The sequence below is a fragment of the Streptomyces sp. NPDC002680 genome, assembly GCF_042889145.1.
Classification (GTDB): domain Bacteria; phylum Actinomycetota; class Actinomycetes; order Streptomycetales; family Streptomycetaceae; genus Streptomyces; species Streptomyces adonidis.
Genome location: NZ_JBIAQP010000017.1, coordinates 1 through 57671, shown reverse-complemented (window position 1 = coordinate 57671; position 57671 = coordinate 1). Strand labels below are relative to the sequence as shown.

Annotated in this window: 46 protein-coding genes and 2 pseudogenes (1 of these 48 running past the window's edge); 28 read left to right on the top strand and 20 right to left on the bottom strand. The window is 69.7% G+C overall.

Features of this window, described 5'->3' with window-relative positions:
* The 9 genes from ACFYXF_RS36745 to ACFYXF_RS36705 all read left to right on the top strand — a co-directional run.
* Positions 1-2331, top strand: the 3' portion of a protein-coding gene (locus tag ACFYXF_RS36745; protein ID WP_389356300.1) for a hypothetical protein. The gene continues 105 nt to the left of window position 1, outside the view; 2331 of the gene's 2436 nt are visible here — the last part of the coding sequence; its start codon lies off the left edge, out of view; it ends in the stop codon at positions 2329-2331.
* Positions 2324-3499 (top strand): hypothetical protein, encoded by a 1176-nt coding sequence (locus ACFYXF_RS36740; protein ID WP_389356299.1) that lies wholly within the window; start codon positions 2324-2326, stop codon positions 3497-3499. Before ACFYXF_RS36745 ends, ACFYXF_RS36740 begins: the two co-directional genes overlap by 8 nt.
* A complete protein-coding gene (locus ACFYXF_RS36735; RefSeq protein WP_389356298.1) occupies positions 3489-4058 on the top strand; it encodes a Pycsar system effector family protein in 570 nt (189 codons plus the stop codon). The genes ACFYXF_RS36740 and ACFYXF_RS36735 overlap by 11 nt, the downstream gene beginning before the upstream one ends.
* Before the next feature lie 155 nt (positions 4059-4213).
* A complete protein-coding gene (locus ACFYXF_RS36730; RefSeq protein WP_389356297.1) occupies positions 4214-6547 on the top strand; it encodes a VWA domain-containing protein in 2334 nt (777 codons plus the stop codon).
* Positions 6548-6902: 355 nt separating this feature from the next.
* Positions 6903-10457, top strand: coding sequence for a tubulin-like doman-containing protein (locus ACFYXF_RS36725; RefSeq protein ID WP_389356296.1), 3555 nt, complete (start codon positions 6903-6905; stop codon positions 10455-10457).
* Positions 10454-13141 carry a hypothetical protein gene (locus ACFYXF_RS36720; RefSeq protein WP_389356295.1) on the top strand — a complete coding sequence of 896 codons (2688 nt, stop codon included), beginning with the start codon at positions 10454-10456 and terminating at the stop codon, positions 13139-13141. The genes ACFYXF_RS36725 and ACFYXF_RS36720 overlap by 4 nt, the downstream gene beginning before the upstream one ends.
* Positions 13138-15348: a hypothetical protein gene (locus ACFYXF_RS36715; RefSeq protein WP_389356294.1), complete on the top strand. Its 2211-nt coding sequence runs from the start codon at positions 13138-13140 to the stop codon at positions 15346-15348. Before ACFYXF_RS36720 ends, ACFYXF_RS36715 begins: the two co-directional genes overlap by 4 nt.
* Positions 15345-17255 (top strand): hypothetical protein, encoded by a 1911-nt coding sequence (locus ACFYXF_RS36710; protein WP_389356293.1) that lies wholly within the window; start codon positions 15345-15347, stop codon positions 17253-17255. The genes ACFYXF_RS36715 and ACFYXF_RS36710 overlap by 4 nt, the downstream gene beginning before the upstream one ends.
* Before the next feature lie 244 nt (positions 17256-17499).
* The gene (locus tag ACFYXF_RS36705) at positions 17500-18852 is read left to right on the top strand and encodes an alpha/beta fold hydrolase (protein ID WP_389356292.1); all 1353 of its coding nucleotides are present in this window, start codon (positions 17500-17502) and stop codon (positions 18850-18852) included.
* Between the two features lie 122 nt (positions 18853-18974).
* Here ACFYXF_RS36705 and ACFYXF_RS36700 read toward each other — a convergent pair whose 3' ends face one another.
* The gene (locus ACFYXF_RS36700) at positions 18975-19376 is read right to left on the bottom strand and encodes a hypothetical protein (RefSeq protein ID WP_389356291.1); all 402 of its coding nucleotides are present in this window, start codon (positions 19374-19376) and stop codon (positions 18975-18977) included.
* Positions 19377-20109: 733 nt separating this feature from the next.
* Positions 20110-20382 carry a type II toxin-antitoxin system Phd/YefM family antitoxin gene (locus ACFYXF_RS36695; RefSeq protein ID WP_389356290.1) on the bottom strand — a complete coding sequence of 91 codons (273 nt, stop codon included), beginning with the start codon at positions 20380-20382 and terminating at the stop codon, positions 20110-20112.
* Between the two features lie 167 nt (positions 20383-20549).
* Between ACFYXF_RS36695 and ACFYXF_RS36690 the strand changes: the two are divergent.
* Both ACFYXF_RS36690 and ACFYXF_RS36685 read left to right on the top strand, forming a co-directional pair.
* A pseudogene (locus ACFYXF_RS36690) lies at positions 20550-20853 on the top strand (ATP-binding protein).
* On the top strand, positions 20847-21254 hold the full coding sequence (locus ACFYXF_RS36685; protein WP_389356289.1) for a hypothetical protein: 408 nt from the start codon (positions 20847-20849) through the stop codon (positions 21252-21254). The pseudogene ACFYXF_RS36690 and the gene ACFYXF_RS36685 overlap by 7 nt, the downstream one beginning before the upstream one ends.
* 222 nt (positions 21255-21476) lie before the next feature.
* Here ACFYXF_RS36685 and ACFYXF_RS36680 read toward each other — a convergent pair whose 3' ends face one another.
* From ACFYXF_RS36680 to ACFYXF_RS36650, 7 genes and pseudogenes are all read right to left on the bottom strand, one after another.
* A complete protein-coding gene (locus tag ACFYXF_RS36680; RefSeq protein ID WP_389356288.1) occupies positions 21477-22628 on the bottom strand; it encodes a hypothetical protein in 1152 nt (383 codons plus the stop codon).
* Positions 22629-23003: 375 nt separating this feature from the next.
* Entirely contained in the window at positions 23004-23381 is a 378-nt protein-coding gene (locus tag ACFYXF_RS36675) for a DUF5958 family protein (RefSeq protein WP_389356287.1), read from the bottom strand.
* Positions 23382-23444: 63 nt separating this feature from the next.
* Positions 23445-23774, bottom strand: a complete 330-nt coding sequence (locus ACFYXF_RS36670; protein WP_389356286.1) for a hypothetical protein — start codon at positions 23772-23774, stop codon at positions 23445-23447.
* A 366-nt stretch (positions 23775-24140) separates the two neighbouring features.
* Positions 24141-24686, bottom strand: coding sequence for a flavoprotein (locus tag ACFYXF_RS36665; RefSeq protein ID WP_389356285.1), 546 nt, complete (start codon positions 24684-24686; stop codon positions 24141-24143).
* Positions 24683-25239: pseudogene (locus ACFYXF_RS36660) on the bottom strand (transcriptional regulator); the annotation flags it as partial. The pseudogene ACFYXF_RS36660 and the gene ACFYXF_RS36665, both read right to left, overlap by 4 nt.
* Positions 25240-25282: 43 nt before the next feature.
* Positions 25283-25750, bottom strand: a complete 468-nt coding sequence (locus ACFYXF_RS36655) for an NUDIX hydrolase (RefSeq protein ID WP_389356284.1) — start codon at positions 25748-25750, stop codon at positions 25283-25285.
* Complete coding sequence (locus ACFYXF_RS36650; RefSeq protein ID WP_389356283.1) at positions 25743-26498, bottom strand: DUF5919 domain-containing protein; 756 nt, start codon at positions 26496-26498, stop codon at positions 25743-25745. Before ACFYXF_RS36650 ends, ACFYXF_RS36655 begins: the two co-directional genes overlap by 8 nt.
* 448 nt (positions 26499-26946) lie before the next feature.
* On the opposite strand from ACFYXF_RS36650, the gene ACFYXF_RS36645 reads away from it, so the two are divergent.
* The 3 genes from ACFYXF_RS36645 to ACFYXF_RS36635 all read left to right on the top strand — a co-directional run bounded on the left by ACFYXF_RS36645 (position 26947) and on the right by ACFYXF_RS36635 (position 29119).
* Positions 26947-27192 carry a hypothetical protein gene (locus ACFYXF_RS36645; RefSeq protein WP_389356282.1) on the top strand — a complete coding sequence of 82 codons (246 nt, stop codon included), beginning with the start codon at positions 26947-26949 and terminating at the stop codon, positions 27190-27192.
* A gap of 289 nt (positions 27193-27481) precedes the next feature.
* Positions 27482-28585: a DUF1152 domain-containing protein gene (locus tag ACFYXF_RS36640; protein WP_389356281.1), complete on the top strand. Its 1104-nt coding sequence runs from the start codon at positions 27482-27484 to the stop codon at positions 28583-28585.
* Positions 28586-28675: 90 nt separating this feature from the next.
* Positions 28676-29119 carry a hypothetical protein gene (locus ACFYXF_RS36635; RefSeq protein ID WP_389356280.1) on the top strand — a complete coding sequence of 148 codons (444 nt, stop codon included), beginning with the start codon at positions 28676-28678 and terminating at the stop codon, positions 29117-29119.
* Between the two features lie 124 nt (positions 29120-29243).
* Here ACFYXF_RS36635 and ACFYXF_RS36630 read toward each other — a convergent pair whose 3' ends face one another.
* From ACFYXF_RS36630 to ACFYXF_RS36620, 3 genes are all read right to left on the bottom strand, one after another.
* Positions 29244-30299, bottom strand: a complete 1056-nt coding sequence (locus ACFYXF_RS36630; RefSeq protein ID WP_389356279.1) for a peptidoglycan-binding protein — start codon at positions 30297-30299, stop codon at positions 29244-29246.
* 84 nt (positions 30300-30383) lie between these two features.
* Complete coding sequence (locus ACFYXF_RS36625; protein ID WP_389356278.1) at positions 30384-31622, bottom strand: GH25 family lysozyme; 1239 nt, start codon at positions 31620-31622, stop codon at positions 30384-30386.
* Positions 31623-31900: 278 nt separating this feature from the next.
* On the bottom strand, positions 31901-32824 hold the full coding sequence (locus tag ACFYXF_RS36620) for a peptidoglycan-binding protein (protein WP_389356277.1): 924 nt from the start codon (positions 32822-32824) through the stop codon (positions 31901-31903).
* Between the two features lie 246 nt (positions 32825-33070).
* Between ACFYXF_RS36620 and ACFYXF_RS36615 the strand changes: the two genes are divergently transcribed.
* Together ACFYXF_RS36615 and ACFYXF_RS36610 are read left to right on the top strand one after the other, a co-directional pair.
* Positions 33071-33436, top strand: a complete 366-nt coding sequence (locus ACFYXF_RS36615; protein WP_389356276.1) for a hypothetical protein — start codon at positions 33071-33073, stop codon at positions 33434-33436.
* A gap of 102 nt (positions 33437-33538) precedes the next feature.
* A complete protein-coding gene (locus ACFYXF_RS36610) occupies positions 33539-34024 on the top strand; it encodes a DUF4265 domain-containing protein (RefSeq protein WP_389356275.1) in 486 nt (161 codons plus the stop codon).
* A 56-nt stretch (positions 34025-34080) separates the two neighbouring features.
* On the opposite strand, the gene ACFYXF_RS36605 is transcribed toward ACFYXF_RS36610, so the two are convergent.
* The 4 genes from ACFYXF_RS36605 to ACFYXF_RS36590 form a co-directional block, all read right to left on the bottom strand.
* Positions 34081-35499, bottom strand: a complete 1419-nt coding sequence (locus ACFYXF_RS36605; RefSeq protein WP_389356274.1) for an ATP-binding protein — start codon at positions 35497-35499, stop codon at positions 34081-34083.
* 200 nt (positions 35500-35699) lie between these two features.
* The gene (locus ACFYXF_RS36600) at positions 35700-37289 is read right to left on the bottom strand and encodes a carbohydrate-binding protein (protein WP_389356273.1); all 1590 of its coding nucleotides are present in this window, start codon (positions 37287-37289) and stop codon (positions 35700-35702) included.
* Between the two features lie 327 nt (positions 37290-37616).
* Entirely contained in the window at positions 37617-39722 is a 2106-nt protein-coding gene (locus ACFYXF_RS36595; RefSeq protein WP_389356272.1) for a trypsin-like serine peptidase, read from the bottom strand.
* A 68-nt stretch (positions 39723-39790) separates the two neighbouring features.
* Entirely contained in the window at positions 39791-40654 is an 864-nt protein-coding gene (locus tag ACFYXF_RS36590) for a leishmanolysin-related zinc metalloendopeptidase (protein ID WP_389356271.1), read from the bottom strand.
* 285 nt (positions 40655-40939) lie between these two features.
* Here ACFYXF_RS36590 and ACFYXF_RS36585 point away from each other — a divergent pair, with 285 nt between their 5' ends.
* The gene (locus ACFYXF_RS36585) at positions 40940-41821 is read left to right on the top strand and encodes a calcium-binding protein (protein ID WP_389356270.1); all 882 of its coding nucleotides are present in this window, start codon (positions 40940-40942) and stop codon (positions 41819-41821) included.
* Positions 41822-41926: 105 nt separating this feature from the next.
* Here the strand turns inward: ACFYXF_RS36585 and ACFYXF_RS36580 are convergent, their stop codons facing one another.
* The 3 genes from ACFYXF_RS36580 to ACFYXF_RS36570 form a co-directional block, all read right to left on the bottom strand.
* Positions 41927-42118: a hypothetical protein gene (locus ACFYXF_RS36580; protein WP_389356269.1), complete on the bottom strand. Its 192-nt coding sequence runs from the start codon at positions 42116-42118 to the stop codon at positions 41927-41929.
* A gap of 158 nt (positions 42119-42276) precedes the next feature.
* A complete protein-coding gene (locus ACFYXF_RS36575) occupies positions 42277-43989 on the bottom strand; it encodes a lysyl oxidase family protein (protein WP_389356268.1) in 1713 nt (570 codons plus the stop codon).
* A gap of 195 nt (positions 43990-44184) precedes the next feature.
* Positions 44185-45897, bottom strand: a complete 1713-nt coding sequence (locus ACFYXF_RS36570) for a sigma-70 family RNA polymerase sigma factor (protein WP_389356267.1) — start codon at positions 45895-45897, stop codon at positions 44185-44187.
* Positions 45898-46055: 158 nt separating this feature from the next.
* Here ACFYXF_RS36570 and ACFYXF_RS36565 point away from each other — a divergent pair, with 158 nt between their 5' ends.
* The 5 genes from ACFYXF_RS36565 to ACFYXF_RS36545 all read left to right on the top strand — a co-directional run bounded on the left by ACFYXF_RS36565 (position 46056) and on the right by ACFYXF_RS36545 (position 50863).
* Complete coding sequence (locus tag ACFYXF_RS36565) at positions 46056-46469, top strand: SsgA family sporulation/cell division regulator (RefSeq protein ID WP_389356266.1); 414 nt, start codon at positions 46056-46058, stop codon at positions 46467-46469.
* 67 nt (positions 46470-46536) lie between these two features.
* Positions 46537-47277 (top strand): response regulator transcription factor, encoded by a 741-nt coding sequence (locus ACFYXF_RS36560; RefSeq protein ID WP_389356265.1) that lies wholly within the window; start codon positions 46537-46539, stop codon positions 47275-47277.
* Positions 47274-48755, top strand: coding sequence for a sensor histidine kinase (locus tag ACFYXF_RS36555; RefSeq protein WP_389356264.1), 1482 nt, complete (start codon positions 47274-47276; stop codon positions 48753-48755). The genes ACFYXF_RS36560 and ACFYXF_RS36555 overlap by 4 nt, the downstream gene beginning before the upstream one ends.
* Positions 48756-48957: 202 nt before the next feature.
* Entirely contained in the window at positions 48958-50298 is a 1341-nt protein-coding gene (locus tag ACFYXF_RS36550) for a DUF3500 domain-containing protein (RefSeq protein WP_389356263.1), read from the top strand.
* Between the two features lie 142 nt (positions 50299-50440).
* Entirely contained in the window at positions 50441-50863 is a 423-nt protein-coding gene (locus ACFYXF_RS36545; RefSeq protein ID WP_389356262.1) for a hypothetical protein, read from the top strand.
* A gap of 25 nt (positions 50864-50888) precedes the next feature.
* Here ACFYXF_RS36545 and ACFYXF_RS36540 read toward each other — a convergent pair whose 3' ends face one another.
* A complete protein-coding gene (locus ACFYXF_RS36540; RefSeq protein WP_389356261.1) occupies positions 50889-51554 on the bottom strand; it encodes a TetR/AcrR family transcriptional regulator in 666 nt (221 codons plus the stop codon).
* Between the two features lie 88 nt (positions 51555-51642).
* Between ACFYXF_RS36540 and ACFYXF_RS36535 the strand changes: the two genes are divergently transcribed.
* From ACFYXF_RS36535 to ACFYXF_RS36510, 6 genes are all read left to right on the top strand, one after another.
* On the top strand, positions 51643-52476 hold the full coding sequence (locus ACFYXF_RS36535; RefSeq protein WP_389356260.1) for an SDR family oxidoreductase: 834 nt from the start codon (positions 51643-51645) through the stop codon (positions 52474-52476).
* A 175-nt stretch (positions 52477-52651) separates the two neighbouring features.
* Complete coding sequence (locus tag ACFYXF_RS36530; RefSeq protein ID WP_389356259.1) at positions 52652-52870, top strand: hypothetical protein; 219 nt, start codon at positions 52652-52654, stop codon at positions 52868-52870.
* 60 nt (positions 52871-52930) lie between these two features.
* Positions 52931-55165: an MMPL family transporter gene (locus ACFYXF_RS36525; protein ID WP_389356258.1), complete on the top strand. Its 2235-nt coding sequence runs from the start codon at positions 52931-52933 to the stop codon at positions 55163-55165.
* A 276-nt stretch (positions 55166-55441) separates the two neighbouring features.
* Positions 55442-56452, top strand: a complete 1011-nt coding sequence (locus ACFYXF_RS36520) for an SGNH/GDSL hydrolase family protein (protein ID WP_389356257.1) — start codon at positions 55442-55444, stop codon at positions 56450-56452.
* Positions 56453-56477: 25 nt separating this feature from the next.
* A complete protein-coding gene (locus tag ACFYXF_RS36515) occupies positions 56478-57080 on the top strand; it encodes an SDR family NAD(P)-dependent oxidoreductase (RefSeq protein ID WP_389356256.1) in 603 nt (200 codons plus the stop codon).
* Positions 57081-57114: 34 nt separating this feature from the next.
* A partial coding sequence (locus ACFYXF_RS36510; RefSeq protein ID WP_389356255.1) for a zinc-binding dehydrogenase occupies positions 57115-57671 on the top strand: 557 nt, incomplete at its 3' end.

The following is a 57671-nucleotide window of genomic DNA, read 5'->3' as shown; positions in this document are numbered from 1 at the left end:
GAAAACAAAGAGGACAGCGACCGGGACGAAAAAGAGAAGGAACGGGAGCTCGCCGCCGAGCGGTTCAAGGAGTACACCCGTGCCCCCTTCGCCGAGGAGCAGGGCGAGAACGCCCCCACCGACCTCGCCGCCGCCTCCCGTACGCGCCGCGCCACCCGGACCCTGTTCGAGGCCGGCCGCGACCTCACCAGCGTCGACCGCTCCTTCATCAGCAGCGCCCACTTCGGCGACATCTTCCTCGGCACCGACACCCGCCTGCGCGGCCCCGCCCTGCGCAGCGGTCCCGTGCCCGAGGACGAGCTGCGCAGGCTCCGCCGCGCGCACGTGGTCCCCGACGGCTACGTACGGCTGCGCAACGCGCTGAACGCCCGCAGTCTGCTGGTGCTCGGCGCCGCCCCGGGCACGGGCCGTACGAGCACGGCGCTCTCCCTGCTCGCCGAGGTCACCGCCGGCTCGGGCGTGCGCCGCGTCGACCCGGACGGCGGGATCCGTCAGCTGGCCGCCCAGCTGGGCGGCGGCGACGAGTTCCCGCCCGGCACCGGCTATCTGCTGGAACTGTCGCTCACCCGGCCCGGCGTACTGCCCCCGGACGAGATGGACCTGGACGAACTGGCCACCGCCCTGGCCCGGTTCGAGTCCTTCGCGGTGCTCGTCGTCACCGTCGGCTCGGCGGCGGGCCCGCTGCTCGCCGGCCGCTACGGCATGCTCTGCCCGCCCGCGCCCACCCAGCAACTGCTCACCACCCGGCTGCGGGAACGGCTGGAGGACCATGCCGCCGAGGCCCCGGAGAGCAGCGACACGGTCGAGGAACTCCTCGCCCGTGCCCAGGAGTTGGCCGAGCGCGCGGAGGTCGTGGACGCCGTCGGGCTGAAGGACCTGCGCCCCGCCGAGGCCGAACTCCTCGCCTCCCTGCTGGCCGGCCGGCTGCTGGGCGATCTGTCGTACGAGGAGCTGCTGGCCGGCTGCCGCAGCCTCGCCGCCGAGCAGGCCCAGGAGTGGTTCACCGGAGTGGACCGGGCGCTCACCGCACCCGTGAAGAGGGAGGAGGGGAACGACCGACGGCCGGGCACCGCCGCCCTGTTCTACCCCGTGGCGTTCCGGATCGCGCTCGCCGTCCTCGGCGGGGCCTCGCACAGCGCGGTGGCCTCCGCCGCCCATCTGCTGACCTGGGAACTGTCCGTCCAGTGCGACCCCGACCACACCCCGGCCCGCCCCCTGTTCTGCGACGACCCGGTGGCCGACCTGGCCCTCTCGCGCGCCGAACTCACCGACGGCCAGGTCGAGGTGGCCGGCGCGGAGGTCGCGGCGCGGCTGATCTGGTACCGGGGCGGCGCCCTGCCCTCGGCGGTGCTGGCCGAGCTGTGGGACCGGCACTTCCCGGTGCGCGCGCCGGTCGTGCGCTGGCTGCGGCTGCTGGCGGACGACCAGCGGCCCCAGGTGTGGGTGCGCGCGGCGGTCGCCGCCGGGGAGCTGTGCGTACGGGACTTCGACCACGGGTTCGCCGAACTGGTCCGGCCGCTCGCCGAGGGCACCGCCCACCGCAGGCTGTTCGCGGCCACGATGCTGGACCAGGCGGCCGGTCACCCCTCGCACCGCAAGGCCGTACGGAAACTGGTCGAGGACTGGAGCAGGTCGGCGACCTGGACCCAGCGTTCGACGGCGGCGGCGGCGCTGGGCTACGGCAACTGCGCGGACACCGTCGACGACGCCCTGGACGCCCTCGCCCGGATCGGCATCCGTGAGGACGGGGACCAGTCGCTGCGGGCCGCCGCCGCGTTCAACGTCGTACGGCTGCTGGCGCTGCCGGACAGCGCGCAGGCCGCGAAGGTGCTACGGCGGATGGCCGACTGGACGCAGCACAAGCGCGAGGGGTACCAGACCCTCGGCCTCGCGGCCACGATCTGGCTCGCCGAGACCCGCGTGGACAAGCTGCTGATCGACGAGCCCGATCCCGCGCTCGGCGAACACGGCGACTGGCCGCTCGCCCTCGCCCTGGCCGCCACCCGGCCCGAACTCGCCCTGCCCGTCGCGGACCTGCTCTGGACCGCGCTCAACACGGCCCGCTCGAAGGACGTCGCCATGGACGCGCTGGAGCGCATGCTGCGCACCACCGTCCGCAAGAAGGGCGCCGAGTGGACCCGGCCGGGGCTGGCGGCGCTGCTGCCCGCGCTGGCCGCCGAGGAACCCGACCGGCGGCGGCTGGACTGGCTGCTGCGCCGAATGATGAACGATCCGGACGATCCGCTGCCCGGCGCCCGGGCGCGCTCCCTGTGGCGGCTCGCCGTCGACCGGCGGACCCGGAGCGGCCAGGAGGAGAGAAGCCATGGCTGAGAACGACGCCGCGCGGGCCCGGGCGGGCGAGGCGCGGGCGAAGGAGCGGCTGAAGGCGCGCAGAGCCGCCGCCGGTCCTGCGGGTCCGTTCCTCAAGGAGTACCCGCCGACCGCCGCCCAGCCGCCGATCAGCGCCCAGACGGCGCTCGTGCGCTTCTACCGCAACGGCGGCTACAGCGTGATCACCGTGACCGGTACCCGGCACGTGGACAAGCCGGTGCTGGCCCGGCCGCACACCGTCTGCGAGATCGCACTCGGCACCTACCAGACGCCGCTGGAGATGGAGTTGCCCGCGGCCGGCGGCACCAGCTTCTTCAAGGCCGAGGTGGACATCCACTGGACGGTCGACGACCCGCACCTGGCCGCCGTCCAGGTCGTGACGGACATCGCCAAACGGCTCACCGCCCCCGTCCTGGAGCGGCTGCACGAGGTCACCTCGACCTACCGCGTGCACGAGGCCGAGCAGGCCAACCGGGCCATCACCCGCGAGTGCACGGGCGGCCGCTGGGGCGAACTGGGCACCGAACTCGGCCTGAAGGTACGGCTGTACGTCCGGCTGCGCGTCGACGACCGGGCCATCGAGCACATGAACGGCATCCGGGACGCGCACGCCTCCGCCGAGGTGACGAAGGTGCACCAGGAGCGGTTCCGGGCCATGCTCCAGGGCGGGGAGCTGGAGCAGCTCACGTACATGCTGGCGGCCGAGCCGACCGAGGCCAAGGACTTCCTGGAGAAGATCCGCCAGGAGGGCCGGCAGGACGAACGGGAGCGCGTCGACCGGCTCTTCGACATGGTCGAGAGCGGTCAGATCCAGTCCAACGACGTCGAGGCGCAGGCGCTCAGTCTGCTCAACCGGGGGCGGATGGGCGGGGTCCAGGGGCCCATCGGCTCGCTGCCCGCCCGCCGGAACGGCCGGAACGGCAGGCCCACTCCCGAGCTGGAGTCGTCCTCCGCCGAACCGTTCACTCCGGACTGGGTGTCCGACGACCCGCCCGCCCGCGCCCGGCGCAGGCCCGCCGACTCCCACGATCCGTACGCCGACGACGAATCCGCCCCGGAGCCGCCGCGCCGCAAGCGCCCCCGGGACGACGGCTGGGACTGGGCGGACGCGGACGGCAGCGACGGCGGCGACGACAGGCGGGAGTCAGGGACACCCGATGACCGGTGACGGGGGGACCGGGGGGCAGGTCGGGCCCGAGCCGTACGGGGGTCGGCACGGGCCCGACCGCTCCGGGGAACGCGTGAGCGAGCGCGTCGCCGAGCGGCTGCTCGGCACCATCAGGGAGGACCTCGGGCGGGCGGACTCGAAGGCGGCGGTGCTGCTGTCGGGGACGCTCGCACTGCCCGCGTTCCTCATCGGCTGGCAGGGCGCCCCCGGCTGGCACGGGCCCGCCGACGTGACGCTGGTCCTGGCCGGCCTGCTCTGGGCGGTCTCGGTGACCGCGCTGGTCGCGGCGCTCATGCCGCGCACCGGCACGGTCCGGGAAGACCAGCAGGGACAGGCCCGGGTGACGTACTTCGGCGATCTGGTGGGCGCCCGCCGCGACCTCGCGGGGCTCGCCGCCCGGGTCGCCGAGGCGGGGCGCGATCCGGCGGGCTGGCTGCTCGTCCAGGCCGTCGACGTCAGCGCGATCCTCTCCGCGAAGTACCGGGCGATCCGCTGGGGGGTGGGTTCGCTCGCGCCCTCGGCGGTGCTGGCCCTGGCGTGGAGCATGACGGCGCGCTGAGGCGGGGGCGCAGAGGCGGGGGCGCAGAGGCGCCGGCGGGGGCGCCGAAGTCAGGAAGTTCACCCATAAGGACGTATCCGCGCGCATGACGGAACCCGTGCGCGCCCAGTAGCGACGATCCAGGAATACCGAGCAACGGGAAACAGGGGACGGCCGTGGGACGAGTCAACGGAGTACGCGAGACAAGAAAGGGCGGGGCGCGCCGTGCCGCGCTCGCCGTGCTGGGCGCCACCGCGGTGCTCATGTCCCTGTCGGCGCCCACCGGTCGGTCTTCCGGTCGGGACGCCGTACCGGTGGCGGAGACCGAACCGGCCTTCCCGGCGGTCAACTACGTAGTCGCCGTGGACGAGTCGGCCAGCCTCGCCGACGCGGACATGGCCGCCGAGAAGGCCGCCGCCGCGCGGATCGCGCTGGGTGACGTGTCCTCGTCCTCCCATGTCACGGTGTTCGGTTTCGCCGCAGCCGAGGGCGGGGGCCAGAGCGCCGTCGACCCGGTGTGCCCGCGTACTTCGCTGGACGCGGCGGGCCGGGAGACGATCGGCGCCTGTGTCGGCAAGCTGCGCAAGCGCGAGGACGGCGAGGGCACGGGCACCGACTTCCCGAGCGCGATCCGGCAGGGCGTGCACGAACTGACCGACGGCACCGACCCGTTGGAGCCCCGTGTGCTGTTCCTGCTGACCGACGGGATCATGGAGGTCGAGGACAGCCCCAAGTACGGCGACCCGGCCCACCGGAAGGCCGAGGGCGAGCGGCAGTTGACGCTGGCGCTCCGGGACGCGGCCGAACAGGGCGTGCAGATCTGGCCGTTGGGCTTCGGGCCGAAGCCGGACGAGGAGCAGCTGGCCCAGATCGCCGCCGGCGGCTACCAGAAGGGCTGCGTCGCACTGCCCTCCGCCAGGCCGAAGGCCGTCAAGGTCGGCGGGGCGAAGGACGTCGGCTCGACCCTGGAGCGGATCTTCGCCGCCGCCCACTGCATGCGGCACGAGGCGGGCCCCGACCCCCAACTCCCGCCCTCGACCCAGAAGATCGGCATCTCCCCGCTGGCGACCGTGGGCAGCATCGTCGTCGACAAGGGCGACCCCGAGGTGCGGATCACCTACATCGACCCGGCCGACAACGAGGTGCCCACGTCCGGCACCTCTCGCGGCTCCACCTTCGAACTCGCGGGCGGCACCGGCACCGTGGAGGCGCTGAAGATCACCGACCCGCTGCCCGGCGTGTGGAAGGTGAAGGCCGAGGCCCCCGAGGGGCACCGCTCGCTGCCGGTCGCCGTCAGTGTGCTGTGGCAGGGCGAACTGGGCGGCGCCATCAGCATGGACCCGCCCTCCCCGCGCGCCGGGGACGAGGTCACGGTGACGATGCGGGTCCAGACCCGCGAGGGCTACCAGATCAAGGACCCCAGCGACTACGCCGGGCTGCGCGTCAGGAGCGAGCTGACCGGCGAGGGCTTCGACGCACTCCCGCTCGACCTCGTCGACGACGGCAAGGGCAAGGACGCGAAGGCGAGCGACGGCTCGTTCACCGGCACCGCCGAGATCCCGGCGGACGCCTCCGGCGCGCTGAAGGTGAGCGCCACACTGACCGCCACCGGCCTGAGCGCCGACACCCGCAGCGAGGACGGCCGGGTCGCCCCCGGTGAACTGCCCGTCACCACCGCGCTCGACATCCCCGCAGGGGACACGCATCCCGGCGGCAAGGTCACGGGCACGCTGGCCGTCCACAACACGAGCGACTCCGCACACGCCCTAAAGCTGTCGATCACCGACCTCACGCCCGGCCTGCTCACGATCGCCCCGGCCGAACTCACCCTCAAAGCAGGCGAGTCGAGCACCCGCGAGGTGACCGTCACGGTCGCCGACGACGACGTGTTCGCCGAGCGTCTCAACGGCGGTGCGCTGTCGCTGGCCGGGACCGTCAAGGTCGTCGACACCACCGACGAGGATCGCACCCTCGTACAGTCCGCGCTGTCGGTGGAGGTGACACCGGAGCCCGGGATCTGGGACCGGTACTGGTGGGGATTCCTGTCCGGCGCCGTCCTGATCGCCCTGGCCGTCGCGGCCGTCCTCGCCTGGATCCGGCTGCGCCAGGCCCGCCGGGACCCGCACGGCCTGGTCCTGCGGCTCCTCGACGAGCACGGCGAGCCGCTGCCGGGCGAGCACGTCGCCGGGCACGGACACAAGCAGTGGTACGAGTTCGGCGTCGCCGAGGCCCACATCAGCCCCCGGATCGAGCGGCGCGCGCACGGCCCGTACGCCGTCCGGCGCAACCCCAACGGCGGGGCGGTGCTGCGCCGGCGCGACGGCGGCCGGATCCCGCTGTCGACGGCCATCCCGGTCCAGCTGACCGACGGCCTGAGCCTGGCCCTCGGCGAGGAGACCCGCAACCCCCGCAAGCGGAAGCCAAGTTCGGTCACGTCCACCGCTCCCGCGCCCGGCATCGACCCCGGCGGCCAGGGCGGCACGAGCGCCTACGACCAGACGTACCTGTGAAGGGGCCGAAGGCCCCCTTCAGGGGCGCGGAGCCGTGTCGATCCGCGGCTCCGCCGCGCAGGCACGACGAACACGGAGACGCACAACACCCCGAAAGGGGCACGGGACCGTGCCGAACTGCCGCTCCGCCGCGCAGGCGCGACGAACTCGGAGACGCGCAGCGCCCCGAACGGGGCGCGGGGCCGTGTCGACCTGCCGCTCAGCCGCGCAGGCGCGACGGACTCAGAGGCGCGCAGCGCCCTGAAAGGGGCGCGGGGAACTGCGCGACCAGCCCCCGCGGCGCCGCACCAGAACCACCCACAGACGCACCGTGCACCAACACGCGGCCCAGCAGCCGCACGCCGGGAGGAAACCCATGAAGATCTTCCAGCCGATGCTCTTCGTCGGCCTGGGCGGCACCGGCGGCCTGGTCGGCGCCGAGCTGGAACGCAGGCTGCGCGCCGAACTGTGCGGCCCTGACGGCTCGGCCCTGAGCCGCCTCAGCGGCAACGCGCCCTACCAGCTGCCCGACTGCCTCCAGTTCGTGTACGCGGACTACAGCGAGTCGGACCTGATGCGGCTGCCCCAGTTCAACGTCGACCCCTCGCTGCGGGCCGCCTACTCCCGTACCTCACGGGCCACCCACGACCTCCTGCCGAACTTCGACAGCTCGCCGGAGGTCACCAAGATGCTCCGGGCCAGTCTGCGCAGCGAGGTCGCCGACTGGCTGCCGCCGCGCACCGACGAGCCGCGCGTCACCCCCCTCCACAACGGCGCCGGACAGCTGCCCACCATCGGACGCGCCGCCCTGTTCGCCACGCTCCGGCACGGCCTCGCGCCCGTCCTGACCCCGCTGCTCCAGGCGATCGACGCGATGGCCAGGGCCGGCGGCGAACTCGCCGAGCTGGGCGGCGGAAAGGTCACCGGCTGCGATGTGTTCGTGGCGTTCTCGGTGGCCGGCGGAACAGGAGCCGGGATCTTCCTGGACTACCTGCACCTCATCAACCACGCCTTCCAGCTGCGCCGGTTCAACGGCGTGAAGATCTACCCGCTGGTCGTCATGCCGTCGTCGTTCTCCTCAGCGACCGGCGGCGGGCGCGAGGCCGAACTCAACGCGGCCCGCGCCCTGGTGGACCTCTTCCGGCTGGTCGACGGGCAGAACGCGCCGACCGAAGGCGCCGAGATCGGCGACCTCGACCAGCCCGCCGGGCTCGGCGTCCGCTACCCCGGCACCCAGCCGATCCGGCTGCGCACCGGCATCCTGCCGACGTCGTTCCTGTTCAGCCCAACTGCCGGTATCCGCCCCGACGATCTGCGCCGGTCCATCGTGTCGCTGGTGATGTCGCTGATCGGCACCGAGCTGGGCGACAGCCGCACCCGGGGCCGTACGACGGTCAGCGACGACGACTTCCAGACCTTCGCCGCGAGCTTCATCAACCGGGGGGTGCACCGAAGTGCCCTCTCCCCGACCGGAATCGGCCGCCAGGGCGTCTCCACGAGCCTGGTCGCGTCGATGACCGTCCCCATGGACCAGCTCGCCGACCTCGTCGCCGGGCGGATGCTGCGGGAGGCGGTCACCGATCTCGTGGACCGGCCCCGGGCCGCGCTGCGCGAGGCGACCGTGCCGATGATCCGGCAGCTGTTCGCCGACTCCCACCTCGAAGAGCTGTGGGAGCGAAGGCAGTTGCCCGTCCTGGACCCCGAACCGCTGCCGCGCGGCGGCAAGGCCATAGAACAGGCGCTGGGCGAACGCGTCTCGGACATGCAGCGGCTCCTTGCCGACCTGCGGGCCGTCGCGGAACGCTCCGCCGCCACCATGGCCGACCGGTTCTCCCCGCGTCCCGCGATCGACAAGCTCCTCCAGAACGTGGACCCCTTCCACGCCGACCGCGTCGTCCGGGGCGTCCCGGAGAGCGACGACGCGATCGCCCGGCTCGGCTTCCTCGGCATGCTGGACAACCGCTCGCGCGCCCCGCAGCGCCCGCCGGGCATGTCGGAACAGCCGCCCAAGATCCCCCGGATCAAGGGCCGGCTGGCCGGGATGTCACCGGCCCGCTGGGGCGACGACGACGTCCAGGCCGCACTCCAGGAGCAGGACGCCTGGTACCAGTGGCGCTGCCGGACCATCTGGCACGAGGCCTGGCGCGAACAGCAGCAGCACTGGCGGGCGCAGGCCGACACGGCGGGCGCGGACATCGCCCGGCTGGTCAACGCCTTCCGCTCGCACAGCGACCAGGAGCGCAAGATCTCCGCGCAGAAGGGCATGGAACTGTACGAGGACCGCACGGGCATCTCGTATCTGCTGCCACCGCAGCGCACCCTCAACCACTTCTACGAGGACGTGGTGACGAGGCTGATCCGCCGCGAGGGACTGCGCGAGACGGAGGACGCGGCCTCGCTGCTGCTCAAGCTGGTCGACGGGGACACCTGGCGTGACGTCCACGCCCGCAGCAGGCGCAGCCCCGACGACGCGGTGTCGGTCGTGAAGGCCCAACTGGAGGGCAGAATCACCCGGTTGTTCGCGGAGAGCGGCGAACGTCTCGAAGAACGCCCCCTGTTGCCGTCCATGAGCACGCTACTGGCCGCCGCCGCAGGGGACTCGGACGCCACCGACCAGGTCAGCAAGGAGGCCCTCGACCTGTTCGGCCGCAAGCTCACCGGCCTGCTGCCCGTCGGCTTCACCCCGGAGGGCACCGGCCCGCTGCGGGTCCTGGTCACCTACCCGCGCGTGGAGGCGGTGGACGAGGTCGAGCAGTACCTGGGCAAGGCACTCCGCCTCCCCTCGGACGCCCGAAACTCGGTCGAGTACAGGGGAGTTGAGAGCGACTCGGTGACAGTCGTCCTGTTCCGCAGCGAGATGAGCCTCACCCAGGTGCCCGAGGCCCGCAAGGTGCTGCGCCAGTGGGCCAGGGCCAAGGACAACGAACAGGCCCAGGACGTCCTGCGCTGGCGCCAGCGCCTCGGCTACCGGGACAGCTGGATGGTCAGCGGCGAGGAGGACCGCCGCGTCATCCTGCACCGGCTGCTGTGCTGCATGTGGAACGGCCAGGTCGACGTCGTGGACGGCGAGTCGGCGTCCCCGGACCGCGTCCGGCTGCGCCTGCACCCCGAGAAGGGCCCCCAAGTACCGGGCGTACGGCTCCGGTTGGGCGACTTCCCCGGCGGAGTGTCCAGCTGGGCGGAACTGCTCCGCTCGTACGAACGCTGGACCGTCCTCGACGACGAGCGCACGGTCGAGGACTACTGCCGCGAACTGATGGGCGCCCAGCCGCTCGGCCTCACCAGAAGCGGCACCGACCCGCACCCCCTGTTCGTCGAACTCGTCGAGGAGATCGCCCCGCGCCAGCTGGCCCTGCTCACGGAGCGCCGCGAACGCGACGGCGAACGCGTGGAGGGCTGGGTACGCCCCCTCTGGGAGTTCTGGGCGGAGACCCTCCCGGCCGCCCTGGACACGGAGTTCGGCGACCAGCGAGCGGTCCAGCCGACCCTCCGCACCCTCCTCGAACACGTCCGGGGCGGCATCCCGGCCCCGCGCCGCCGCCCGGAACCGGAGACCCCCCGCCGCCTGATCGACGACGAGGACGACTGGGGTACGGCGCCCCGGACCCCGGAGCCCGATACGCGTGGCGGGTCCGTGGACGACGACTACACCAAGCCGTCCGCCGACAGCCGCGACGACAACGGCAGGCACGACGACACCGGCAGGCACGACAACGACGGGGCATACGGCGGGAGTTCACGCTTCTCCACGCGGGACGTCGACACCGGTGGCCACGTGGGTCGCCGTACGGACGGCCGGGTCAACGGCTCCCCGCGCAACAGCGAGCGCTTCTCCGCTCCTTGGGACCAGCCCGACGACACCGACACCGACACCGACCGCCGGTACGACCGGGACGGCGACAGCTCGCCCTGGGACGGAGACGCCCAGTGAGCCTGCCCACCATGGGCTCCGGCCCCGCCGTCATCCAGCTCGACCTGCGCTCCGGAGCGGCCGAACTCGACACCGCCCAGGCGCTCCGGGCCCGTATCGCCCGCCTGCTCGCCCGCGCCGGGCAGCCCGAACCCGACGACCCGCTGTTCCTGGTGACCGACACCCCGGCCGGCCTCACCGACCACCAGCGGCAGTACGAACTCCTCTCCGGCTACCGGGCCGTGGGCGAGGTGAGAATCCTGGTCCTCCTGGTGGGCAGCGCGCCCGGCTCGTACGCCGACCAGGACGAGGCGTTCCGGCCCGACCGTCGGCTGCTGCGCCCCTCGGTACTGCGCACCTCCGGCACCGCCCTCCTGTGGGCCGGTGATCTGCGCGCCGCCCGCACGCCGGTCGAACACCCCGCGCCCGACGACCCGGACGCGCTGGCCGTCCTGGTGGACGTGCTGTCGGTACCGGACGTGTACCTCCGCGTCCTCCACGACCTGGAGTCCCTCCCCGAGGCCGTCGCCGCACCCGGCGTACGCCTCCTCGAACAGGATCTGCCCCCCGAGGTGCGCGACCGGGCCTGGCGCGACGCGCTCACCCGGTTCGCGGGCCACGACACCGACCACGCACCCCCGACGGCGGTCGCCTCCGGCGCCGATCTGCCCGAGCCGCTGCGGTCGTTGGTGACCGGCCGGGGCGGCCGGGACCAGCGGCACCGCGAACCGGGCGGCCCGGCGGACGGCACGTACCGCGCCTGCGCGGACGCCCTCGACTACGCCGACGAGGCCCTGTCCGGCCTCCGCACCCTCCCCGGCCTGCTCCGCCCCGCCCGCCGCGCCGCCTTCGAGACGGACCTCGACCAGGCCCGCCAGTCCCTCGACGCCTACAAGTCCCTGGTGGCCAGGGCCCTCACCACCAGCACCACCTCACCCGCCGAGGCAGCGTCCCACCTCACAGCCCTGGGCCTACGGGTCCCCACAGCAGAGGGCATGCGCGACCGAATCGGCGAGGCCCTGCGCGAATACGCCGAAAAGCTGCTCGGCCAGGGCCTGCCATTGCGGTCGGTGGCCCAGAGGTTCACGACCTTGGCGGGCAAGGTGGAACCGGTACCGAGTTCGGCGCTGGCACGAAAACTCACGGCGTTCGGCAGCGCCCCGACAGGGGCGCGCCCGACAGGGGCGCGGGGAACTGCGCGACCAGCCACGGCGGCCCCGCACCCGGAAAACAACCCACCCCACGGAGCGCTGACCAGCAGATTCACACCAACGATCGCCGCGCTGCCAGGCGCCCTATGGCAGGGCCCCCTACTCGCACTCGCCCTAATAGTCCCCCTCCTCTTCCTCACCACCGCCCTCCTGGCCACATCCCGCCTAGGAGGCAAGCGCCGCTGGGCACTGACCCCCCAGCTCGCATCATGGACCGGCGCCCTGATCGGCGCAGTGGTCGCGTACACAACCAACCCCCCGCTCTGGCTCAGCACTTCCGGTCTCCTCATCGGCCTGTGCGCCGCAGCGGACACGGCCCGCCGCCTCTGGCGTACGGCGGCCGACGCCTGGCCCCCGGGCCACACCACCGCCGCACTCCGCCAGGCCCTGCAAGGCCTGGACACCCTCCTCGCCGAGGGCGTCCGGGAACACTGGGCCGTAGAGGAGCGCCTGAACTGCGCGGACGCGGCCCGTTCCGTCGCCGGTGTACTACGGGCGACGGCAGCGGCGGCGGAGGCCGAGGCGGTCCCCGAACCCGAGCGGGCCACGGTCGGGGCCGCCGCGTACGACACATACCGCGCCGACGGATTCCCGGCGGACGACTGGCTGTCGAGCACCCCGGACGCGTTCTCCGGAACCGGCGACGGCCCCTCCGACGACAAGGCCGCCAACGACGACTGGATGACCGCGTACGCCTGGCCGGACGCCCCGTCCTGGGACGACCCGGCGAACCGCACGGACACCGCCGTACCCGCTCCCCGCGAGGAACCCCCCGTGTCCACCCCGCCCCGGGCGGCGGACCGGACCGCCGCCACACCCCGCTGGCTGGACCGCGAGACCGCCGAGGGCGGCCCCGAGCTGGTCGCCACCCTCGCCCGCGACCTCACCGACGCCGCCCTGGAGGCGATGAAGTCCTACTGGGGCGCCGTGGAACGCGGCCAGGCCGGCACGCTCGCCGCGACCCGGATCGAGGGACGCGTCGCCGAACTCCTCTCCACGGCCCGAAGGCACCTACGACACAACGGAGTTCTGGCCGCGCCCCCCTTCGCCGCCACCCGCCGCACCCGCGCCAACTCGGCCGGCCTGCTGGGCACCGACCCGCACGCGCTGGCCGGACTGGTCGGCGCGGAGACCGACCGCCAGTCCGTGGTCCAGCTCTCCTCGCCCGACCAGGGCGCACTGCTCAGCCGCGACCCGGCGGCGGCCGTATGGATCAGGTTCGCGCCCCTCGCCGTACGCGACGAGGTCGAGAAGGTCTGGCGTACGAGCGGTACGGACCGCCCGGAGGAGGTGGAGTGGACGTCGTCGGGACGGTACGCGGGCCTGCTCCGGCTGACCCCGCTGCGCCCCGGAGTCGTCGACACCTTCCGCCCCCGCCACGACGACTTCGGCGACGGAGACGGGCACAGGAACGGGCACGGCTACGAGTTCCGGGACGGACACGGCTACGAGTACGAAAGCCCGTACGACCGAGGGGACGGCGACAGCTGGTGACCCGCACCACGCATTCAGGGCCAGGGCCAGGACCGGGACCGGGGCCGGGGCCAGGACCGGGGGTCCCGGACGGACCCGCCGACGCCAAGCTCGGCTTCAGCACCCCCGCCGGCCGCCGCCGCGTCGCCCGGGTCCGCTTCGGGCCCGAGTCCCGTCGCGACCCGCAACTGCCGCCGCTGATCCGCAACGCCCTGCTCGACGACCGGGGGCAGGGGCAGCGCTGCGTACAGGTGCGGCTCGCCGCCGCCGACGCGACGGAATCGGCCGCCCGCGCTCTCCTCGACACCGAGGCGGGCACCGCGCTGCGGCTGCACCGGCTGGTCGACGGCACCGAGTTCGCCCCGCTGTTCCCCCGGCTCATCGGCTACGAGCTGGACACGGACGAGCCGTTCCTCCTGTACGACCCACCGCGCGGCGCCACCGCGGCCAAGACCCACGTCATGTCGTCGACCGACCAACGTGTCCTGGCCCGCGACCTGATGCTCGCCGTGTGTCTGCTGGACGGCCAGGGCCTGGTGCCGCGCGGCATCTCGCCCGCCAACGTGCTCTGGGACGGAACGTCCTTGCAGCTGTGGGGACTTGAGGGCGTGGCCCGCGTCGGCCGACCCCGGTCCGCGTGGGGCCGGGCCCCCTACTCCTCGCCCGAACAGCGCCTGGGCGAGGGCACGACCGACTCCCGGGACGCGGTGTGGAGCGCGGCCCAGGTGCTCTACCGGCTGGTGACCGGCCGCCCCGGCCACGCCGACCACGCACCGGCCGACCTCGGCGAACACCGGGTCCTGGCCGAGACGTTGAGGGACGCCTTCGACCCCCGGGCGACCGGCCGCCCGACCCCGGCCCAGCTCCTCGACCTGCTGTCCCCGGGGGCGTCCGGCCGCGCCGCGCTCCTCGCGCCCGCCGACGAGACCCACCAGGACCGGCAGGTGTTCGAACAGGCCCTGCGCGCCAAACGGCAGGCACCGGTGGCCCCTTCGACACCGGGCGCGGGAACGGTCCTGACCGAGAGCGAGGTGATCTGCCCGTACTGCCTGGAGACCATCCAGCTCGACCTCGGCGCGCTGTACGTCACCGACAGCCGGATGCAGTACCAGCCCCTGAACCTCGCGGGCGTCGGCAAGCTGCGCCGCCAGGACGTCATGCGCGGCGCGGTCCAGAAGTGCACGGCGGACCCGGACTTCCCCGAACACTTCATCCCCGTCCCGTACTTGACGTACGGCCGCCCGCTGACGGTGGCCATGGTCGGCCAGTCCTCCACCGGCAAGAGCCATCTGCTGACCCAGATGATCGCCGAGATCACCGACGGCGGCCTGGAACCCTTCGGCCTGAGCTGGCAGTCCGTCAACCCCGAGCAGCACGCCCGGTTCGTACGGGAACGGGTGCAGCCCCTGCGCAACGGCCGCGTCCTGGACCACACCACCGCCCTGGGCCTGGACGGCTTCGCCCGGTTCGTGGAGTCCCTCCTCATCACCGACGCGCACGGGCAGGTGCGTCCGGTCGCCTTCTTCGACCTGGGCGGCGAGGACCTCGTACGCACGGACGCGGCCCTTCGTTTCCTGCTCGGGGTGGACGCCCTGGTGTTCGTCGTCGACCCCGTACTGGCGCTGCCGCTGCCGCAGTTGGACCACGCGAGGGAACGCGGCGGGGTCGAGGTGAACCGGGACGGCGACCTCGCCTTCGCGACGGTCCTGGACCGGCTCCCGAAGACGGGCCAGTACCTGGAGGTGGCGGCCACGATGGTGCTGGGCAAGGCGGACCTGCTGCGCTTCCAGTCGCCGGTCGACCACTGGCTGGGCCGGCCGGCGGCCACCTCCCTGGACGCCACCCTGATCCGCGAGGAGAGCCAGGACGTCCACGCGTTCCTGCGCCGGCACGCGGGGCAGGCCTGGCTGCGCCCCTTCGACGCGATCCGCCGGTGCACCCTGCACGTCGCGTCGGCCACCGGCGGCCAGGAGGACCAGGGCCGCTATCCGGCGGGCGCGGCACCCCGGCGCGTACTGGAACCCCTCCTCTCCCTGCTCGCGATGCACGGCCTGATCGACGTCCCGGGCGGCCCCGAGGCGTTCGCGCGGGGCGAGGCGGCGGCTTGGGAGGCGGTGCCGGTGGAGGGCGACGGGCAGTTGAGGGTGCCGGGGGCGCGGGGAGCCGGGGGCCCCGGACGTGAACGGGATCGCGATCGGGAGCGGCAACGGGGAGAGGAAGAGAAGTGAGCGAGTTCCAGGACATGCCGTCGGCGTCCTCGGCGGCATCGGCGCCGTCAGCGGCTTCGGTCCCGTCGGTGCATCAGCTGGTCTTCCGGTGGGAGGGCAACCACGGTCGGCAGGGCACCGGCATGAAGGCGGTCGCCCACTCCTGTTCGGCGGAGCGGGCCGAGCAACTGGGCCGGGAACTGGGCCCGTTGCTGTGGGTGTCGGGCCCGGGCGCGGCCCGCCCCAGCGTCGTACGCACCGTGTCCCGCGACGGCGAGGTCCTGCTCGCCCAGCGCTGGCCCACCAAGGACCCGTACGGCCGCCCGAGCACGATCAGCCATGTCCTGGTCGGCGCCCCGGGCACCCTGAAGACGCGGCAGTGCCTGGGTCTGGCGCACGGCGGCTGGAGCCCTCGCGAGTCCGCGGAGCAGGCGAGCGGAACCCTGTCGATGGTCGAGTGCGCGGAACTCGACGCCCTGGCGAGGCAACGGCTGCCGAGGATGCGGGAACGGCTGGAGAGCGTACGGCGCGCCCTGATCCTGGTCGCGGCGGAGTGGCTGCGCGATCCGGCACAGCGGGTGTCGCTGCTCGTGGAGGAGACGAGCCCGCCCGGCTGGCCGGACCGGGACGGCGCACCGCTGCTCTACCTCGGCCTGTTCCTCCTCTTCGGCTCCTGGCCGGGCCACGAGTGGACGTTCGCGACGTACGACACGGTCGACACCCACCCCCTGCGCCTCACGTCCGTCCCGCGCTGGGAACAGGACACCGGCGGCTCGGGCCCACTGGCCCGCGTGGTGATGGGCCGTACGCCCGCCACCCCCCAGTTCGAACACCGCGCGGCGATCCACCTGGTCGACCACCTCCTGGCCCACCCGGACGCGGGCGCGGGCGTACCCCAGCTGCTGGAGAAGCTGAGCGACGGCGCGACGCTGGACTGGGCACGGCGACGGGACCTGCTCGGGCAGATCCTCACCGCTGAGGGCCGGGCTGTCGTCAACGCCGAGGGCCGGGGCGTCGGCGTTGCCGAGGGCCGGGGCGTCGAGCGGCGGAACGGCGAGCGCCAGGAGGCGCCGGCACCACCACGTCCCGCCCCGCCGCAGAACCAGTACCCGTACGGGGAGGGGGCGACCCCGCCCGCGGAGCCCCCGCTGCCCCCGCTGCCCGAACCCCCGTACCCGGCACCGTACTTGGAGCCCGAGCCCACGGCCACGCCCCCACAGCCCCGCCGTACGCCCGACCCCGAACCGTACGGACTCCACGACGACCTGCGCACCCACCACCGCGGAGACCCCCAGCAACGCAACTTCCTCATGGCCCAGTTGCGCACCCTGTCCGACGACGTGCTGCTGCGCGAGCTGCGCTCGGACGAACTGCCGCCGGACTCCGTGGAGTTGCTGCTGTCGGAACTGGGCAGCCACGAGCGCCGCGAGACCCGCCGCCCGGAGATGCGGCACGCCCTGTGCGCGCAGGTGCTCCGCAACAACCTCTACCTGTCACCCCACGGCCAGACCGGGGAGCCCCTGTCCCGCACGGCCCTGGCCCGTCAGGCGGCCGATCTCTTCAACTGGGCGGTGGCCCCGCTGGCCCGCGACGAACGCTATCTCCACGACCTGTACGAACTGCTGCACAGCATGAGCCGGGCCCCCCATCCCATCGGGAGCAACTGGCTTGCGCAGAGCATCATTTCCCCGTCGAACAGCGAGGTCCCCGACCTGCCGCCGACGGTCTGGCAGCAGATCCTGCGCGACCAGCTGACCCGCCCGAACAGACCACAGCCCCCCGTCCCCGCACCCCCGCTCACCACCACACCGGAACCACCGGATTCCACGTCGCGCCTCTCCGAACTGACGAACAACGTGAGCTGCGTGGTGGGCGTCTGCGCGGCGGTGATCGCCGTACTCATCGGAATCGCGCTGATCGTCGGGTAGCCGCGCGGGGAAGACGCGCTGACACCCCGCCACTCCCCATTAGACAGCGAGTCAAGTTACTGAACCGTAACCTACCGACTGCTACCCGAAGTAACCGACCAGTAGGTACGGTCCAGGCGAACCGCCGAGCAACAGGTAACGAGAGACGGCGACTTGCCCCCACCCGTGGGACGCGGGCGGAGCAGGTCACCACTCCCCCCACCCTCACCTCTACTCCTGCCAGCCGCTTCACAGGAGGTTCGCCATGCCCGCACGCAGACGGCTCCTGGCCGCAGCAGTAACCGCTGCGACCTGCCTAGGCGCTCAGGCACTCTCGTACACAACGACAACAGCCACGGCAGCGACGACCGCCTCCTCCACGGAGACGGTCGTGTCCCGGGGCGTGGAGATCCCAGCGTTCTACACGCCACCGACAACCCCCCTCCCCGCCCCCAACGGCACGCTGATCCGCACCGAACCCCTCCCCCTGGCCATCTCCCTCCCCACCCTCGACGGCCCCCTGCCCGGCCGGGCGACCCGCCTGATGTACAAGTCCACGGACTCGAACGGAGCCCCGGTCGCGGTCACCGGCGCGTACATCGAACCGACGGCGACCTGGAAGGGAGGCGGCGCGCGCCCGCTGGTGGCGGTGGCCCCGGGGACGATGGGCCAAGGCGACCAGTGCGCGGCGTCTCTAGGCCTGGAGCACCCTCTGCTCCTCAACGGCCGTACAGTGTCGGTCGGTTACGAGGACATCGCCATCTACCGTCTCCTCGCGACCGGCGCCGCGGTGGTCGTCACCGACTACGCCGGCCTGGGCACGACGGACCGCCTCCACACGTACGTCAACCGCCTGGACGAGGCCCACGCGGTACTGGACGCGGTACGCGCGGCCCGCAACCTGCCAAGCACCTCGGTCACATCCGCTTCCCGGGTGGGCCTGTTCGGCTACAGCCAGGGCGGCGGGGCGACAGCGGCAGCGGCGGAACTCCAGCCGTCCTACGCCCCCGACATCACCCTGGCCGGCACGTACGCGGGCGCCCCACCGGCAGACCTGACGGCGGTCACGAAAGCGATCGACGGCAGCGAACTGACGGGCGCCCTGGGCTGGTCCCTGAACGGCTTCCTGCAATCGGACCCGACACTCCGCCCGCTGGCGGAGGCCCACCTGAACACGGCGGGGAGAGCGGCCTTGGCCGACCTCTCAACGATGTGCGTAGGAGACGCACTCCTGAGCTACGGCTACACAAAGAGCACGAAGTGGACGACGGACGGCAAGTCCATCTCCGACATCATCGCGTCCACCCCGGCCCTCCAGACGTTCCTGGACGGCCAGCGCATCGGAAACCTCAAACCGGCAAGCCCGGTACGCGTGGCAACAGGCACCAGCGACAACCTGGTACCGCACGGCCAGGCCCGCCGCCTGGCGGCGGACTGGTGCGCGAAGGGCGCGAACGTCACGTACCGCCCGGTGATCCTCCCGAACGTGATCAGCCCACTCCTCAACCACTTCGCTCCGCTGTTGGCAGATCAGGGCAGCGCGGTGAACTGGCTGACGGACCGGCTGTCGGGGGAGCCGGCGGGGTCGAACTGCGGGGTGTTGCCGATCCTGCCGTGAGCGGGTGAGCGACCGCGCGTGTGCGGCGGCGACCAAGGCCCGGTCGCCGCCGCATCCAGAGTGACGTGCGCGCCCGCCCCACGGTGTCGGGGCGGGCGCGCAGATCCAAGCTCAGGGAGCCGCTATGCCACAGGAAGATTGACGGTCAAGGGACCGTTCGGAGGCTTCTTGATCGGGACGTTCTTGTTCTTGTACGTATTCGTGTCACCTTCATCGTCTTCGCAGACAACCTTGAAAGTGGCGGTCGTGCCACCACCCGGAATACCTGTGAGTTTGATCGTGTACTGTTCGACCTTTTCCTCACCCGGCGGTTCATCCTCGCCGACAACCCCCGTCTTGGGGGTTATTGTCACCGTCTTCGGTACTGAATCATCGAATTTCGCGCAACTCACTGTTCCGGTGACAGTGACCTTCACGGCGGCTTGCGCCGTGCCGACCGCTGCCACGGATGCAGCGAGTGTCAGCGCGGCCAAGACCGCGACAGAGCTGAGTGTCTTCCTCTTGACGCTGCTGAAATTCTGCATGTCAGACTCCCGTACTGATTTTAGACGGCTTTATCGAGAGCGCCGGACTACCTAAAGTGCGGGCCGCAGCGGTGAATCGCGAATGTTCGACGTACGCCGTCACGTGGGTCCACGCGCCTGCCACTGAGGGCTGCACCCGACCCCCTGGTTCAAACATGCGGGGTAGGCCGTGCATCGCACCGAATTACGCAGATTGTCATTGTTGAGCCGGTTGACTCCGGCCTTCGGACGCCGACCGCCTTGCCTGCCGATTGGTTCTTCAAGCGTGGCATCCGTTAATCGATCCTAGCCAGAGGTGAGCACCGTGTCCACTTTTGGCTCAACGCACGTGATTGATAGCTAAATCACCGTGGTGGCGCCACAGGTCGCCGCCAGAATGCATGATGTTCGTCCTATGCGGGGCCCTTACCCGCCGGCGGACGGTCGGCGCTGCTTACACCGCAGGGGCCTATGAAAGTTGGCAGTAGATTTCGCGACGGTTGCCGCGGCCAGGAGCCACACGATCAGCTGACCGTCCCCAACGGTGTAAACGGCGCGGTAGTCGCCGACTCTGAGCCGCCAGCGGGCGCCTTGCCCCTGAAGGGCTTTGATGTCGAACGGTGCGGCGGCACCAACGTCCAGCGCCTTCTGGAGTTCGGCGAGGCGGTGCAGGATACGAAGGGCATCCGGGCGCGGGACCTTGAGCATGTCCCACCGAGCATGCGGCGTGAACCGCGTGACGTATCCCACGAGTTCAGTCCTGCCGCGCCCGCAGCAGAGCAGCCATCTCTTCGAGCGAGACCGACCCTTCCGTCCCCTCGGACTCGGCTTCATCGGCCAACCGATTGAGCCAAGCCTCCTCAGCGCTCTCCCGCAGGCGCTGGTACTCCTGAATGTCAATCACGACAGCTTCCTGCTTGCCCCGCCGAGTGATGATCGTCGGGGTGTCTTCCCGGCGAGCACGATCGATGACGTGAGCGAGGTGGCTGCGGACATCGGCCATGGATTCGATCACTGGATCAGACATGTAACGACTGTGACAGATGTAAATGGGGGTGGGAGTGTCCAGGATTGGGATGCCACGGCGCCATCGATCTCCGCGAGTACGATCCGGGAGCGGAGGCGCGCAGGGTCCGCGGCTCGGGCCTCCTTGAAGAGGCCAGCCGGGCGCGGGACATCGTGCACGACCGCCCGATGGCCGAGAATGCCAAGCCGAGCACGAACGCGATCCTGCACACGGCCAGCGGCCTGGAGGCGGGAAGTTTCCATCTGGCGCTCGCGGTCTCGCCGCAGGTGATCGCCCTGTCGGTCACCGACGACGGGGGGGACTGGCACGGCCCCGAAAGTCGAGCACCGGGACCAGGAGGCGGAGCACGGCCGGGGCCTGGGCCTGGTCAGCGCACTAGCCCACCGAGTCGTGATCCACGACAGCGACGGCGGCTACACGGTGACCGCAGAACTCTTCACCGACACCCGCCCGGGAGGCCACCCGTGCTGACCAACTGGCCCCGCCGGGGCTTCTGGTGCGAGTGCTGGACCGAAGACCTCACCGAGGCGGAGCCACCTGCACTCCGGGGATCCTTCGACGCCTACTCGCCACCCCAGGCAGACAGATGGATCGCCATCGCGCTGCGCACCATCTCACCGGCACTCGACTCGGACGCCTCCAACGAGGCATGGGCCTGGCTCTACGAGGGACGCATCGAAACCCGGAGAGCGCTGCTGCACGCGAAGCCCTGCACGGTGTCCGTCACCCACGCCGACACCCGCATCACATGGACGGTCCGACCGGCGCTCTTCCTGCCCCTCGCACACCGTCATGGAGTCGAACTCCCAGCCTGCGCACACGAATTCAAACCCCACACCAGCCACAGAACCGAGTCCCAGCAGACGAAGTAGGGCAGCCCCAACAGACCGACTGAGCTACAACTTTCTCTACTGGTTCAAGGCCCGTGCACGGCGCGGGCGCGCGCCGCCTCTGCGGCGCGCTACGTGCATGCGGGCAGAGGCAAGGAAGTCACCCGCGGGTCAAAGACATGCCTCCGGCGGGGCCGCTCAGGCTCCGAGATGGCGGGGGCGCCGTTCGCGAGTGCCGACGACAATCGGACGGCTACGCCGCACCTATGCGGAGACATCCACCCATGGCTCACACGCCTCCGCAAGCTTGCGCAGCTCGCTCTTCAGGTCATCCCACTTAACGGGAACTTTGCCGTTGCCAGCCCCATCCGCCTGGGAGCCAGCGGTACTGCCATTGCCAGCCCCATCCGCCAACGCCAGCAAGTCATCTACTAGGTGACCTCTCTCCTCCGATTGCACGATAAATGAGCCGAGTCCGGGATACCCGCTATTCAGGCGAGTGCGCAGAGCTCTATCCAGAGGTGCCAGCTCAGCGATAAACTGTTCACGCACCTCAGCTTTCTTTTCCGGGCCAGCCTGGCGGAGTCGGGTAAAAGCTCTCTCGACCGACTCAATTGCCTCAAAAATTTGCGTACAAACTTTCCTCCCTCGACTAGTCGCCTTGTTTATGGCTATTGCGGAAGCAAGTAGCACGGTTGCAATTAGGGCGGCACGCTGAGGAAATGCGAAGTCCGGTTGCGGTAGGCCGGATATCATGAGACCCGCCCCGATTGCCAGACACGCTATTGCAGCACAATGGAAAATCACCGAAGCCTCCACGTGCGATTTCAACACGGGCCCCGGGAGCTGCGACTTCAACACAGGACCTGGAGGGCGAAACTCGCGATTCGCAAGATGAAGGGCGATTCGGAATACGCCGAATAGCGCAAGGAAGGCTCCCGCCCAAAATCTGTCTGTCAGCGCGAAAATGATCGCCGCCAGGATCATGAGCGCTAGAATTGGAAGTAGAAATAGGAAGGCCAAGGAGTAATTTGTCAGCCAGACAGCTATACGGTGCTCAACCCGCTGCTGAATCGTCTTAGCTGTGGCAATTGCACCGGCGATAGCGAATACGAACGCCACCAACGCAAGCACAGCGATTTCGCCGGCCGTAAGTTCCAGCATCCGGCCGGGACCTCCGGGCAGTCGAGTTCCGACTGCGTTTACGAAAACCGCAATCCCGCCCGTAGCTATCAAAGCCGCACTAGAAGGCACAAGGCTGGTGGCAACGCGTTTGACAAGCCCCGATGGCTTTTCCTCTTCCGGCTCATCCGGGATGTCTGGCAGAGTCATAATGGTGTCAGGCGCCTCTGATTCAGCATCAGACAATGCGCCCGGCGTGAGAGAGTCCGCCGACGCCACCTGACCATCCGTCACGGACTTATCTTTGGAATCAGGCATCGCTGCCTCGCTGGAGCTACAGATGAGCTGGGACAGATTAGCCGCTCAATAAGGGGGCCACACCAAGAATCTCACTTCAGTCGTGGACACGCCACTCGTGTAGCGCTGCAACCCACGCGAAGGGCGATGCGCGCGAACGCCGATGGCGTACTCAACGACCTGTTCATTGGGGTTCCCCACTCAGACCTGCACTGGTAAGCCCGCGTGAAGCGCTGAACGAGGCATCCTGGGCCCGCACGGCACACTGGCCCAGAGAAACGCCCCTCTCCTCACCGCTTGTGGGGCTCCATCTGCTCCGGCAAAAACCCAACTCACCAAGATCCCCGACAACACCCAGGGCAAGAAGTCACCTTAGTTTGCACCCATTAAAGGACCCGGCAGGTTGTGCCACTCGTGACCGCACCCATCGGCGCAATGCAGCGCCCGCCTGCGGGTGTCCGCGATGCTGAAGAGGGCAACGAGCAAGCGGAAGGACTTGGTGAGTTCATAGGCCGGAAGCCCTGCCATCCCGAAGCGCCACTTCGTGAGCATCACCGCAGGCGTGTGCGTGGGACGAATGCCAGAACGCGCAATGCTCTCAGGCGCATCGTCCTCGCAGGCACGGGCCTGCCCGCAGAACAGCACCAGTGCGTGCAAGACCTTGCGTCGGTCATCCACCGAGAGGCCCTCGAACCACTCGACACCCTCGGCCATCGGCCTGAGCCCCTGCGCGAGTTCGTTCAGTGCCACCTCGTGTGCGTACAACACCGGCCACCTCCCCTGAGGTACAGCCATCGACGATTCCCCGGCTATTCAGAACGAAGGCGTGAAGCCGGCGGACTGGTCGAGGTGGAACGCGGAGCCCGGAGCCGTCGGAGTCCAACCCTCGCGCAGGGCAAACCGAACGGCCGCGGCAACACCAGACGGCAGTACAGGATCAGCCTCGCGATCTATCCAGTTGCTCGGATGCGGTTGGTCCGTGGTGACCACGAGCGTCATGCCCGGGGTGTCCGCATGCTCGACCGCGAACGTGCAGGGCGACCAGGCCAGCCCCTGAAAGTACGTCGGCCTGCCCCGCAGCCGCCAGTGGTAGGCCGTGCCGTCGACAACGATCCGTCGTGATCCCTTGCGGACCAGTGCCATGGCTCCCCCTTCAACAGCGACGATGCTAGCGACCCCGGCCCCGCCGCCCGTCTCAGTTTCCGTCCCATTCAGCACCGTTCACGGTCGTTCAGGCGAGACCGAAGCCGGTGGCCGCTCCCACGGCCGAACGCCCATGAACGCAGGTGTACGGCCCCGCTCGAAACCCCAGGCCCCACCACCACAGTTGGAAAGCGTGCGCCTTCAGAGTGCGGACCCTCCGCCTGTCCTGAGCGGGGCCATACCCCCGCCCGCGTGCAACGCGCTCGGGTAACACAGGCGCGGAGCACCACACAGCTCTCCAATGCTCCAGCCCACCAAGCTGCCGCCGCCCCAGCCCCGCAGCCGCCCCAAGCACGGCAACACTGATCACGACCCCGCAGACACCCAAGGAGCAAGCAGCTCCAACACTTCCTCCCAGCGGTAACGGTCCGCCCCACCCCCGGCCTTCGGCCGATGAGGCTCGTACGAGCCGATCAGGACCCCCATCTCACGTAGCCGTTGCAGGCTCTGGCCGTACGCGGGATGGGCGGCCTGGGCCGAGTTCAAGTACGGCAGTACAGCGACCGGTACGCCCATGGCGGGTGCTTCGCACAGGATGCCCAGGGCCAGGTTGTCGGAGATCCCGGCAGCCCACTTGTTGACGGTGTTGAAGCTGGCCGGGGCGACCGCGATCGCATCCGCGGGCCGAGTCGGGCGCGATTGACCCGATGATCGCCAGGCCGAGCGGATGGGGCACCCGGTCTGGGCCTCGACCGCCTCCGCGTCGAGGAAGCCGAGCCCCTGCGGGGTGGCGACGACACCGACGTCCCAGTGCCGCTCCTGTGCTGCGGTGATCAGCTTGCCGACGTCATTGGCTACCCCGGCCGCACAGACCACGATCTGCAGGAACAGCTTGTCGGGCTGATCACTCACGCGGGCACTCCCAGTCGGCGGCTGAAGTGGTGCAGCTCGGGCAGCGCCCGGCGGCGGTCGCTGGCTGCCATGTCGGCGACCAGTTCGCGTACGGCCGGGCGGCGGATGTCCTGTGCCGCACAGCTCTCGGCGATACGCAGGGCCTGGTAGCCGTCGGCGAGTCTGCCCTGCTGACTGTAGGTGCGGGCAGTCTCCACCCACAGCGCGGCCCGGCGTTCGGGGACCGGAATGTGGCGCCGCATGAGGGGCCGTGCGGCTTGCAGGGCGACTTTGGTGGGGCTGAAGTTTGCCCGGGCGTCGAGCCGGTCGAAAGCAGCGACGTAGCGGGCCATCGCCTTGGCCTCGGTGAGGAAGTCCTGGGTGGTGGCGCGATCGCCGTTTCTGCTGGCCACGGTCGCCTTGCGGAGCAGCACCAAGCCGAACGCCGCCGGGTACCGGGGCGAGCGCTGGTCGTAGGAACCGGTGAGTTGGTCGCCGGTGCGGTGCACCAAGTACACGGCCTGAGCGTGTATTTCTCCCGCACGAATACGTGAGCGCGGACGCTCGCGGCGAGGCGGAGACAGCGCGGCGGAATGTTCGGAGCGCCACACCCTCAGCTACCGAGCAGCCGGCATGTTCCCGTCCCGCCAGTCGTTCACGCGCCTTCGGATGCTCGGGACCATCGGAAGCGCATCGACCTCTTCGGGCAGGAACCAGCGGACGTCGGTGGATTCCTCGGAGACCGTCAGGTGCCCGGCAACTGGGCGTGCCAGGAAGCAGATGGAGAACTCCTGGCGGACCTCGCCGTCGTCGTAGGCGATGACGTGACGGGGGTTGGTGTAGGTGCCGACGATGCCGACGATCTCTACGTCGAAACCGGTCTCCTCGCGGGTCTCCCGAACGGCACAGTCCGGCAGTGACTCGCCGATGTGCATGGCGCCGCCGGGAAGCGCCCACATGTCGTTGTCGCTACGACGTTGCAGCAGGATGCGGCCCGAGTCGTCGACGACGACCACGGATGCGGCCGGGACCAGGCGTTGTGCGGCCGGGGCGTTCGGGTCGTCCTCGTAGTCGCGCCTACCCACGGCCGTTTCCTTCCCATACCGGAGTGCCCCGGTTCCACAGTTCGTCGACGTGGGAGGCGAAGCGGTCGAACATGCCGTCGTTCTGGTGCCGACGCAGATGCAGCGTAGGGGCATCGTGCCCCACGCTGTGGGTCAGCAGGGGCGTCACGATCATGTCGTCGTCGAAGCGGAAGACGGACAGGTAGGCGTGTCCATCGCTGAACCTCGCGTCTATGCCCGGCTGTTCCTTGATCTTCTCCAGTTCCGCGAGTGTCACGCGGATGCGGGTCGACAGAGTCAGCGCAACGTCTTCGTCCTGTTCGCGTGCGCGCGTGAGGTCACTGTCAGGGTCACCGAGCAGAAAGCGCACTCGGCACCCTTGAGAGGCCTTGCGCTTCAGCGCCGTACCGAATCGAGCCTGCTCAAGCCAGAGAAAGTAGTTGGTGTACCCGGCGAAGGTCAGCTCTCGTTCGGACTTGGTGATCAGCGAACGCCACACGGAGGCCGGACAGCCGGACCGGTAGGGATAGACGGACACGACCTCGCGATCCGGACCGACCTTTATCGCCTTCTTCGCGGCTACTGGCCACAACACCGACTCGTCCTCCCCGAGTGCTTCGCAGACGGCCCACCGGTGGCGGGCACGAGGTACCCGCCCGGTCTCCGTGATCCATCGGCCAACGGTCTTGATGTCCACGCCGCAGCTCTCCGCCAACTGACGGTCGGTCATTCGGGCTTGCAGCATGGCGCGGCGCAGCGGTTCATTCACGGATGCCCCCGGGGACGTTAGGCACGCTTTTCACGGTAGCCCTGCTCCATGCCTAACGGTCGCGGAACGCAGTAGGAACGCCCTGTCAGAGGCGGAAGGGTTGTGGTCGACCAGCATCGCCGCCCCCGACCGTCGTGCGTGACGTATGTACGGCCCGGGGCGGTGGCCATCAACCGCAGGAGGTTGACGCAGTGAGCCGCACCATCGACACCGTCCACGACTGTCAAGAAGCACAACGACAGCGAGCCTGGCAGCGAACGCCGTGGCCGACTGAACGCAGAGTGGTCATCGGGCGGAGTCTGGCTCTCGGACGGGAGCTGTCAGCGTGACGGAACACCTCGACGTAGTACGACTTCTGCCGTGGGTGGGCTCCGGAGGCAAGCCCTGTTATCTGGCCGGAGGCGGCTCCCACGGGTACGTCTCGCGACTCGCGGACAATATGGAGTCGATGCAACTCGGTCTGGCCGGCAGCCTGCTCAAGGAAGCTCGGATCATGCTTGACGGCCGCAACTGGACGCCGGGCGAACTCCATTTGCTGGCCGTTCAGTTGACTGAGGCCCTCACCGACGTGCACCGCGTCGCGGAGAGCCGGGGCGCGCGCCTGTCCGTTCCTTCCTGGGACGATTCCGACCTGGCCGACGACGACGACGGGGACTGCGGCAGTTGCGCAGAGCCAACTGAGGCTGTCGGGTGACAACCTCCCGAGCGCGATCACCGAGCACGGCTCCGAAACGTTCCACGAGGAACAGACAGCAGGCAGAAGACCTACCGCCGAGGTCGTTGTGGTCGACGGGCACCCTCTGTGGGACGTGCACAGGAACACGCCGTATCTGGTGCTCCGACTGCTGCGGGTTCGAGGGCTGCTGGACCTGCGCGCACACGTACATGGTGGCCTGTCCGTCCTGCGCCGAAGGGAAGTTGGAGCCGATCCGATGGTGAGGCTCGGGCATCGGCGCTGGCCTCCCCGTACGTACTCTGACCGCATGACGAGGCTGATCGTCGCAGCAGGTGGAGGAGGCGATGCGGTCGCCGCCGCCATGCTCGACGCCGCCCTCTACGGCGCCGACCAGCACCCGACCGTGATCCTTACCTACGCCTGGGACCGCCTCCTGATCGATCCGGTACCCGGTCCACGAGGGCCGGACGACTTCACGGGCCTCGAACAGATCACCCCGGTGGTGTGGGCCGTGCCGGCGGGAGCCCGACCGGTCGCTCCCGCCGGGTCCATGCTCCCCCGGCTCGCGTCGGAACTCCCGTACACCTTCGCTCTGATCGACCCGCGCCACGGTGTCGAAGGCCTCACGCGTCAACTCGAAGAACTGGTCCGGCACTTCTCCCCGGTGTCGATCGACCTCCTGGACGTGGGCGGTGACATCCTCGCCCGGGGTGACGAACCGACGCTGAAGAGCCCGCTCGCCGACGCCGTGACACTCGCCGCGTGCTGCCAAGTGAACGCGTCCATCAGGCTGTTGGTCGCTGGACCCGGCCTGGACGGTGAACTCCCGCTCGACGACGACCTGCAGGGCGTGCTCGGCCCGCTCGTCCACAACTTCACGGCGGATGACGTGGAGCCGGTCGGCTCGGTCCTGGAGTGGCATCCGTCCGAGGTGACCGGGATGCTCGCGGCGACTGCGCGAGGGGTACGCGGTGTCTGCGAGGTACGGGACGCCGGGCTGCCCGTGGCTCTGACTGACGTCGGCCCGACCGTCCATGAGGTCGACCTGGACGAGGCGTTGAGCCGTAACCGACTGGCCCGCTCGATCCTGGAGACAGCGAGCCTGAACGACGTGGAGGCCCACAGCCGCGAAGTCTGCGGCTACTCGGAGATCGACTCCGAACGCAGCAAGGCGGCACGACTCCTTGAGCGGTCGGCGACCGAACTCGACCCGGTGGCCACGCTGTCGACCGCGCTGTCGAGGCTCGATGCGTTCGAGAGCCTCGCCCGAAGCCGTGGAGTCACCCACACGACGTTCCGTCGTCTCACCGAGGCCCTGGGCCTCAACGGCTCTCAACGCGCTCGCCTGCGTCAACTCCTCATCAGCAGGCGCCCCGAGCAGTACGCAGCACCGCTCTGGCGCATCCCGTAGGACCCGATTGTCAGAGTCGGCTGCTAGCTTCCGCCGTCACAGGTGGACGGAGACAGACGGACGGAAATGGCCGGGAGGGGATGAAGGCCGGTGGGGGCTTCGCACTGGGACTACTACGTGCCGTACCAGGAGGACCTGAACGCCGCGCTTCAGCAGCTGCGGCGTGCGGTGTTCGAGGCAGGGGACTACTACTGGGTCAACGGTGCCGACTGGCGGCCGGAGGCGGAGCGGGAGCCTCGGCCGCGGACTCTGGAGGAGCTGTGGGAGGTCGAGTTGGTCCATGAGGCCGGTACGCACTCGATCCTCGATGTCTTCGTCGTGCTGGTGCCCGACGACACCCCGGACTACAACACCGTGGAGCCGGTCACCGACGAGGAGGCACTCGAACTGCTCGGGACGGAGAAGCTCACCCGTGCGCACGTCCCGGACTTCGACGTCTTCCCCCGGTCCCGCTGGGTCGGACGGTGCGCGGTGCTGCACGACGACGAGGGCAAGCCGCAGGAGATCCGCTTCTGGGGGCACTCGGGCGACTGAACCGGAGGCTGGAACACACCACCACCGGCCGCCAACTGCCCCCACCACCCCCCACCGAGCCTCTCGTCGGTGGAGGCTGCCCGGGGCAGGCACGCCCTGGCCGGGCGCGCCTGCCCCGCCCCGACTAGCTGACGACCTGAAGCGACTTCGGCCAGCCGATCTCGTCGAGCTTCTTGAACAGGCTCATGATGTCGGCGGGTCGAAGCTTGATGCAGCCGTTGGAGCCGAAGTCGCGCGGTTCGTCCCAGCGCTGGGGCTCGAGGGTGCCCTGACCGCCGTTGCGCGTCATCTCACTGTGGATGAACAGCGCGCTGCGCAGCGTGCCGTTGGTGCACTTCTTGTCGGACAACTGGATTGCGTAGCCCTTGATCACACCGTCCTTGCTCTTTGTGTGCATCCCGACGGTGTAGTCGCCGTTGGGCAGCCAGCCCTGGTTCCTGACGCACTCGTTCTTGTTGTTGACGCCGTTGCCGGATCCGGCGCGGTAGGTGATCACCACCTGGCCGCCGCGGATCACCGAGAGGCTCGACGCCTTGGGGTCCGACTGGTTCTTGTCGAACTTCAACCAGACGGTTCCACCACCGGGGTTGCCGCCGCCGCTGCCACCTCCGCCGTTCACCAGCCTGGCCCAGGTGTTGGGTCCGACGATGCCGTCGACCGTGAGGCCCTTGGCCTTCTGGAAGGCCTTGACCGCTATCGCCGTGGCCGGGCCGTACGCGCCGTCGGCGGTCGCCGGGTAGCCGTTGTCCGTGAGCTGCTGCTGAAGTGCCTTGACCGCAGGGCCCTTTGAGCCCGACTTCACGGTGACGATGAGCTTCGCCCAGGTCTTGGGGCCCACCACGCCGTCGGCCGTGAGGCCCTTGGCCCGCTGGAAGGCCTTGACCTGGCCGGCCGTACCGGAACCGAAGATCCCGTCGGCCGCGGTCGCGTGTCCCTGCGCGGTCAGCAGCAACTGGACGGTGGCCACGTCCACGCCCCGCTGACCGGACTTCACCACCGGCCACGACGCCTGGGCCTGTGCAGCGGCGGCAGCGGCAGCGGCAGGCGCAACAGTGACCGGCTGGGCCTCGGCGGTCTCGGGCGGGACTGCCCCGGACGTGACACCGGCCGTCAGGACTGCGGAAAAGAGGGCCGCGGAGACGATGTGACGCCGCTTCGGCTTCAGGAATTCGGTACGCATGATCGTGCTTCTTTCCTTGCTGGGATCGCGACCCTGAGGGAGTCGCGGGTGGAAATCAGGTGCGGAATCGGATGTGTGTGGTGGTCAGTGGGCGACCAGGGCGGCCCAGGTGCGGGCCCCCGCGACGCCGTCTGCCGTGAGGCGCTCGGCTTTCTGGAATGCCTTGAGCTGCGCGGCGGTGGCCGGGCCGAAGACGCCGTCGGCGGTCGCGGCGTAGCCGTTGTCCGTGAGCTGCTGCTGAAGTGCCTTGACCGCAGGGCCCCTTGAGCCCGACTTCACGGTGACGATGAGGCCGGCCCAGGTGTCGGAACCGACGACGCCGTCCGCAGTGAGGCCGTTGGCCCGCTGGAATGCCTTGACCTGGGCGGCCGTACCCGCACCGAAAACCCCGTCGGCCGTGGTCGCGTATCCCCGCGCGGTCAGCGACAACTGGACGGTGGCCACGTCCACGCCCCGCTGGCCGGACTTCACCACCGGCCAGGAGGCAGGCGGTTGCGGCATCGGTGTGCCGCCCAGGTTCGCCATGGCGCGCAGTTGGCCGAGGGTGCCACGGAAGACATTGCGGTCGGCGGTGCCGACAGCCCCGTCCCTGGCCGGCATGCCCGAGACCCGCTCGGACTCGGTGTACTGCCAGAACGTCCAGGAGCCCGCGCCCGGCACGGGCTGTGGTTCGTTCGCATCGCTGCCGTACCGGGCGAGCCACAGCGGGTAGCCCTTGAAGGTCTGCCCCTTGTCCCCCATGCACTCCTTCACGAAGGAGGCACGCGTGTAGACGACGGGCGTCACCTTGAACGCCGACTTCACCCGCTTCAGGAAGATGCCGAGCTGGTCGGAGCGCAGTGCCTTCGGGCACACCTCCTTCGCGTTCACCCGCACCTTCTCCACGTCCAGGACGGGCGGCAGTTCCCCGGCTCTGGTCCCGGTGTAGCCGGCGGCGCGCGCGGTGCGGATGAAGTGATCGGCCTGGGCCGCGCCGTCCGTCGTCCCCGCCGGGTCGAAGAAGTGGTACGGCGCCCGCAGCAGCGGCGTGGCAGAGGCGGCCCTGAAGTCCCGTGCGAACCAAGGGTCCTTGTAGCGGGTGCCCTGGGTCGCCTTGAGGAAGGCGAACTGGTTGTTCCGGGCAACGCGTTGCCAGTCGATGGCCTTGCCCGTCGCGTCATGGTTGTGATGACTGGTGTCGACGCCCTTCACCGCGTACGAACTCGGGGGCGCCGCAAGGCTTCCGGACGCACCGGCCAGTAGCGCACCGCACGTGAGAGAGGCCGTCGCGACGGCCACCGCGGTGCGGCGCGGTCCATGCCGAGAGGGAGCGTGCGTGGGCACAGTCGGACTCCTTCGGAAACGCCGAGAGGGCGTGCAGGAAACGAGGGCCTGCACGGCCCGGTGGGAGGGAATGGCTCAACCCTGCCCCGGCAGTTCCGGCGACTTCCACACATCCGGCGGGTGCGTTGATGCATGCATCCGTGGCGTTCTATGCATGCGTCTGACCTGCGGTGATGCATGGCATCCCAGGCGGGATGCATCAACTGGTTCTTCGCATGACAAGCAGGCAGTACCCCCGGCCCCCGGCCAAGTTCTCCTTGGGCCGGGGGACACGCGGGTCAGGACACCGGGAAGTGGACGGGCGGCAACTGGGCGTCCATCAGCGCACGCCAGGTCGACGCGTCGGCCTCACCGGTCACTGGCAGCTCGTGGACTTCCTGGAACGTGGAAAGGTTCCGCGCGGTCGCCGCGGTGAACTCGCCGGTGACGGCCGTGGTGAGGCCGGCGTTGGTGAGCAGTGACTGCACCGCCGAGACCGCGGCGCCCTTGGACTCGGAGCGGACATCCAGTACGAGCAACGGCCAGGTCTTCGGGCCCACCTTGCCGTCGGCCACCAGAGCGTGCCGAGTCTGGAACTCCTTGACGGCGGCCGCGGTCTTCGGGCCGAAGATGCCGTCGACCTCCACCTCGTGACCGTGGGCGACAAGCAGATACTGAACGGTCCTGGCCTTCCAGAAACGGTCGCCCTCCCGGGCCAGTGGCCATTGCGGCGCGGCGGAGGTGGGGGTGGGGATGGGGGTCGCTGTGGGCGATGGCGGATCCGGCTCCGGATTCGGCCCCGTGCCCGAGGCCGAAGTTGCCCACCACACACCGCCGCCGGTCGCGAGGATCGTGAACACCAATACGGCGACCGGCCAGACGGCAGCCCGCCGGGACTGCGGGGTGGCAGGGAGTGGGGGTAGAGGGGGAGGCGGGAGTGGGGCGGTTGCCTTCGCGTGGAGATCCAGGGCCCTGGCGAGTTCATCCGGTGAGCGACCCAGCAATTCGTGCATCGCGTGGATCACATCGAGCCGGGCGACCGTCGGTCGGTCGAGGCTCATATAGCGCGAGATCATCTCCTGGCTGGTCTTCACGCCCCGGTCGGTGAGCCTGCGGGCCAGTGCCTTCTGAGGGATCCTTCCGGCTTCCTCCCACCAACTCCTCAGTAACTGAGCGAGTTCGCGCTTCGGTGTCTTCTCCTGGTCGCCCTGCAATACGTTCACAGTCCCGTGCCCTGATCCGTTCGGCGCATAGTCGCAGGTCAAGGCCATGTTTGGGCAGCCTTGCATGGATGCGTGAACCCGCGTGCCGCAGATGCTAGTGGACGCCGCAGACCGCCGTACGACATGTGATCGCAGCCGCGAGAGTGCTTCGCACCACACTTCCTCGTTGCATGGAGTGCGGCCCCAAAGCTGGATTGAGGCCGATTCGGACTACAAGTGGCCGCTTCTGGCCTTATGGTTTCCGCCATGTTCGAGACAATCCGTTGGCACTGTCACGTTCACGCGAACGACCGCCACGCCGCCGAGCGGGTGGTCGAGCGTTTCGCGGCCCGCTTGGATCGCCCCGTCGAGATCGAGAACTACGAGCGGTACTGCAAGTTCCCCGAATTGGCCGTGTTGCGGCTCGTCACCCCGCTCGGGTGCGCTGCTCCAGAGCACGCGCTGATGACCGTCCTCGACTGTGCGTGGAAAATCGCGACGCCATGGAGCCTCGGCAGTCAAGGATCAAGCACCCACCACGAGTTCGAGGGCATCGCCGCTGCGAACATCGGCGCCCGCTTCAGCGTCCCGGGCATCGAATGGATGGAGTTCCGCGTCACCGATCGGCCTTGACGAAGCCCCTGCTTGCGCTCCCGACACGGAGGCACGCAGCAGCGTCTCTGCTCGCGCCTACCTCCGGAGTTCGCGTCCTGAGCGGTCGGGCATCCTGACGGCATGACGGAGACCGGGGCCAACTACGTGAAGGTTCACTTCCGCCTTGAGCTGGAGGACAACTGGCCTCCTGCGGGGGTGGAAAGCCTGTGGGCAATCGATCAGGGCGACGGCACCGTGAAGCTCGACAACGTCCCGTGGTTCGTACGGAGCGTCGCATGTGGTGACGTGCTCGCGGCGAGCCCCGATGAAGAGGGCGAGCTGTGGGCCGGCGACGTGGTTCGTCCGTCGGGGAACTGCACCGTCCGCCTGATCGTGCTTCGCGAGGGAGGCTCCGGGGCCGCGCGGCAGACCGTCCTCGACGCCTTTCACCGCTTGGGCGTGTGTGGCGAGGGGATCGAGCGCTTCGGCATGGTCGCGTTGGACATCCCTCCTACCTCGGATCTCGCTCAGGTCCAACGGCTGCTCAACCACGGTGTGGCCAAGTCGTGGTGGGACATGGAAGAGGGGTGCGTCACCGCCGAGTGGCGCGCTCTCAGCGCTGACTGACCTGGTTGTTCGACGGTGTCTCCCGTGCAGCGGCGACGCCACTCCTCCTCCCCCGGTCAGGAGGGCCATGCCTCCAGGAGTCTCGCCGGGCCGTATGCGGCGTCGAGTCCCGTGCAGTCCGTGCCGCTGCGCGAGACCGCGACCACAGGAACCGGCTCGGACGTGAGCATCGCGCGGTGGCGCAGGAGCGCCGACAGGTCGTGACGGTCGAAGGGTGCGTTCTCCAGCCACTTCACCGAGCCGACGAACAGCAACTCCTTGGCGATGGGGGCGCGGTCGGCTCCGACGATGTCGATCTCCACGTCATTGGTACGGGTCCAGTAGGCGCCGATCGCGGGGGCGGCGGGGAGGGACGCGTCCGGCAGCAGGCGTGCCAGGGCCTCGCGTACGAGGGGCTCCACGGCGCGACCACGCCAGCTGGTCCAGTTCTCGCGGATGCGCCCCAGCGTCAGATCACCCCGGCCCCGTTCGATCTCCTCCATCGCAGGTCCGAGGAATCGGAGCCAGAAGCGGAGATAGGGGTCCGCGACCCGGTAGCGCCGGTCTTTCGAAGGGCCTGTGGACACGGGCAGTTCGGCCGCGATCAGCCTCTTGTCCGTGAGGACGCCCAGCGAGCGCTGGAGGGGAGTGGCTCCGATGCCGCCGGCCGCACGGCCGATGTTCGTGAAGGTCCGCTCGCCGCTCCCGATCGCCGACAGCACCGTACGCGCCTGCACCTGCTGCGAGAACTCTGCGGCGAGCGACCGCTCCGCCGATACCAGCAGGGCGGACACCGGATCGTTCAGGGCAGCCGACAGGAAGTCCCACACCCCCGCGCCGTGCGGCCACTCCGCGCAGATCAAGGGCAGCCCACCGGTGATCAGCGCCGCGTCGAACGCCTCGGCCGGATCGAGGCCCAGCATCCCGCCCACTTCAGCCGGGTTGAGGGGACCGAGCGCCATCTCCCGGCCGCGCTGATGGAAGGGGCGGCCATAGCTGTTCAGGGCCTCCATCATCGACAGATCGGAGCCGATGAGGATGAGCAGCACCGGCCTGACCTCCAGCACCCTGTCCCACGCCCGCTGCAATGTGCCCTCGAACGCCCCCTCCGCATCCATCAGATACGGCACTTCGTCCATGACCACGATGCTCGCCCGGTCGGTGGGCAGGGCTGCCGCGAGGACGTCGAAGGCGTCGTCCCAGTTCGCCGGACGGGCCGAGGCCAGCAGACCGGCCAGGGGAAGGTTCGACGCCTGGGCGTCCCGGCCGAGCCGCTCAAGGTCGATCCGCGGCGACGCTCCCGTGGCGGCGTAGAAGACGAACGGTGCGCCGGACCGCTGCGCGAACCGCTCGACCAGCCGGGACTTCCCCACGCGCCGGCGACCCCGCATCATCAGGCACCGCCCGGGTCGCTCCCCGCCGACCCCGGCCACCACTTTGCCGAGTTCCCGGTTCAGCGTCTCCAGCTCGCGCGTCCTGCCCACAAAATCGCCCACGCCATTGCCCTCCGCATGTCCGCCCAGCCACTCAGCCTCGACCCCAGAGAATAACTAACCTCAATGTTACTAACATCGATATTAGTAATATTGGTGGACATGCGATGGAGGACACAGACGAAGGAGGGCACCCCCAGGCCCCCGACCCGAAGGTGCCCCAAGGCAGCGCACACGCACAGCCCAGCCCAGCCCGGGGACCCCTACCCCCCGAACACCACCCCCAGCCGCCCATCAGAAGCAAACGACCAGCTCAGCCCACCCCCATACGCCGAGCACCGCCCCCCGTTGCTCCCCGACCAGAACTGGTTCGACGTATCGGCATCGCCGATGATCCGGTCGTTCGTGCCACTCGCGCTGCGGCACGACGTGTTGTCGCGGAACACCGACGTGCCGCCGTCGAAGTTGAAGTTGCGTTCCGTGTTGTCGATGCTCACGTTCCCCGACACCGCCATGGTCCCCGGGTTGCTGTTCCAGGTGAAGCCGTGTTTGCCGTTGTTGTAGGCGATGCTCCGGCGGACGATGTGGTTGACGGCGATGTCGTCGCCGCCGAGCTTGTAGCCGTTGCGGTCGCCGTTGCCGGCCTGGGAGCCGTCGGTGAGGGTGCCGTTCTCGTAGGCGAGGGAGTCCTCGATGGTCACCGGGCCGATGGGGCCCGTGTCGGTCTTGGTGTAGAGGTCCCAGCCGTCGTCGATGTTGTTGTGGGAGACCGCATAGCGGAAGACGTTGCCCGCGCCCGTCGTCAGTTTCGCCGCGAAGCCGTCCGCGTCCTCGCCGTCCGAGTCCGCGTTGTCGTGCGACTCGGCACTCAGGATCAGGTTGTTGGCCGGCCAGTCGGCGGCCGGGGTGCTGGAGGAGATACGGCCGAGCTGGAGACCCGTGTCGCGGTTGAAGCGGGTCACCGTGCGCTCGATGACGTTGTTGCTGCCGCCGACGTAGATGCCGTTGTCACCGGCCCGTTCGACGACCAGGCCCTTGATGTGCCAGTAGTTGGCGTTGAGTTGGAGGCCTCTGTTCGATGAACTCTCCGTCTGGGAGGCAAAGTTGAGGACCGGGGTTTCGCCCGGGTAGGCGGACAGGGTCGTGCGGGTCGTCGACGTGCCGTTGTTGCCCACCGGGATCGTGATCGTCGAGGCGTAGGTGTACGTGCCTCCGCGGACGTAGATCGTGCCGCCCGCGGTGATACGGCTGATCGCGGAGGTCAGCGTCGTCGGCGCCGTCGACGTGCCCGACGCGCTGTCCGTGCCCGACGGGGATACGTACAACGCCGACGCCGTGGGGGGTGTCGTGCCGCCGCCGTCCGGGACGTTCGCGTCGAGGTAGTCGATGTTCGGGAGGCCCGCCGCAGCCGTCGGGTTGAAGCGGATCGTGTTGCTGCCCGCGACCACCGGGACGGTCAGGGTCTTCGTCGTCCAGCCCGTCCAGGTGCTGGTGCTCTCGAAGGAGACCGTCGTGGTCGTCGTACCGTTCACGATGACGTTCACCGCACGGGCGGTGGTCGTGCCGTTGGCGAAGCGGACGCCCAGTGTCGCCGTGCCCGATGCGGGTGCGGAAACGGTGAACTGGGCGTACGCGCCTGCCGCGTTGGTGCCGTTGCAGAATCCGCTGCCGGAGTAACCGGTCCAGTCGGAGTCGATCGTGCCGGTGCAGACCGACGGGGATGTCTCGGCCTCGTAGCGCGTGGTCGCGGCCTGTGCGGTCGTGCCGGACAGGGCGACGAGGGTGCCTGCCAGCAGGCCGACGCACGCCGTGACGGGTCTCAGATGCCTCAGATGCATCGTGGGTTTCTCCATCTCCAGGACGGTTGGATCAACTTCCGGGCCGGATCAGAAAGCGCTTTCCCTCGGAAGTTAGGGGTGTCGCCCTGGAGGCGTCAATAGACTGCTACTTGATCACTGTTCACATCCATGGATTGGCGGCGGTGAGAGTGACGGTCGTCCGAGCCTTCCGACTGCTGATCGGACAGTCCAGCCCGTGTCCTTCAGGACCGGGGCGCCGCCTGAGTTGTTCCAGATACTGAACGGGGCGAGGCCTGTCCACGCCGGGCCGACGGCTCCCACCAGGTACGCCCGCATCGACTCGTACCTGGTGGAGAACTCACGAAAGCCCGCCGCCGGTTATCACAGGCTGCTGAGTGCGCCGCCGATCTCCTTGGCCACGGCCGTGTGCATGAGGTATTCGTCGATGTTGTGGGCTCGGTCGCTCGCGTTGGTGACAGCGATCTGAGTGAGCTTTCCCCAGCGGGCTTCGTCGAGCGGGCATCCGATGGCGACCGCGTCGGTCGGGCACCAGACGTTGACCCAGTCCCCCACGCCCGTGGGGGACTGCGGACCACCGGCGAGAATCCGCGAGTTGACCGCGTCCATGCCCAGCGGGCTGCCCGCGGTCACGAGCAGCGTCAGGTCGAGGCCGGCAGGAAGCCGGGGGATGAGGTCCATGCCGACGACGGTGCCCAGACTGTGGGTGACCAGCACGAGTCGGCCTCTTGTCGTCGGGACCGTTTCCAGTACGCAGGTGAGCACTGCTTCACGGACGCTCTCGTCGCTGAGGTACCGGTCGACGTCGCGGAAGACAGTGGCAATGGTCCACTCGTCGAGCTTGGTCTTGTCCGTGAGCCAGCTCAGCGGGCGTTGCAGGGCGCCGACGAGGAACGAATCGAGTCCCTCGTCGACCACGGGCCCGTTCTGGGGCATACCCGCTCTGTGTGCCGCTTCGGTGAGGATGGCTTCGTAGGAGCCCGTGGACGACTCGGCGGCGAACGACTCGGCGGCAGCGGAGGCCGTCAGCTCGGCGTAGTCGATCGCGCCGCCGGTGGCTTCCTTCCATCCCATGATGTCGGCCAACTTGTCCCCGTAGAAGGGGAACCAGACGTCTTCCGGATCGATGGTGGCCATACCCGCTCGGGTGAGGCCATGGTTCAGACCCGCTGTCCATTCGCGACGGAGATCTCCGGGATTCCTCTTCTGCTGGCGGCGGCCGTGCAGGAAGAGCACATGCACCCCGTCGTCGGCGGCGGTGCTCCGGGCCGGCAGGCCGACGCCGCCGGTGGCTGCTTGCTCGGGCGCCTCGGTCGTACGTACGTCCGCGACCCTCGTCGTACCAGGGGGCGTCACGGAACCTCCGAGCAGGGGAGCGTCCGGGGGCGACGGTTGGGGACTTTCTGTTGGAACAGCGGTTCCGCTCGGGACGAGACCGGACTCCGTGCCCATCTCTCGCAGCAGCGGGTCGGGGTCAGGACCGGTGTCGGGTCTCGGCGTCGCCAGATGCTTGAGGATCGAACTGATGCGTACGCCCTCGTTCGCGATCCAGTCGATCGTGTCGTCGCTGTCACCGCGCTGCCATACCTGGCCGTCCTTGCGCAGCACGCGTCCCTGGCCGTCCGTCTTCGGTACGCCTCTGTGGTGCAGCGCCACGACTTCCCACTGGTCGTTGTAGACCGGGGATCCCGAGTTCCCGGGTTCGGTGTCGGTCATGTAGTGGAGAAACTCGTCCAACCGCACCAAGAGGGTGTTGTCGCGCAGAGCGATTTCCTTCAGCCGTCCGTTCGGGTGACCGATGATGTTCACGCGTTCGCCGATGGTCAGATTGCCGACCCGGACGCTGAGCGAGTTCCAGCCGAAGTCATCACCGGGCGGCCGACCGTCGGCGTCGGAGGCGATCGCCACCAGCGCGAAGTCCAGGTGTTCGTCCGCAGTGAAGAACCTGTCCGGATCGAACTCCCTGCGTACGGCGGCTTCGGGCGTGTTGTCGACGCCGGCCTGGGCATTGAATTCCGGGAAGCACTGCCGGGCGAATTCCTTGTCGGGCAGTACATGGTGGTTGGTCATCAGCAGTCGCGGCGAGACCAGAAAGCCCGTGCCGTGCGGGAGTTCGCGGCCGTTGCGGCGCAGGGTGATCCGGGCGACGGTGCTTCCGACGCGGACGCCCCTTGGCAGGAAGCTCCAGGCCTGGAGTTCGTTGGACAGGTTGATGATGCGCTCGTTGGCCTCGGGCATGTCCATGGCCTCGGCATGGAGGGCCGAGACCACGGCCGACGGGGACAGGCCGCCCCGGTCGAGGATCCGCTCCGCACGTGCGGCGAGCGCGTCCGGGGGGTCGGGGAACCGTACTCCCGCCGCCAGTTGTTCCTCGACCCGTTCCCGTTCCGCGGCTGTCTCCTGGTACCGCCGCGCTGCCTCGGCGGACTGCCATTGCAGTCTGTCGCGTGTCGAATCGGCTCTGGGCATGGCATTCACCGTCCTGAACTCGTCCTGTCCTGGTGGTGGGCGCGGCCGAGAACCGTCGCACGCCCGTGTCAAGGTGTCGCGGCAGGAAGCCGGGTGGGTACGACGGGCAGCATGATGCCGTCACCGATCGGCGCGGTGTGCGGCACGAGAGCGCCTTCCCGGGCGATCTGGAGCAGGTCCGGGAGCGTGTAGGGTTCGGCGCCCTCAAGGTCGACCTGATAGCCCAGGTCTCCGAGACTGGCCGCGGTCATCCGGCTCAGAGGGTTGCTGGTGCCGGAGATGAACGGAGACATGAGCTCGTGGACGAACACCGCCTCACGCCAGTGGCTGTCCTGGGTGCCGGGGCCACCGAAGTTGGCGACCGGTACTGATACCGGTCCCGCCTCGCCGACAAGTTCGGCGAACTCGGCTTTGGCAAGCGCGCCTTCGAAGGTCGGGTTCGGGGTGCCGGCGCCCACGAGGAGACCGAAGGTCGTCCACAGCGTGCCGACGCCCAGGACATGCCCCATCTCGTGGGTGATCACGTCGACGAGTGTGCCGTCCGCCTCCATCGCCGCAAGATCGTCGGAATCGAATCTCATCACGCCCTTCGCCGGAAGGAAGGCGCCGAACCGGGCGGACTCGTCGCGGAAGTCGGTGGGCCCTGCCATCCCCAGAATGCCGTGCGGGCCGTCGATCGTGACTCCCTCCGCTTCGATCAGCAGATCGTCGATGACGTCCTCTCCGACGACAGCGGTGTCCAGATCCCCGACAATCACCCTGGCCCAGCGGTCCGCGGCCGCTGCGAATGCGTCCTGCTGGTTGGCTGTGAGTCCACCGAGAAATCGGACCTCAATGGTGAACGGTGCCGTTGTGTTGGCGATTTCCCTGGCACGTTCGAAATTCGCTACCGACCGGTATGACTTAAAACTCTTCATGGCGACTTTACCCATGACGGACTTCCCTGATTTCGGTATCCGGCGCGAGTTTCCCCTTATCACAGGTTAGGCCGAACGGGTCATTCGTGCTCGCTGGGCGGTCGAGGAAATCCGGACGCGAGACGACGCACGGGGAGCAGGACCCCGGGGCACTCCGAGTGCCCGAACGCTTGGCCACAAACTCGGCCGACGTCTACAACTCAGCGCGTCCCCCGGCCGTCTCACATGGCGTCACCGAACTCTGAGACGGCCCAAGGCCCAAAGGCCCCAAGTGCCCATGTAACCCCGGAGGTTACGTTCATGTCCTCATCCCCCACCGGCCGTCGGACCACCCGTGTCGCGTCGGCATCCGCATCGGCACTGGCCCTGACGCTGGCCCTCGGCGCCGGACTCGTGGCCGTCCCGCTCGCGCTGGCCGGTACGGCCGGTGCCGCGGCGCCGTCCGCGAAGGCCGAAACCGACGTCAGCGGCCGCGAGTTGAGCTACACGGCCGCCGCCGGCCAGACCAACAAGCTGACCGTCGTCCAGGCCTACGCCGACGCCACGGACCACACGAACATCACCTTCGCGATCGACGACGTCGTACCGATCAGCGTCGGGCGCGGATGCGTCTACCCCAGTGCCGCCGACCACACGAAGGTCCTGTGCACGGTCATCACCGAGGAAAGCCAGAGCCCGTACCAGATGATGCGGATGACCCTCGGCGACGGCAATGACGTGGTCGACTTCACCAACAAGAGCACCCAGGACTACCACACCACCGCGTTCATCCTCGGCGCGGGCAAGGACAAGCTGACCGGCCGGGGCGACCTCGTCACCAACCTCGTGGACGGTGGGGCAGGCGACGACACCATCGTCGCGGGTAACTCGTTGCTCGCGGCCGGCGGTGACGGCAACGACACCATCACCACCGCCGGTGACATCGCCCAGGGCGGCGCGGGCAACGACGTGATCCGCGGTGGCGCCGGGGACCAGGACCTGAGCGGCAACAACGGCAACGACACGATCTACGGTGGGACCGGCGGCGACCACATGTACGGCGGCGCGGGCAACGACGTCATGTGGGGCAACAGCGGGATCGACTACATGTGGGGGAACAACGGCAACGACAAGCTGTACGGCGGCGCCGGCAAGGACATCCTCTCGGGCGGCACCGGCCAGAACGTCGTACGTCAGGACTGACGGTTGACGGCAGCTGTCGGCGGACAGCAGCCAGAGGCCCCGGAGTTCGTCTCCGGGGCCTCTCTGGTGTTCGGTTCGGGCCGGCCGATCACCACGTACGTGGGATCAAGCCGCTGCCGCGGCCAGGCGGTGGAAGGCCTGAATGGTGTGAGGGTGGGCGATCTCGTCAAGGAGGTGTCGCCAGTCCGCGTCCACGCTCACGTTCACGTTCGTGTCCACGACGGTGACGGCGGTCGCGGCCGGGTGTGCCTGGTCCCAGGCCGTGAGCAGCGGGGTGAGGTCGGTCTCGGTAGGCATCCCTGGTTCCTTTCGCGGGGCTTCGGTTCGTTGAGGTCAACAATGCCGTTGCCCCGGCGGCCGAACCATGGAGCGACCCACCCGATCGGGGGTGTAGCTGGCTGCACCCCCGAGGGGCTGTTCTCCCCCTCGGGGGTGCAACACACGCCAGGTTCGGGTTACTTGACGTCGATCAGGTCGTGCGGCGGTACCGTCACCGTCCGCGCGCCCTCCGTGCCGCCGAGGATCACCTTGCGCAGGGCGACGTTGTTGTTGAGGTTGGTCTCCTGGAGGCGCTTCTCCGGGTTGGCGATGACCTGGATGTAGTACGTGCCGTTCGGCAGGCCGGTGATGTCGAAGGACTGGCCCGGGCGGTACTGGGTGTACGTGTCGCCGGAGCCGACGTCCAGGACCTCACGTACCGAGAGGGAGTTCTTCTCGCCGCACGCCGTCGACAGATCCGTGTTGTACGGGTGCCAGTTGGCGTTCTTCACCGTGTAGTCGATCGCGTCGGTGTTGGCCAGGCAGAACGCCTCCTTGCCGCTGCGCACCTCCTTGGTCTGGTCGGCGCTCAGCAGGCGGTAGCTCGCGAAGTCCGTGAAGTGCCAGTGCTCGTGGCCGGCCCGGGGGTCCCACTCCATGGTGCCGGTCGGCGTGTAGCCGACCTGCTTGCCGTTCGCGTCGTAGAAGTACTGGTAGGCGTCCATCAGGTCCTTGCCCCGCTGGCGGAAGCCGTCCACCACCAGGGGCGCGGGGCCCGCGTTCCACACGTTCGCGCTGAACGCCAGGTAGTCCTTGCCTGCTACGTCACCGTCCTCGCCGTCCGTGATGGCGATGTCCCACGCCGGCAGTGAACGCAGGTCCGGCTTGGGCACGTTGGCCGGTACGCCCGCCCTGCCCGTGGGCCGCTTGGCGGCGGCCTTCAGCGCGGGCGCGACACGCGAACCGTCGGTGTGGCCCGGACCGTCGCCCAGGTGGTGTGCCGTACCCCGGTCGACGAGCGCGTTCGGGAAGGCCGGGATGGTGGGCGCGTCCGCGCCGCGCGGGCCGTAGTGGTGCGAGGACGCGAGCGGGGCCGCCCCCTGGGTCCCATGACTGTCATGGCCTCCGGCGTGGTGGGCGGAGGAACGCGCGGTCAGGCCGACTCCGCCGCCTCCGCCGTCCTGGCCCTCGGGCACTACCGACACCTTGATGGTCGGCTGGTCATCGGGCATGCCGAACAGGTCGCGGTACGCCTTCCCGATCGACACCTTCGCCGTGTACTCGCCCACCGGCAGATCCACCGGCTTCTCGTAGTCGATCGAGCCGGCGTTGGCGGCCCAGCCCTTCTCCACTCCCCACACCCCGCCCAGCGTGAACGGGTTGCTGGAGCAGCTCTCCGGGAAGTGCGAGGTCGCCGGTGCGTCCGGGCGGATACGTCCGGAGGCGTTGTTCGGGCAGAACGTGCCCTTGTTCTTCGCGACCTCCTTCCCGGCCGCGTCCCGGAACGACACCTCCAGGAAGCCCGGCAGGCCCTCGAAGTCCTTCACCATGCCGGCGGGCAGCCGCTTCGCCTGCACCTTGCCGCCCTTGCGGATGATCTGCTCGGCGACCACCGGGTCCTTGTACGACTTGCGGGTCACCTTGAACTCCAGCGGTACGTCGTCCACCGTGACGTACGTGCCGAGGTCGAGGTAGACGCCGGGTTCCCCCTGCCAGCGCTGGGCCGTCACGGAGTCCGTCGCGGCGACGAGTCTGAGCTTCGGCTTCGTGGGCGCGGCACTCGGAGCCGCACCGGCGCCGGGCGCCGCCCCGGCCACCGACACGACGACGGCCAGCGCGGCCCCCGCCGCCAGCGCCGAGTGCTTCATCCGTTTGTTGGTCTTGGTAATGCTGTCCTGCTGAGTGGTCATCGGTTCCTCGTCTGTCTGCCGGTGCCATGGTCAAGTGGCACCGGGCTGGACACAGCCCACGACCGGCCGACCTACGTACGGACGCACCCCACGCGCCCAGGCCATGTCTGTGAGCAACCTGTGAGACAGGAGAAGCGCTGCCCAGGTTGCCTGGCGAGGAAAACTTCAGCCGAATGCGGCTCCCCGACCGCCCGGTCAGCAGGGCCCGGGGTCAGGAACCGGGGTCTCCTCAACAGGGCCGGGATCCACGGGAGTTGGGGTGACCGGATCCGGGTCCGGGACCGGGACCACAGGATCGGGGTCCGGGACCGGAACCTCCGGGGTCTCAGTGACTGGCGGTTCCGGCGTCTCGGTGACTGGCGGTTCCGGCGTCTCGGTGACCGGCGGCTCCGGGGTCTCCACCACCGGGGGTTCCTCCACCGGGGGTTCCACCACCGGCGTCTCCTCCACCGGAGGTTCCACCACTGGAGGTTCCACCACCGGCGTCTCCGGCGGCGCATACACCGGAACGTCCGGAGCCTCAGGCTCCTCGCTCACCGGCGGCTCCGGCTCCTCGACCGGAGGTTCCGGCTGCGCAGGCTGCGGCTCGGGCTCGGGTTCCACGACAGGCGGTTCCGGCACAGGCTCGACCGGCGCACTCGGCTCACTCGGAGTCGTGGGCGCGCTCGGAGTACTGGGCTCACTCGGAGCCGTAGGAACACCGGGCGTGTCAACCCCCGTACCGCTCCCCCGAGGCACCGCAGCAACCACCGTCACCGGAGTCACCGTGACCACCGAAGCGGCCCGCACCCCCTCCCGAACCGCCTCGGCCACCCGCTCCGGGGCCGGCACGGTCACCGGAGCCGCCTTCAACGGCAAGGGCACCGTCGCCGGGACCCCCGCCACCGGTGCCGGTGACAAGGGCTTGTCCGCCAGCGGGATCCTGGACCGTTCCTGGAGCTGGACCTGTGGGGAGGTCAGCGCGAGGGTGACCGCGACGGCCGCTGCCGCCGCCCCCGCGCTCACCGCGATCGCCTTGGGCACCTTCGAACCGCCGGCCACGGCATGACGTACCGCGTGCAGCACCCCACCACCCTGACCGGCCACGACGGACAGCGCGGTCGACGCGCCGGCGGAGCCCGCCGCGAACGACAGCAGGTACTTCCCCGTACCGCCCACCACGAGCACCAGCAGGGCCGGGCCGACGAGCGCGGGCAGCCGGTCGTTCGTGCGCATCAGCAAAGCGAGCCGGTGGCGGCAGTCGTCGCAGGTGTCCGCGTGGGCGAGGAGCTGGTCGGACTGGCGGCGGGTCGCGGTGCCGCGGACATACGCGGGCATGCGGACCCAGTACGGCTCGCAGGCCGTGCTGCTGGGGACGCCGGGCTGCTCGCGCAGGAAGGCCTGGCGCATGCCCTCGCGGGCGCGGTGGAGGAGTACCGCGGTGGCGCCCTCCTTGATGCCGGTGCCTATCTGGGGGCCGATCGCCGCCAGGGGCTGGCCCTCCGCCTCCGCGAGCCACAGAGCCTTGACCCAGCGGTCGGGGAGCTGGCTGAGCACCCGCACCAACAGGTCGACGGACGAGACCTGTTCGGCGGGGTCGTCCACGTGCCGGCTCTGGGCGACGACCCGTTCCGACCGCTCCTGCCGGTCCTGCGGATCCTGCGGGGTCTCGCGCGCCGAGTTGCTGCCCGCGGTCGCCGCCAGGTGCCGGACCGTCGTCATCAGGTACGCGGGCACGTTGTCGATCTCGTGCCCCGACGACAGGCGTCGCCACACACGGAAGTGCGCCTCGGCGACCAGGTCTTCCGCGGCCCAGCTGCTCTTCGTGAGCGAACGTGCGTACGCAACGAGACGCGGCTGCTGTTCCTCGTAGATACGGGCGTAGGCAGCGGTGTCGGTGGCGGCGGCCGTAGCCGTGTCGTCAATCATGGGCAGGAACGCTCCAGTTACCTGCGGATGGGGTAGTGGGGATGAGTTTGTAAGGCTAGATGACAAAAATCTCAAGTAATTACAGGAAGTGACACACGTCACATGAGGTGACTTCCAAAACGGCGTAATACCCCGACCCCCCACTAGGTCGAGCAGGCATGTACAGAACCCTGGAACACTCCGCCCGCGCCCGTCTGATCACTCCTGGCTACCAGGAGCTCCCCCTCACCGTCACCCTGCGCTACGACTCCGCCGACCCGCTCGCCGTCCACATCGACTTCCCCGTCGATGTCTCGGTCGACGGGGAAGCGGTGACCTGGACCTTCTCCCGGGCACTTCTGGCGGAGGGACTCGAACACCCGGCCGGGATAGGCGAGGTCCACCTGTGGCCGTGCGGGCCGACGCGCACGGTCGTGGAACTCCACTCGCCGTACGGACTGGCCGTGGTCCGCTTCCGTACGGCACAGCTCCAGCGCTTCCTCAACCGCTCGTACGGCGTGGTCGCGCCGGGCATGGAGGACCTGGCGTCGGAGGTCGAACGCGGACTCGCCCTGCTGCTCGGCGGGGTCTGAACCCCACGCAGCCGGCCACTCAGTTCACGCACAGCCTGCACACAGCCCGCTCAGGAATGCTCGGCACATGTCTGGCACGACTGACACCCCCAAGGCCGTGGCCCCCGAAGGCGCCGTACGTGTGCTGATCGTCGACGACGAGCCGGAGCTGACCGAGTTGCTGTCCGTGGCCGTGACCGGAGCGGGCTGGCAGCCGTTTCTCGCGGCGGACGGGCACAGTGCGCTGCGGATCGCGCGCGGCTGCGCCCCGCATGCCGTCGTGCTGGACGGGATGCTGCCCGACGTGGACGGGCTCCAGGTGCTGCGCAGGCTGCGACAGGAGCACGCCGGACTGCCCGTGCTCATGCTCACCGCCCGGGACGCCCTCGAACACCGCATCGACGGTCTGACGGCGGGCGCGGACGACTACGTCACCAAGCCCTTCTCCCTCGAAGAGGTCATGCTGCGGCTGCGCGGACTGCTGCGCCGGAGCGGCGCGGAGGAGGCGGCCGAGGACGAGTCCGTGCGGATGCTCGGCGATCTCGTGCTGGGCGAGAAGACGCGTGAGGTGCAGCGCGGCGGGGTCCGGATCCCGCTCACGGCGAAGGAGTTCGACCTGCTCCGCTTCCTGATGGAACATCCGCGTCAGGTGCTCAGCAAGGCCCAGCTCCTCGACCACGTCTGGAACAGTTCCTTCGACGGCGAGGGCAATCTCGTCGAGGTCTACATCTACGGTCTGCGCGCGAAGCTCGACAAGGGCCGGGCGCCGATGATCCACACGGTGCGCGGGGCCGGGTACACCATCAGGGCTCCGGAGAACGGCAGTTGACACGTCTCCGAGTACGACGGTCGCTGCGGACCGGCCTGGTGCTGTTCATCTCGGGCACCCTCGTGGTCGTCTGCACGGTGATGGCGCTCGCCACGGTCCTCGTCCAACGCGCCTATCTGCTGGGCGACTTGGACCAGCGTGTCACGGACGCGGCCAATCGCAGCCAGGGCGGACTTCAGCGCCGGACGGGTGGCGCGACCGACCTGGGCTTCCTCAACGAGCGCGGCCAGCCCGCCGGTACGCTCGCCGCGCGTTTCGCCGGCGGGGACACGGACGGCGGGGTGATCGCGGCCGAGGTCGTCACCGCCGACGGACTCCAGCGCACTCTCACCGCCGCCCAGCGGTCCGCCCTCGACGGCATCACGGCGGACGGAACCCTGCACACCCGTACGATCCCGGGCCTCGGCACCTACCGCGTCACGGCCATCGGCGGCGACGGCGTGCCCGTCCTGGCGGGGCTGCCCATGGGCGACGTACAGGACATGATCAACCGGCTGGTGGTGGTCGAGGCGGCCATCGCCGTCGTCAGTCTCGGGGTGGCGGGGTGTGTCTCGGCGGTGGTCATACGGCGCCGGCTGCGGCCCCTTGACCGGGTCGCCGCCACGGCGGTCGAGGTCTCGCGGGTGCCGCTGGACCGGGGCGAGGTGGCCGCGCTGACCCGGGTGCCCGCGGCCGACACCGACCCCGGGACCGAGCCCGGGCAGGTCGGCGCGGCCCTCAACCGCATGATCGACCACGTCGAGTCGTCGCTCGCGGAACGGCAGCGCGGCGAGGTGCGGATGCGGCGCTTCCTGGCCGACGCCAGCCATGAACTCCGTACCCCGCTCGCGTCGATCGCCGGATACGCAGAGCTCATGAGCAGCGACGAGGAGGTGCGGGGCCTGGAGCCGGACCTTGCCTGGCGGCGGGTGTCGGCGCAGTCGGCGCGGATGACCGGGCTGGTGGAGGATCTGCTGCTGCTCGCCCGGCTGGACGAGGGGCGGCCGTTGCGGTCGGCACCCGTGAACCTGGCGACGCTGGTCGCCGAGGCGGTGTGGGACGCGCGGGCGGCGGGCGCCGACCACGACTGGCAGCTTGCGCTGCGGCTCGACGGCCCGGCGACCCCCGCGACGGTCGTGGGCGACGCGGCACGGCTCCACCAGGTGGTGGCCAATCTGCTGGCCAACGCGCGCGTGCACACGCCCGCCGGCACGAAGGTCACGGTCGTCGTGGAGGCCACCGGCACCGACCGGGTGATCCGGGTCCGCGACGACGGCCCCGGCATCCCGCCCGCCCTCCTCCCGACGGTCTTCGAACGCTTCACCCGCGCCGACGCGTCCCGCTCCCGCGCCGGCGGTGACGGTGAGGGCGGCGGCTCGGGCCTCGGGCTGGCCATCGCGACGGCGATCACGCGGGCGCACGGCGGCCGGATCGACGTACGGAGCGAACCGGGCCGTACGGAGTTCACGGTGACGCTGCCGGCCGAGGGCAACGCCTGAGCCTCCTCACCCTCAGGTAGCGCAAACGCTAAGGGTGTCCACAGAAAGCCAGTTCAGAGCCGGTGCGTACGACATCCATCGCGCCCTTTCCGACCCCCGCGCGGGGTCTGTTTCAGCCCTGCCTCAGTTGGCTGGACCAGGGTTGTCGACGTGCGGCCGGCCGGTCATCGGGGACGCGGCCACGACGAAGGGAACCAGTGCGATGAGCGAGCACGAGACCGGGCAGCCGGAGGAGTCGGGAGCACCGGGGACCGCAGGTCACGCACTCGCGAACCGGCGCAACTTCATGCGCAAGGTGTTCTTCGCCAGCGGTGCCACGGCCGTGGCGACGATGGGCGGGGCCGGTGCCTGGACCGCCCTCGCGGACGAGACGACGGGCACGGCGACAGCGGACGCCTCGGCGTCACCCAGCGGGGCCCCGAGCGGCGGCCCGGGCGGCGGTGCCGGTGGCGGCCCCGGCAACATGACGATCACCGAGGACTTCTTCGGCCTGACGACCGACGGCAAACGAGTGGACGACCTGTTCACGATCCACTCGACGAAGGTGGCCACCGCCCCGGTCATCACCGCCGCGAACGCCTTCCTGGCCGGGCTCACGGACACCCAGAAGACGTCGACACAGTTCACGGTCCACTCCACGGAGTGGCGGATGTGGAGCAACATCGACTCGTACGAACGCCAGGGCGTCTCGCTGGCGGACCTGACGGATGCTCAAAAGACGCTGGGCACAGCCCTGTTGCAGGCAGCCCTGAGCGCGGACGGCCTGGAGACCACGGAGAAGATCCGCAGGATCAACCAGGCGGCGGGCGAGGCGATCAACAACACGACGGCCTTCAACGAGGACGCCTACTACTGGACGGTGATGGGCACCCCGTCGGCGACCGAACCCTGGGGCTTCCAGTTCGACGGCCACCACCTGGTCGTCAACTACTTCGTCCTCCGCGACCAGGTCGTCATGAGCCCCTGCTTCTGGGGCTCGGAACCGACGTCCATGGAGATCGACGGCGAGACGGTGACGGTCTGCCACGAGGAGGTCGTGGCGAGCCTGGCCTTCATCAACTCCCTGACGGCAGCGCAGCAATCGGTCGCGATCGAGTCGACGACGAAGTCGAACGAGTCGATGAAGGCGGGCGCGTTCGCCGACAACACGGTCCAGGAGTACACGGGCCTGCGCGGCAACGCGCTCACCTCCGCCCAGCGGAAGAAACTCCTCGGCATAGTCGAGGCGTTCGTCGGCCGCGCGAAGGCCGACGCGGCGAAGGTGCGGATGTCGGAGGTGAGCAAGCACCTCTCCGACACGTACGTCACCTGGGCGGGCGGCACCGCCGACGACGCCGCCTTCTACGTCCGCGTCCACAGCCCTGTTGTCTGGGTCGAGGTCGACTGCCAGGCCCCGGGCCCACTGGCGGGCGCGTACGGCGCGAAGCAGGGCGACGGGGCGACACAGAAGCACGTCCACTCGATCATCCGCACCCCGAACGGCAACGACTACGGAAAGGAGCTCCTCAGGCAGCACTACCTGACATCACCTCACCACCACTGAGGTCTCTCTGTCTGTCACCAGGTTTCTCTGTCATCGCACGGGCCGCACCCATGGATCCTCACGGGTGCGGCCCTCGCAATTCCGTGGTGCCCAACTCCCTCTCCCTGTACGTTCCTTGCCATGACCGACAGCCGAAAGGCCAGTGCCGCGTAGGCGCCCGTCCGCCCTGCGGGGCGAGATTCCCGTACGGAGACAGCCCTGGCGGCGGTACGCCTCCATCGACCGACTCTCCGCTTCCTGCACCGCCGACATCCGCCGGCTCGAACTGAGCCGCCGCTGGTACGAGTCCACGGCCGACGCCTTCTCCCAGTGGAGGCTTCTGGCGTACGGGCCGATGCGCCGGTTCGCGGAGCCGTTTCCGGCGCAAGCGTGCGGCCTCCCCGGATGCGGGTGCTGCCCGGGGTACTTCCGCGACCACCTCGAAGCGGTGATCCACGCCCTGCCCGGGAAGAGCGCCCGCGAACTGCGCGCACTCGTACGGGCGTTGGACCGCGTCATCCTGGACCGGGCCCGGATCCTTCGGGCCGATCATCCCGACCAGCCCTGGTGGCGCCGGCAGTTGTGAGGGGAGAGGGAAGGCGGACGGGACTTCAGGAACCTTCCTTTCGCAGTCCCGCCATCACCACATCCAGCAGCCCCTCCACCCGCCGTGCGGACAACCCCGAACCGCCCAGCAGGATCTGGTGGAGCAGGGTTCCCATGAACGCGTCCGCTACCGCCTCCAGGTCGGCGTCCGGGCGGATCCGGCCCGCCTTCACCGCCGACCGGAGTCGGTGGACCAGGGCCTCCTGGCCGGGGCCCGCGAGCTGTTGGTAGAGGGACTCCGCGTCGGCCGGGTTCTCGGCCGAGGCGACCGTCAGGGCGCGGACCAGGGCTCCGTACTCGGGGTCGGCCATGGCCGTGACCGTGATGTGCAGCCAGGTGCGCAGGTCGTGGTCGAGGTCGCCGGTGTCGAGCGGGGAGGCCGTGCCGTCGGTGGCCGTGGACAGGTAGCCCTGGATGACCGCCTCGCCGACCAGGGGGGCCTTCGAGGGCCAGCGGCGGTACACCGTCTGTTTGCCCACGCCCGCCCTTGAGGCCACGCGGTCCATGGTGAGGCGGGCGTAGCCGCCCTCGATCAGCAGGTCACGGGTCGCCTTGAGGATCGCCTGGTGGGTGGCCGTGCTGCGCGGCCGGCCCCGGCGCTCCTCTCCCGGATCCCCCGCGTCCCGCGAATCGCCCGCATCCCGCGTCCTCGGCATTCTCCCCTCGCGCATGTTCCCAGCGTAGGGCGCGGGTCGTATGCTCCGTTTATTACGAGACAACTTGTCTCGTAATAAAATCCTGGAACGAGGACGGGCCGCCATGAGCATGGATGTACTGGTTGTGATCGGTGTCGGAGGTATGGGACAGGCGGTCGCGCGCCGACAGGGTCCGGGCAAGGTCGTGCTGCTCGCCGACTTCAACGAGGCCCTCCTGAAGTCCCTCGCCGACACCCTGCGCGGCGACGGTCACGCCGTCCACACCCGCAAGGTCGACGTCTCCTCGCGCGAGTCCGTCGCCGCCCTGGCCGAGACGGCGGCCGGCCTCGGCAATGTCACCCAGGTCGTCCACACCGCCGGACTCTCCCCGGCCCAGGCGCCCTCCGCCGCGATCCTCGCCGTCGACCTGCTGGGCGTCGCCCTGGTGCTGGAGGAGTTCGGGCAGGTCATCGCCCCGGGCGGAGCCGGCGTCGTGATCTCCAGCATGTCGGCGCACATGATGCCGCCGCTGACCCCCGCACAGGAGGAGGCGCTCACCAACACACCCGCCGACGAGCTGCTCGACCTGCCCTTCGCCACCCCGGACGCCAACCCCGACCCGGGCCGCGCCTACGGCTTCTCCAAGCAGGCCAACATCCTGCGCGTACGGGCGGCCAGCGTGGAGTGGGGCAGGCAGGGCGCGCGGGTCAACTCCCTCAGCCCGGGCGTGATTTCGACGCCGATGGGACAGCAGGAGCTGGACGGGGAGTCCGGTGCCCGGATGCGCGCCATGGTCGAGGCGTCCGGCACCGGGCGCCTCGGCACCCCCGACGACATCGCCGACGGCGTCGCGTTCCTGCTCGGCCCGACGGCGTCCTTCGTCACCGGCACCGACCTCCTCGTCGACGGCGGCTCGGTGGCGGCCGTACGGGCGGGACGGGTCAAGCTCTCCGCCTGAGGCAGGGACGGGGAGAACTGGAGCAGCAGAGGCAGGGGCAGAAGGTGTAGCGGGCTACACCTCCGGTTCGGGAGAGCACTCCCTCGTGGTGGAGAGCCGTTCCCGGGATCGTTGATCTCGGAAGCAAACGGCTCCCCATCAGGCCCTTTCTGGGCCCCACCTGGAAGGAAACCCCATGAAGTCCCTGCTCGCCTCCAAGCCGGTCCTCTGGTTCCTGTTCCTGTTCAACCTCGTCGTCGCGGCCGTCGCGCCGTTCGTCGTCGACGGTACGCAGGGCGTCATGACCGGGGTCGGCATGGGGGTCGTCTCGCTCGGAGCGGGCGTCAGCCTCTTCAAGGGCCGCGGGCAGCAGCAGGGACAGCAGGGGCGTGGGTCGCACCGCCAGCGGATCTGACCCCTTCCGAAAACGAGACTTCCCCTCTGCCCGTTCCGCAGATCCTGGAGACCCCTGCCCGTGGCTACCTTCCTGTACAAACTCGGCCGTCTGGCCTTTCGCCGACGGTGGTCCTTCCTCCTCCTATGGGTGGCCGTACTGGCCGCCGTCGGCTTCGGCGCCGCGTCGGCGCCCGCCGCCCCCGACGATCAGAACAGCATGCCTGGGATCGAGTCCCAGAAGGCGTTCGACCTCATGGAACAGCGCTTCCCGGGGGCCGCCGCCGACGGCGCGAGCGCCCGGATCGTGTTCATCGCGCCGGACGGTGAGAAGGTCACCGCCACCGAGAACCGCGCGGTGATCCAGAAGCTGGTGACCGACGCGGGCAAGGGCGCCCAGGTCGCGTCCGCCGTGAGCCCCTTCCAGGCCGACGCGGTGAGCAAGGACGCCACCACCGCGTACGCCACCGTCACCTTCAAGGAGAAGGCGGACGACCTCACCGACGCCGCCAAGTCCTCCCTCGAACACGCCATCGACACGGCCCGGGCCTCCGGGATGACCGTCGAGGTCGGCGGGGACGCCCTCGCCACCCAGCCGTCCGCGGGCGGCGCGGCCGAGGCGATCGGCATCGCGATAGCCGCCGTCGTCCTCCTCATCACCTTCGGCTCGATGGCCGCCGCCGGCCTCCCCCTCCTCACCGCCATCCTCGGCGTCGGCATCAGCATGGCCGGGATCATGGCCGTGGCCAGCACCTTCGGCCTGTCGGAGACGACCGGCACCCTCGCCACCATGCTGGGCCTGGCCTGCGGTATCGACTACGCCCTGTTCATCGTCTCCCGCTACCGGGAGGAGCGCGGCAAGGGGCACACGCCTCAGGAAGCCGCCGCCCTCGCCACCGGTACCGCCGGTTCGGCGGTCGTCTTCGCCGGCCTGACCGTCGTCATCGCCCTCGCCGGACTGTCCGTCGTCGGCATCCCGATGCTGACGAAGATGGGCCTCGCGGCGGCCGGCGCGGTCGTCGTCGGTGTCCTGATCGCCCTCACGCTCGTCCCGGCGATCCTCGGTTTCTGGCCGAACGCCGTCCTGTCCCGCAAGACCCGCAAGCGCGGCCACGCCAAGGAGGACACCCGGAACAACGGCGGCAGCCGCTGGGCCCGGTTCGTCCTGCGCCGCCCGGTCCCCGTACTCATCGCGGCCGTCGCCGGTCTCGGCACCCTCGCGATACCCGTGATGGACCTCCAGCTGGGCATGCCCGGCGACGAGGCCAAGCCCACCTCCACCACCGAACGCCGCGCCTACGACGCCCTCGCCGACGGCTTCGGCCCCGGCTTCAACGGTCCGCTGATGATGGTCGTGGACGCCAAGGGGGCGAGCGACCCCAAGGCCGCCGTCGCCACGATCGAGAAGAAGATCGCCGCCACGGACGGCGTGGTCTCCGTCTCCCCCGCCCGCTTCAACAGCGCCGGTGACACGGCGATGTTCACCGCGGTCCCGGCCACCTCGCCCACCGACAAGAAGACCCAGGACCTCGTCAAGACGATCAGGTCCGAACGCCCGGCCACGGAAGGGGCCACCGGCGCCGAGTTCGAGGTCACCGGCACCACCGCCCTCAACATCGACGTCGCGGAGAAGACCCAGGGCGCCCTGATCCCCTATCTGATCGTGGTCGTGGGCCTGGCGATCCTGCTCCTGCTCCTGGTCTTCCGCTCGATCCTGGTACCGATCAAGGCGGCCCTCGGCTTCCTCCTCTCGGTCATGGCCGCACTCGGTTCCGTCGTCGCGGTCTTCCAGTGGGGCTGGGGCGCCTCGCTCCTCGGCGTCGAGACGACCGGCCCGATCATGAGCATGATGCCGATCTTCCTGGTGGGCATCGTCTTCGGACTGGCCATGGACTACGAGGTGTTCCTGGTCGCCCGGATGCGGGAGGCATACGTCCACGGGGACGAGCCCAAGCAGGCGATCGAGACCGGGTTCCGGTACAGCGCCCGGGTCGTGGTCGCCGCCGCGCTGATCATGATGGCCGTCTTCTCCGGGTTCATCGGAGCCGGCGAGTCGATGATCAAGATGATCGGCTTCGGGCTCGCCATCGCGGTCCTGTTCGACGCCTTCATCGTCCGGATGGCGCTGGTCCCCGCCGTACTGGCCCTGCTCGGCAAGGCCGCCTGGTGGATGCCCCGCTGGCTCGACCGCGTCCTCCCCAAGGTCGACGTGGAGGGCGAGGCGCTCACGCACCACGCCACCCCGGCGACGGCCACGGCACCCACGCCGGTTCCGCCGCCCGGTCCGACCCCGGTGCTCGTACCCGACCGGGACTGACCCCCGTACCGGGGCCGCCTCCGTAGCCAGAGGCGGCCCCAGCGCCGGACCCGTGGGGACGGGGAACGGCGCGCACGTCCCGGGGCCGGCGGCGGACAACTCCCCCCGTCCGCCGCCGGCCCCGAGGACACCCCCACCCCGAGACGACCTCCCGAGGCACAACACCGCCTGTGTCACCGCTCATCGGCCCGCAGCCGCAGTCCACGGCCCGCCGGCAACCGACAAGAAGCACCGCAACGGCCCGGACCACTGAGACGGAAGCAGGACGGCACCCCCATGAAGACCCCCACGATGGCAGGCCTCGCCACTCTGGCGGCAGGCGGCGTTTTCCTCGCCGCGGTGACCCTCGGCAACGACGACGACCACGACAAGACGCCGGTGGCGGTCACCCACCAGAAGACCCCGGCGACCAACTCCCCCACGATCTCCACGACTTCACCGACTACACCGACTTCCCCGGAGAACGGCCCGTACGTCGCCCTCGGCGACTCCTACACCTCCGGCCCGAACATCCCCTCGCAGGCCGACTCCACCCCCGCGGGCTGCGACCGTTCCGACCGCAACTACCCCTCCCTCGTGGCCGAGCAACTGGCCCTGAAACCGGCCGACTTCCGCGACATGAGCTGCACCGGCGCCACCATCGCGGACCTCACCTCCCCCCAGTCCACCGACAACGGCGTCAACCGCGCCCAGCTCTCCGCCCTGTCGGACGAGACCCGCCTGGTCACGATCGGCATCGGCGGCAACGACATCGGCTTCAGCTCGCTGATCAAGCAGTGCGTGAAGTCGGGGGTCCTCTACTACGCGATGGGCAGCGGCAAGTACACGGGCGTCGCCGCGCCCTGCCGCGAGGAGTACGTCTCCGACGGCACCGACGAGATACAGCAGCGGATCGACACGGCGGGCACCCGCCTCGCCACCGCCCTGGCGGAGGTGAAGCGCAGGGCCCCGCAGGCCGAGGTGTACGTCGTCGGCTACCCGGCGATCCTGCCGGCCGAGGCGGGCGACTGCGGCCGTGAGATGGGCCTCGCCCCGGCCGACGTGCCCTTCCTCCACAAGGAGGCGCAGTCCCTCAACACCACCCTGCGCGAACGCGCGGCGGCGGCCGGTGCGGTGTACGTCGACACGTACAAGCCCTCCGTCGGCCGCGACGCCTGCTCGGACCGTACGACCCGCTGGATCGAGCCGATGATCCCGCTCGCCCCGGCGGCCCCCGTCCACCCCAACGCCCGAGGCGAACGCGGGATGGCGGACGCCGTGCTCGACGCCGTCGACGCCCCCAAGTAAGCCACGGCCCACGGAGCCCCCCCCCATGAGCGACAACAACAGCAGCAGCACCGGCGAACTCCACGGCCGCAGGGTCGTCGTCACCGCCGCCGGTTCCGGCCTCGGCCGGGCCACGGCACTGGAGTTCGCCGAGGAAGGCGCCCACGTCCTGGTCACCGACCGCGACCGGGACGCCGTACGCCAGGTCGTGAAGACGATCGAGTACGGCGGCGGAACGGCCCTCGCGATCGTCGGCGACCTCGGTGACCAGCGGGTCGCGGAGCAGGTCGTCGCCACCGCGCTGGAGGCCTTCGGCGGCATCGACGTCCTGGTGAACAACGCCGGGGGCATGGATCCCCTCACCATGGCCGCCCTGCCGCACCTGCTCGCGGACGGCGGCGGCTCGGTCGTGTTCGCCACCGCCGAGACCCGCGCCGTGTCGCGGCACCGGATCGCCGACCTGGTCGAGAAGCTTGCCGCCATGTACCGCGACCAGGGCATACGGGCCAACGCGATCACCACCGGGCCCGCCGCCGACGGCCCCGAGCCCGAGGAACAGGCCGCCGCGATCGTCTTCCTGGCCTCGGACGCCGCCCGCGACATCAACGGCACGGTCCTGCCGGTCGCCGGCGGCCGACCGACCGCCTGACCCCAACCCCCTCATGCAGAAAGCGAGTTACCCCATGTCCACCACGATGAAGTCCGTGCACACCGCGAAGGACAAGGTCGAGGTCGTCGACGTCGAGCGTCCGGTCCCCGGGCCCAGGGACGCCCTGATGCGCATCCGCGCCTGCGGCATCTGCGGCACCGACACCTTCTTCCTCCACCTCGGCGGCATGCCCGGCGCCGACGGCTCCATGCGCCCCATCCCCCTGGGACACGAGCCGGCCGGCGAGATCGTCGAACTCGGCGCGGAGGTCAGGGACTTGAAGGTCGGCGACCGCGTGGTCGTCAACCCGCAGGACGCCCCGACCGGGATCATCGGCTGCGGCGGGGCGCACGGCGCGATGAGCGAGTACCTGCTCATCGAGAACGCCGAGGTCGGCAAGAGCGTCGCGGTCTTCCCCGACACCGTCCCCTTCGAAGTGGCCTCCCTCAACGAGCCGATGGCCGTGGCCCGCCACGCCGTCAACCGCTCCGAAGCAACCCCCGACGACACCGTCGTCGTCTTCGGCGCCGGACCCATCGGACTCGGCGCCACCATCTGGCTCAAACTGCGCGGCGTCAAGCACGTCACCGT

Bases quoted from the DNA above. Each gene is read 5' to 3' on its own strand.
- ACFYXF_RS36740 (WP_389356299.1), top strand. From the start codon at position 2,324: ATGGCTGAGAACGACGCCGCGCGGGCCCGGGCGGGCGAGGCGCGGGCG.
- ACFYXF_RS36735 (WP_389356298.1), top strand. From the start codon at position 3,489: ATGACCGGTGACGGGGGGACCGGGGGGCAGGTCGGGCCCGAGCCGTAC.
- ACFYXF_RS36725 (WP_389356296.1), top strand. From the start codon at position 6,903: ATGAAGATCTTCCAGCCGATGCTCTTCGTCGGCCTGGGCGGCACCGGC.
- ACFYXF_RS36705 (WP_389356292.1), top strand. From the start codon at position 17,500: ATGCCCGCACGCAGACGGCTCCTGGCCGCAGCAGTAACCGCTGCGACC.
- ACFYXF_RS36700 (WP_389356291.1), bottom strand. From the start codon at position 19,376: ATGCAGAATTTCAGCAGCGTCAAGAGGAAGACACTCAGCTCTGTCGCG.
- ACFYXF_RS36695 (WP_389356290.1), bottom strand. From the start codon at position 20,382: ATGTCTGATCCAGTGATCGAATCCATGGCCGATGTCCGCAGCCACCTC.
- ACFYXF_RS36670 (WP_389356286.1), bottom strand. From the start codon at position 23,774: ATGGCACTGGTCCGCAAGGGATCACGACGGATCGTTGTCGACGGCACG.
- ACFYXF_RS36645 (WP_389356282.1), top strand. From the start codon at position 26,947: ATGCAACTCGGTCTGGCCGGCAGCCTGCTCAAGGAAGCTCGGATCATG.
- ACFYXF_RS36640 (WP_389356281.1), top strand. From the start codon at position 27,482: ATGACGAGGCTGATCGTCGCAGCAGGTGGAGGAGGCGATGCGGTCGCC.
- ACFYXF_RS36630 (WP_389356279.1), bottom strand. From the start codon at position 30,299: ATGCGTACCGAATTCCTGAAGCCGAAGCGGCGTCACATCGTCTCCGCG.
- ACFYXF_RS36615 (WP_389356276.1), top strand. From the start codon at position 33,071: ATGTTCGAGACAATCCGTTGGCACTGTCACGTTCACGCGAACGACCGC.
- ACFYXF_RS36610 (WP_389356275.1), top strand. From the start codon at position 33,539: ATGACGGAGACCGGGGCCAACTACGTGAAGGTTCACTTCCGCCTTGAG.
- ACFYXF_RS36600 (WP_389356273.1), bottom strand. From the start codon at position 37,289: ATGGAGAAACCCACGATGCATCTGAGGCATCTGAGACCCGTCACGGCG.
- ACFYXF_RS36595 (WP_389356272.1), bottom strand. From the start codon at position 39,722: ATGCCCAGAGCCGATTCGACACGCGACAGACTGCAATGGCAGTCCGCC.
- ACFYXF_RS36590 (WP_389356271.1), bottom strand. From the start codon at position 40,654: ATGGGTAAAGTCGCCATGAAGAGTTTTAAGTCATACCGGTCGGTAGCG.
- ACFYXF_RS36585 (WP_389356270.1), top strand. From the start codon at position 40,940: ATGTCCTCATCCCCCACCGGCCGTCGGACCACCCGTGTCGCGTCGGCA.
- ACFYXF_RS36580 (WP_389356269.1), bottom strand. From the start codon at position 42,118: ATGCCTACCGAGACCGACCTCACCCCGCTGCTCACGGCCTGGGACCAG.
- ACFYXF_RS36575 (WP_389356268.1), bottom strand. From the start codon at position 43,989: ATGACCACTCAGCAGGACAGCATTACCAAGACCAACAAACGGATGAAG.
- ACFYXF_RS36570 (WP_389356267.1), bottom strand. From the start codon at position 45,897: ATGATTGACGACACGGCTACGGCCGCCGCCACCGACACCGCTGCCTAC.
- ACFYXF_RS36565 (WP_389356266.1), top strand. From the start codon at position 46,056: ATGTACAGAACCCTGGAACACTCCGCCCGCGCCCGTCTGATCACTCCT.
- ACFYXF_RS36560 (WP_389356265.1), top strand. From the start codon at position 46,537: ATGTCTGGCACGACTGACACCCCCAAGGCCGTGGCCCCCGAAGGCGCC.
- ACFYXF_RS36550 (WP_389356263.1), top strand. From the start codon at position 48,958: ATGAGCGAGCACGAGACCGGGCAGCCGGAGGAGTCGGGAGCACCGGGG.
- ACFYXF_RS36540 (WP_389356261.1), bottom strand. From the start codon at position 51,554: ATGCGCGAGGGGAGAATGCCGAGGACGCGGGATGCGGGCGATTCGCGG.
- ACFYXF_RS36535 (WP_389356260.1), top strand. From the start codon at position 51,643: ATGAGCATGGATGTACTGGTTGTGATCGGTGTCGGAGGTATGGGACAG.
- ACFYXF_RS36530 (WP_389356259.1), top strand. From the start codon at position 52,652: ATGAAGTCCCTGCTCGCCTCCAAGCCGGTCCTCTGGTTCCTGTTCCTG.
- ACFYXF_RS36520 (WP_389356257.1), top strand. From the start codon at position 55,442: ATGAAGACCCCCACGATGGCAGGCCTCGCCACTCTGGCGGCAGGCGGC.
- ACFYXF_RS36515 (WP_389356256.1), top strand. From the start codon at position 56,478: ATGAGCGACAACAACAGCAGCAGCACCGGCGAACTCCACGGCCGCAGG.